Here is a 57671-nt window from a genome sequence, read left to right as displayed (position 1 = left end):
TCCAGCGGCGTGCGCACGATCACCGGCGTGGCGACCTCGATCGCGCTGTTCATCGGCTGGGCCGCGCGCGGCCCGGTGGACCGTGCGGTGCGCATCACCGGCTTCGCCGACTACGAACGCCGCTTCGGCGGCCTCGACCAGCGCACCCTGCTCGGCTACTCCGTGCGCCACTTCTTCGACAACGGCGGCGGCGATGCCTACATCCTGCGCCTGGCCGCCAGTGGCCTCGAGGAGGAGGAAGACGAGGGCCTCAACGCTGCGGGTGCGGTCGCTGCCGCCGAGGGTCTGGCCGTCTCCGCCAGCTCCCCCGGCGAATGGGCCAACGACGTGCGCGTGCGCGTGATCCGCCGGACCGGTGCGGATGCGGCCGATCCCGTGGCACTGCGCTTCAAGCTGGAGGTGATCAACCATCCCACAGAGGACGCGGTGGTGGAAGTGTTCGAGAACCTGTCGATGGATCCCGCCGACCCGCGCTTCGCCGATGACGTGGTGAACGGACGTTCGCTGTTCATCACCGTCGAGGCCGACGGCGACCCGCCCGATGACGGGGTCGTACTCGAACTCGACGGCGGCGCCGACGGCGTGGCCTGGACCGCCGCTGACGGCGATTTCCGCACCGCACTGCTGGCCAGCTTCGGCATCGGCACGCCCACCGATCGCATCGACCTGTTCAACCTCGCCTGCGTGCCGGGGCTGACCGATGCAGCCACCATCTCGTCGCTGCAGGGCCGCTGCCGCGAGCGCCGGGCGTTCCTGATCGTCGACGCCCCGGAGGAAGCGACCGTCGAGAACATGGTCGACGACGGCCTCGACGACATCACCGGCGCCGACGCCAACTACTCGGCGCTGTACTACCCCTGGGTGCGCGCGCCCGACCCGCTCAAGCAGGGCGTGCCGCGCGCGTTCCCGCCCTGCGGCTTCGTGGCCGGCGTGTACGCACGCACCGACGCCAGCCGTGGCGTATGGAAGGCGCCAGCGGGAATCGATGCCGGCATCAACGGCGCCTCGGCGCTGGCAGTGGCGATGAGCGATGCCGAGAACGGACAGCTCAACCCCCAGGGCATCAACTGCCTGCGCGCGCTGCCGGTGTACGGCTCGGTGGTGTGGGGCGCGCGCACCCTGCACGGCCACAACGACCGCGCATCGGAATGGAAGTACGTGCCGGTGCGGCGCATGGCGCTGTTCCTCGAGGAGAGCCTGTACCGCGGCACGCAGTGGGTGGTGTTCGAGCCCAACGACGAGCCGCTGTGGGCGCAGATCCGGCTCAATGTCGGCGCGTTCCTGCAGAACCTGTTCCGCCAGGGCGCGTTCCAGGGCAGGTCGCCGCGCGAGGCGTACTTCGTCAAGTGCGACCGCGAGACCACGACCCAGACCGACATCAACATGGGCGTCGTCAACATCCACGTCGGCTTCGCGCCGCTGAAGCCGGCCGAGTTCGTGGTCATCCGGCTGCAGCAGATCGCCGGCGACATCCCTGTCTGAGGAGCGGACCATGGCACAGTTTTCCGTCAATGCAGCGCGCTTCGATCCCTACAAGAACTTCAAGTTCCGGCTCAAGTGGGACGGGCGCTTCGTCGCCGGGATCAGCAAGTGCTCCGCGCTCAAGCGCAGCACCGAAGTAGTCGAGCACCGCGAGGGCGGCGACCCGAGCACATCGCGCAAATCGCCCGGCCGCAGCAAATACGAACCGCTCACCCTCGAGCGCGGCGTCACCCACGACCCGGAGTTCGAGAAGTGGGCCAACAAGGTCTGGAACTACGGCTCCGGGCTCGGCGCTGAAGTCTCGCTGCGCGACTTCCGCAAGGACCTGATCCTCGAGGTCTACAACGAGGCCGGCCAGGTCGTGCTGGCGTACAGGATCTACCGCTGCTGGGTGTCGGAGTACCAGGCGCTTCCCGACCTCGACGCCAACGCCAACGCAGTCGCGATCCAGACGCTCAAGCTCGAGAACGAGGGCTGGGAGCGCGACTACGAAGTCGCCGAGCCGTCCGAACCGGTGTTCAGCGAGCCGGCCTGATGCACGCCGACGCTCTACTGCTGGACCTGTGGGAGGGCGCGGCCGGCCATCGCGGTGCGCAGCGCGAGCATGCGCTGCTCGGCGAGGCTCCGCGTTCGCTGCCCGAGCGCAATCTGGCAGCGCTGCGGCGCCACGCGGAACTGTTCGGGACCGCGGTCGAGCTGATCGGGCGATGCCCGCACTGCGGGACGACGGTGGAATTCACCGTCGATGCGGATCGCTGCACGGGCACGCTGGTCGCGGATGCGGAAGAGTCCCCATCTTCGGCGGAATGGCACGTGCTCGCCGGTGATGGCGCTGCCACCCGCTTCAGGCTGCCGACGCCCGACGACCTGGATGCGCTGCAGGCGATCGAGGATGCCGACGCATTCGCCGACGCCTTGCTTGCGCGCTGCGTGGACGGTGGCATCCCGGCCGATCACGCGCTGCGCGATGCGATCGCCGGGCGCATGCAGGAATTGCTACCTGGCGCAACGCTCGACTTCGCGCTCCAGTGCCCGGATTGCAGCCACGCCTGGCGCGCTCCGCTGGATCCGGTCGACCTGCTGTGGCGCGTGCTGCGCGCCCGCGCAGAGCGCTTGCTGGTCGAGGTGGCGTTGATCGCGCAGCGTTTCGGCTGGAGCGAGCGCGAGATCCTCGCGCTTGGGCCGGTCCGTCGCGCCGCCTACCTGCAGCTGGCGGGCGCCTGAGGGCGGCATGTCCGACTTCCTTCGCCTGCTCGCGCCACGCCACGCGGATGCACTGCGACCGGCGGCTCCGCTGCGTGCCCTGGCGGCGCCAATCGCGCCGATGGCCGACATGCAGGCGTCGACAGGCGAACCGGAGGCGCCCGGCATCGCAGCGCCCCGCCTGGATACGGCCAAGTCGCGAACCGCCGGGATGCAGGTGGAACATCCGCGAGCCGACGCGCTGCCCCACGGGACGCGCGGACGCATTGCCGCGACGGACTCCGCGCCGATCATCCCCGGCGTGGCGAGGCATCCGGCTGTCGATGCCATGCCCCTGGAATCCCCTGCCTTGCCCCGGAATGACAAGGCAGGGGCCCAAGACGCCCTGGCGCTCCGCTCCGTCGCGCCTGCGATCCAGCCTGCGCCCCACGACCACTCCACCATTGGGCCGCCCCCGGCGCAGCGCGCGCGCGCTGCGCCGCCCGCGCCGTTGCCGCGATCCATGCCGGAACAGCTGGCGGCACCGCTGTCGGCCACGACAGTCGCCCTGCTCGCCCCTGCCATGGCGCCCGCTGCGCCACCCGCGATCCACATCAGCATCGATCGCATCGAGGTGCGCGCCCCCGCGCAGCCGGCGAAGCAGCCCCCGCCTCGCCCGCGCGTCGTTCCAGAGCCGCAAAACCTGCACGACTACCTGCGCAGGAAGCCGTCGCCGTGAGTTCGCCGCTCGCCATCGGTGCGGTCAGCGCGGTGCTGCGCAACCTGCTCGACGACGCCATGATCACCAGCGTCGCGCCGGCGCTGGGCACGACGGTCACCGTCACCGCGGTGGCGCCCGACACGATCGACCTCGACGACGAACAGATGGCGCCGCGCCTGAACCTGTTCCTGCACCAGATCACGCCCAACGCCGGCTGGCGCAACGGCGCCCTGCCCTCGCGCAGCGGCGCCGGCGAGCGCCTTGCCAACGCGCCGCTCGCGCTCGACCTGCACTACCTGCTGACCGCCTACGGCCGCGCCGACTTCCAGGCCGAGATCCTGCTCGGCTATGCGATGCACGTGTTACACGAGCGGCCGTGGCTGGACCGCGCCTCGATCCGCGACGCGCTCTCGCCCGGCCCGCTCGAGCTGGGGATGTTCCCGCCGCAGGTCCAGGCGCTGTCGCAATCCGACCTCGCCGACCAGGTCGAAGCAATCAAGATCACGCCCGCCGCGCTAGGCATCGACGAGATGAGCAAGCTGTGGTCGGCGATCCAGACGCACTACCGGCCGTCCGCGGCCTACCAGGTGTCGGTGGTGCTGATCGAGGGCACGCGTCCCGGCGTTTCGCCGTTGCCGGTGCTCTCGCGCGGCCGGGTCGACCCGATCACCCAGCGCGATGGCGGCGTGCGCGTCAACCCGGACCTGCTGCCCGCCGTGCCCACGCTGTTCGCCGCCGAGCCACCGGGCAAGCACAGGAGCGCGCGGCTTGGTGACACCGTGGCCGTCACCGGCATCCGCCTCGCCGGTGCGACGCCGCGCGCGCGGCTCAGGCATCGGCTTCGCGAGACGCCCTTCGAGATCGACGTGGTGCTCGACACCGACGGTCGCGGATTCAGCCTCGAACTTCCCGACGACCTCGCCGCCCAGGCCGCACTCCCCGCCGGCCCGTGGCAGCTCAGCCTGGTGCTCACGCCAGCGGACGAACCGGCACCGCGCGAAACCAACGCGATCCCGCTGCTGCTCAGCGCACGACCGACGATCGAGGCGATCGGCGCGCCACTGAACCTGCCTGCGATCTCGATCGTGCGCAGCGCCGACCCGCCGCGGGTGCGCGTGACGCTCGCCTCGCAGCCGCGGGTGCGCCCGCAGCAGCAGGCCGTGCTGATGCTCGGCGCGCGCCAGTGCAGTGCCAATCCGCGGGCTGCAGACGGCGATCCGCTGGTGTTCGATTTCCCCACCACGCTGACAACGGGCGACCACTACCTGCGCCTGCGCGTGGACGGCATCGACAGCGAGCTGATCGTCATCGCGCCCGACCAGGCGCCGGTGTTCGACCCGGAACTCCAGGTCACCGTGCCATGAACGCCGAAGCCGGCATCATCGCCACCACCGACACATCCTGGGACGTGCGCAACCAGCGCTGGCTGGTCGCGCAGCTGGCGCGGCTGCGCGAACGGATCGAGGGCGGCACGGATGCGGGCGCCGCTCTGGCCAGCGGGGACGACACTGGCCTGGTACCGGCACTGCAGCATTGCGCAGAGCTGTTCGGGCTGAGCGGGTTCGAGCGCGACGTGCTGCTGCTGTGTGCCGGGGTGGCCCTGGACGCCACGTTCGCGCGTTCGGTGGCGCAGGCTTGTGGCCGCGCCGACGGGCAGCCGACGTTTCCGTTTGCGCTCGCGCTGCTCGAAGCCCCGCACTGGGACGCACTGTCTCCCCAGGCACCGCTGCGCTATTGGAGGCTGGTCCGCACGGACGGGCCAGTGCCCACGTCCGCGCCACTGCACATCGACGAACGCATGCTGCACTACCTGTGCGGCGTGACAGCGATCGACGAACGCCTCGACGGCATCGCCGAACTCGTCGCACCTCCGGCACCCGATGGCGAACCTGCGGCGTGGACCGGTGAGGTGGTCGCTGCGTTTTCCGGCGGGCGCGATTGCGTCCAGCTCGAGCGCGCAGGTGCCCCCGTCCTCCGCGACGACCTACTGCAGCTGCTCGCCGCGACACAGCGAAGCGCACTGTGCGTGTCCGAACTGCCCGAAGACGCCACGGCGCTCTGCCACACGCTGCGCCTCATCGACCGCGAGGCGGCATTGTCCGCCGCTCTGGTGGTACTGGACCCCGCCGTTCGGGCATGGCTGAATCGCATCCAATCGCAACTGCGCAGCCCGCTGATCATGATCGCGTCGGCCGAAGGCGCGGCTGGCGCGCCCCACGACAGCCATCTGCGCGTCGTGCAGCTGCCCGAGGCCACGCCTGTATCGCGCGCGCAGGATCTCGTCCATCGCGCCCGTCGTTTCGGTTCGACGCTTCCCGACGCCGTGCTGTGCGACGCGGTGTCCGACGCCTGCGAACAGTTCGCACCCGGCGTGCCCGGCGCCATGTACGACGCCGCGCGTGCCATTTCCGAAGCCGTCGATGCCGGCGAGGCGCGACGGATCGCGTGGGCAGCGCTGCGCGAGCACAGCCGGCAAGGCCTGGACCGTCTGGCGCAACGGATCGACGCCGCCACCACGCTCGACGACCTCGTCTTGCCGCCGGCGCAGGCCAACCTGCTTGGCGAAATCGGCCGCCAGCTGCTGCATCGTCGACGCGTCTACCGCGACTGGGGCTTCGCAGGCAAAGGCGCGCGCGGCCTCGGCATCGCCGCGCTGTTCACCGGCGAAAGCGGCACCGGCAAGACCATGGCCGCCGAGGCCATCGCCAATGCCGCCGGCCTCGACCTCTACCGGATCGACCTGGCCGGCACCGTCAGCAAGTACATCGGCGAGACCGAGAAGAACCTGCGGCGCATCTTCGACGCCGCCGAATCCAGCGGTGCCGTGCTGCTGTTCGACGAGGCCGACGCGCTGTTCGGCAAGCGCAGCGAAGTCAAGGACAGCCACGACCGCTACGCCAACATCGAGACCGCCTACCTGCTGCAGCGGATCGAGGCCTATCGCGGCCTCGCCATCCTCACCACCAACATGAAGAGCGCGATCGACAAGGCGTTCCTGCGCCGGATCCGTTTCGTCGTGCAGTTCCCGTTCCCCGACAAAACCGCGCGCGATGCGCTATGGCGGCGCCAGTTCCCGCCGCAGGCGCCGCTGGCGGACGACATCCGCTGGCCGTCGCTGGCGCGCATGCCCCTGGCCGGCGGCAACATCCGCTCGGTCGCGCTCAACGGGGCCTTCCTCGCCGCGCACGAGGACATGCCCATCGCGAACCGGCACCTGCTCGCCGCCGCGCATGCCGAGCTCGCCAAGCTGGAGCGCAGCCCAGGACCCAGTGCAGGAGGTGTCCAGTGAAACCGCTACCTCCCCAAACATCGATCCATCTCCACATCCGCCGGCTCACGCTGGAGGACGGGCTGGGGCTTACACGCCATCAGCTGGACTCGGCCCTGCGCTCGGCATTAGCGGGCCCGCCGCCAGTCGATGGACCGCCCTGCGGCCCGCAGGCAGGCCATGCGGTCGCCGAAGCCGTCGTCCGGGAAATCGCCCGTCGTCTCCAGAACCTGCGCCAGCACTTGTCTCCACGATCGCCCCCAGGAGTTCCGCCGTGAAAACCTGCCCCATCCAAGCCCCGGAACCCAGCCGGGCGCTCACACCGGCGATAGCCCGAAGGACGATGTCCGCCTATCACGCGATCACCCCCGACGCGCGTTCCGCCGACGAGCGTCCGCATCTCGATTTCGGCGCCGTGCCAATCAGGCGCAGCAGTTCTCCCGGAGGCGCCGACAGCGGCATCGCGATGTCAGACAGCGCCGGCGGCAGCCGCGCTCAGTCGCCTACACCTGCACCTGCGCCTGCGCCTGCCCCGGCGCCCGCGCCCGCGGCCGAGCCGACCCTATCCCTGTCCAACGACACCTATACCGATTCGGGAAACACCTCGCACAAGACCATCAAGTTCAATGTCGCCGTCCCAACAGGACGCGCAGCGGCGGACTACTGCCTGGTCAACAAGCTGCAAGGCCACCTGAAGAAGGCTGACGGCACCTACTGGAAAGTGAGCATGTACGGCTCGCCGGTCGACTTCAATTTCTCCTCCGAGCAGGTCGACTCGGTTGATGCTGACCCCGTGTACTGGAGTACCTCGTCATCGCGTCGCAACTACACCACTGAGTCGGGCGGCTTCAGTGCGACGGATGATCCCGGCCCCCCGGGGCATGCGTTTGCACCGGGAACTGAGGCCAAAGTCAAGTTCAAGATCGGCCTCTACCGCCTGGCGGACGTCCCGACCACGACCTCAGGCTCACTCGCGGCCAGCCCGATTCACGAGCTGCCGTGGCAATACTCAGTAGTTGCGTCTTCGTCCGGCAGCCTTTCGCACCCGAGCCTGTGAGATGCCCACCATGCCTCGCGCCGAACCTGGACCGCTGCTGGACGAGCTCAATCGCTGGGCTGCGTTGCGCGGGACCGACATCGCCGATTCTGGAGAGATCGGCGCACGGATCGCCACGCTGCTTGAGCAGTTGCATTCCTGCGGCGCGACCGTGGTCGAGCGAGAGGGCCGCTTCGTTCTTGAAGGGACGGAAGTGGAGCGTCTGCTCGCCGAACTCAATCACTGGGCTGGGCTTGCCGACCCGACCATCGCTGACACCGGTGAAATCGGCGCTCGCATCGGTGCGCTGATCACGGAGCTGCGCGGCCTCGGCGCCCGCTTGGAACTGCGCGACGGCCGCTACCACCTCATCGGCGATGATGCTCCGGGATCCCTGAGGTGAGCCTCTCGTCCTCCCCAAGACTCATCAAGGGCGGCCTGGTGATCCTGCCGCCGGGCGGCAATGGCGCGCCGACGCGCACCATCGCGCTGCAGTACAACCCCGACTCGCTCGCGCGCAGTTACCAGGTGCAGGGCACGGGTGGCGATGGCGACGGCCAGCGCGCGCAGCCGTTCCGGCTGAAGGGGCCGGCGATCGAGTCGATCAAGGTCGAAGCCGAGATCGACGCCACCGACCGACTGGAATCCCCCGACCAGCACGCCGAAACCGTCGAGCACGGCATCGGCCCGCAGCTGGCGGCGCTGGAATCGCTGGTGCATCCCTCGGCCGGCGAGCTGCAGGCGCTCGATGCGCTCGCGTCCAGTGGCGTGCTGGAGATCGTCCCGGCCGAGGCGCCGCTGGTGCTGTTCGTGTGGGGCCGCGACCGCATCGCACCTGTGCGGGTCACCGAGCTGTCGATCACCGAGGAGGCCTTCGACGCCGCGCTCAATCCAATCCGGGCCAGGGTCAGCATCGGCCTGCGCGTGCTGTCGAGCGATGACTACGGCTTCCGGCATCGCGGCGGCGCGCTGTTCCTCAACCACCTGCGTGCGCGCGAGGCGCTGGCGACGAAGTCGCCGAGCGCGACCCTGCAGGCCCTCGGCATCGACGCACTGCCATGAGGACGCGACCATGACCGATCCGATCCAGCTGTTGATCGACGCGGGCGCGATCCCCAGCGAACCCTTCGATCCGCTCAGCCGCTACCGCGGGGTCGCGCTGGCGCTGCATGTGCCCTTGAAAGGCGCGGAGCCGATCGCGCATGTCGCGCGCCGCTTCATCCCGCAGCGGCAATCGATCCCGGTCGCGGTCGAGGCCGTGGTGGCAGCGGTGGATCGCCCCGACCTGCTGGCCGCGCGCACGCTCGGCAGTCCCCTGTCGTACTGGCGCATCGCCGACGCGAACGCGGTGACCGATCCGTTCGAGTTGACCGACGTGCCCGGCGCGCGCGTCGCGATCCCCTCGGGAGGCACCTGAGCATGGATCCGCGCGGCATCAAGCTGGCGCTGCTGATGGGACCGGTGCCGGTCGCCGCCCCGCGCGAGGTCGTCGAGGCGCTGGTCTCGGCCAGGGTCGAGGCCGGCTCCGGCGACGCGCAGGGCGGCTTCGAGCTGACCTTCGAGCTGCCGGCGCGATCGCCGCTGCGCACGCTGTTCCTGCTCAGCGGCGGCGGTGGCGGGGTGCCGCTGATGCGCGTGGTGCTGGTGGTGACGATCAACGGCAGCGACGAAGTGATCGTCGACGGCATGGCGACCAACGTGAACACCGTGCCCGGCGAGGGTGGCGTGGGCCGGCTGGTGGTCAAGGGCAAGGACCTCTCGGCGCTGATGGACGTGATCGAGTTCCCGGGCCTGCCATTCCCGGCGATGCCGCCGTTCGCGCGGGTGCTGCTGATCCTCGCCAGGTACGCGGCGCTGGGCGTGATCCCGAAGGTGATCCCCGGCATCGCCGACGAGCCCCCGCTGCCGACCGACCGCATCCCCACCCAGCAGGGTTCGGACTACGCCTACGTCAAGCGCCTCGCCGACGAGGCCGGTTACGTGTTCTACCTCGAGCCGGGCCCCGCGCCAGGCACCAGCTTCGCCTACTGGGGGCCGGAGATCCGCGTCGGCGAGGCGCAGCCGGCGTTGACCACCGGCATGGACGCGATGACCAACGTCGAGCAGATCAGCTTCAACTTCGATCGCGAACGCAAGAAGATGCCGATCGTCTATTTCCAGGAAGACAACAGCAAGGTCGGCATCCCGGTGCCGATCCCCGACATCAGCCCGCTCAACCCACCGCTGGGCGCAGTTCCGCCGCTGCCGCCGAAGATCGAGAAGCTCACCGACACCGCGCACCTGAGCGTGGCCGGCGCGCTGGCCAGGGGGCTCGCGTTCGCGGGCCGCAACAGCGACTCGGTGTTCGGCACCGGCCAGCTCGACGTCGCCCGCTACGGCCGCCTGCTGAAGTCGCGGCGCCTGGTCGGCGTGCGCGGCGCCGGGCTGCCGTTCGACGGCCTCTACTACGTGCAGAGCGTCAGCCACCAGATCGAGCGCGGCTCCTACAAACAGGGCTTCTCGCTGGCGCGCAACGGCCTGGTGTCCACCGTCCCGGCGGTGCCGGTATGAGCGGCGGGCGCTTCTACGGCAAGTTCCGCGGCTCGGTGCGCAGCAACATCGATCCGCTGATGAAGGGCCGGCTGATGGTCGAGGTGCCGGACGTCGGCGGCAACCTGCTCAGCAGTTGGGCGATGCCCTGCCTGCCGGTGGCGGGCATGAACATGGGCATGTTCACCGTGCCGCCGATCGGCGCCGGCGTGTGGGTGGAGTTCGAGCGCGGCGATCCGGACTACCCGGTCTGGGTCGGCGGCTTCTATGCCGAGGCCGACGTACCGGTGATGGCGCGCATGGTGCCGCCGGGCGTCTCCGGCATCACCCTGCAGACGCTGGCGAAGAACGGCCTGGTCATCAGCGACGTGCCCGGCCCCACCGGCGGCATCCTGATCCAGACCAGCACCGGCGCGATGATCTCGGTCAGCGACACCGGGATCCTCATCTCAAACGGCAAGGGCGCGACGATCAACATGACCGGGCCGACCGTCGACATCAACCTCGGCGCGCTGACGGTGGTGTGAGATGCCGATGCCCATCCTCCACCTCGGCGCCACCGTCCTGTGCATGCACGCCGGCAACGCCGTGCCGACGATGCCGTTTCCGCGGGTGAGCGTGTCCGCGCAGCCGGTGGTGCAGGTGACGACGCCCTACGTCATCGCCGCCTGCACGCAGGCCAGCGTGCCGGCACCGTTCTGCGCCACCGGCCAATGGGTCGTCGGCGCGACACGCGTGCTGGCAGGCGGCTTGCCGGTCGCGATCGTCGGCGGCACCGCGCTGTGCGTGGCCACCGGCACCGGCATGCAGGCGGTCGCGACGCAGACCCGCGTGCTGGCGACCTGAGGAGCAGCCCGATGGCCCATCTCGACTTCCCCTATCGCCTCGACGGCCGCGGCCGCACCGCGCAGACCTTTGAGCCCGACCACGTGCGCGATCTGATCGAGCAGGTGCTGCTGACCGCGCCCGGTGAGCGCGTGATGCGTCCCGACTTCGGTGCTGGCCTGCTGCAGCTGGTGTTCGAACCCAACGGCATCGCGATCGCCGCCACCGCGCAGATGCTGGTGCAGGCTGCGCTGCAGCAGCACCTGTCGCATTTGATCGTGGTCGATGCGGTGCGGATCAACAACGACGACGGCGCCCTGCGCGTCGACATCGACTACCGCCTGCTGCGCGACGGGGCCAGCGCCCGCGCCAGCATCGACATTCCGGGAGACGGCGCATGAAGTACCACTGCTGCGATCCGCGCCGGCTCGAGGTGCTGCGCAGCTCCGGCAGCGCCAACGCGATCGACTTCCTCGAAGTGCTCGACCGCGCGGCGCGGTCCGGGGTGCCGCGCCAGCGCACGCTGTTGGTGCGCCTGCTGCACGCGGGCTTCAGCCTGTCGCCCGACAACCTGCGGATCAGCGGCGGCGAGCGCATCGCATCGGTCGGCATCGCCTGGTGCGCGGCGGCGGACGCACTTCCGGCGGAAGCCGAGCCCGGCCTGGGCGACGACCTCGACGACCCCGCGCGCACCCTGGTCATCCGCACCACCGGAGAAGGCGATTTCTCGCGCTATACCCTGTCGCTGGTTGCCAACTCGGGCACCGATGCCGCGCCCCCCGGCTTCGATCCGCTGCTGTCGCAGGTCGGGTTTTCCTTCAAGGTCGAATGCCCCTCCGATTTCGACTGCGCGCAAACGCTGCCCTGCCCGCCCGCGCCCGTCGCGTCGCCGGACATCGGCTACCTGGCGAAGGACTACCCCGGCTTCCGCAGGCTGATGCTCGACCGCATGGACCTGCTGGTGCCCGGCTGGCGCGAGCGTTCGGCGGCCGACCTCGGCGTCACCCTGGTCGAGCTGCTGGCCTACGCCGCCGACAACCTGTCCTACCGCCAGGACGCGATCGCCAACGAGGCCTATCTGGCCACGGCGCGCAGGCGCGTCTCGGTCCGACGCCATGCGCGGCTGGTCGACTACCACCTGCACGATGGCTGCAATGCGCGCGCCTGGGTCCACCTGCGGCTCGCCGAAGGCGCAGGCGATGTACGCCTGGCGCGCGGCAGCGTGCTGCTGAGCCGCGTCAGCGGACCAGGCAGCGTGATCGAACGCGGCAGCCGCGAGGAACGCGAGGCACGGGCGGCAGGCCCGGTCGTGTTCGAGACCGCCCATGCCGCGACGCTGCGCGCGTCCTGCAACCAAGCCACGTTCTACACCTGGGGCGACGCCGGCTGCTGCCTGCCGCGCGGCGCGACGGACGCCACCTTGCGCGACCATCCTCCGCTGCAGGTGGGCGACGTGCTGGTGTTGGTCGAAACCCGCAGCCCGACCACCCTGTCGGAAAGCGATGCCGACCGCAGCCATCGCTGGGCGGTGCGCCTGACCTCGGTCGAACACGGTGAGGATCCTTCAGGCGGATTGTTCGACGAGCCGCCGGCCGACGAGCCACGCGATGTCACGCGGATCGCATGGGATCCGGCCGATGCGCTGCCGTTTCCGCTGTGCCTCGGCGTCGAGGCGCATCCGGAGCTGCGCTTGGCGGTCGCCCTGGGCAACATCGTGCTGGCCGACCACGGCCACACGCTGCCGCCCGAACCACTGCCGCCCGTGCCCGATGCCGTGCGCCGGTACGCACCGGTCGCGCGCGGGGCGGACCGCTGCGGCGCGCGCGAAGCGGTACCCGTGCCGGTGCGCTACCGTCCCTGGCTCGCCCAGCTGCCGGTGACGCAGGGATTCGAGCTTGCCGGGCTGCTGGCCACGCCGCCGGGATCGGAGCAGGCGCCGTTCTGGCCGGCCAGCCAGCTGCTTGCGCTCGACGCAAGGCATGCGCTGGCGCAGATCGTGTTGCGCGAGGAGGACGAAGAGGCGCAGTCGCCCGGGTGGACTGCACGCCACGACCTGCTCGGCAGCGACGCCACCGCGCCCCATTTCGTGGTGGAGGCCGAGCACGATGGCCGCACGCGCCTGCGCTTCGGCGACGACCGCCACGGCGAGCGGCCCAACGCCGGCACCCGCTTCCACGCCCACTACCGCATCGGCAACGGCGTGGCCGGCAACATCGGTGCCGAGGCGCTCGCGCACCTGGTGTTCGATCCGGCGCTCTACGCCGACGATCCCTCGACCCTGCCCGACCCCGCCAGCATCGTCGGGATCCGCAATCCGATGCCGGCCGCCGGCGGCACCGCGCCCGAGGATGTCGAAGCCGCGCGCCGCGACGCGCCGCATGCCTTCCGCGTCCAGGAACGCGCGGTCACCGCCGCCGACTACGCCGCCGCCAGCGAGCGCAGCGCCGAGGTCGGACGTGCCGCGGCGACGTTCCGCTGGACCGGAAGCTGGTACAGCGTATTCGTCAGCGCCGATCGCCCGGGCGGCGCCGCGGTCGATGCGCCGTTCAAGTCGCGGCTGCGCCGCCACCTCGAACGCTTCCGCATGGCCGGCTACGACCTGGAGGTCGACACGCCGCGCATGGTGCCGCTCGACGTCGCCCTGCATGTCTGCGTCGCGCCCGGCTACTTCCGCAGCGACGTCCTCGCCGCCGTCGAGCGCGTCCTCGACGCGCGCACGCATGCCGACGGCAGCCTCGGCCTGTTCCACCCGGACCACTTCAGCTTCGGCGATCCGGTGCATCTGAGCGGCATCGTCGCCGCCGCGCAGGCGGTCGAGGGCGTAGCCGCGATTCGCATCGACCGCTTCCGCCGGCTCGTCAACGGCAGTGACGCTTCGCTGGACGAAGGCGTGATCCGGCTCGACCGGCTGGAGATCGCACAACTGGCGAACAACCCCAACTTCCGCGAGCGCGGCCGGCTTGCCCTGTCGGCGGGAGGCGGGCAATGAGCGCACTGGTCCCCAACGCGAAGGCCGGCGCGGTCGCGTCCGCCCCGGGCAGCGAGGCCTGCGGCTGCTGCGAAGGCATCGAAGCCGCCACGCCGCAGGCGCACGCAAACCGCCACGGGCTGGATGCGGTGGACTACCGCATCGGGCGCTACGACGACTTCCGATCGAGCCTCGTCGATGGGCTCTCGAGCTCCGGGTTCCCCGCGCTGTCGCGGCTGCTCACGCGCGATGCCGACGACTTCACGCTCGGCCTGGTCGATGCCTTCGCCTGCAGCGCCGACGTGCTCACCTTCTACCAGGAGCGGATCGCGCGGGAATCGTGGCTGCGCACCGCGACCGAGCGCGTGTCGCTGCAGGAAATGGGCAGGCTGATCGGCTACCGCCTGCGCCCGGGTATCGCCGCGGAGACCTGGCTTGCATTCACACTGGAGCCGCCGCGCGAGCCGCCGCCCAATGCGCCCCGGGAACCGGGCATGTTCGTCACCGGCATCCCCGCCGCAGTGACGCTGGCCGCCGGGCTCAAGGTCCAGAGCGTGCCCGGGCCCGACGAAAAGCCGCAGAGCTTCGAGACCGTGGAGGCCGTCGACGCGCGCGCGGAGTGGAGCGCGATGCGACCGCGGCTGTCGCGCCCGCGGCTGCCGGCGCAGGGTGATCGTTCGGCCTGGCTGCAGGGCGTCGCCACCGGGCTCAAGCCGGGCGATGCGCTGCTGGTGGTCGGCGCCGAGTTCGAGGCGAACCCCATGAGCAACCGCTGGGATTTCCGCATCCTCAGCGAGGTGCGGCCCGAGCCCGAACACGACCGCACCCGGGTGTCGTGGAAGCGCGGCCTGGGGTCGCTGTCGCCCGCGATGTCGCCCGCCGGCAACGACGTGCGCGTGTACGCACTGCGCCAGCGCGCCTCGGTCTTCGGGCACAACGCACCGATGTGGCGGACGATGCCGCAGGCGTTCCGCGATGCATACGAGGGCAAGTCGCCGAAGAGCGTGTTGCAGATCGCCGCGCACACGGCACGGGCTGCAGTTGGCCAGCCGATTCTCGGCGAGGCGAAGCCCGCGCTCGATCCCGACCGGTACGCGATCGGTTTCCCCCCCTGGCCGGACTTCGTGGTGTCGCCCGAAGGCGCGACCGCCAACGGCGGCCACGTCGACCTCGATGCTGCCTACCCCGCGATCGCGCCGGGCGGCTACGCCGTGCTGGCCTACGGCGCCTACGATGCGGCGAGCGAGCCAGCGCCGGGCGACACCTATGTCGAGCTGTACCGCGTCGACGGCGCCACCGAAGTCTCTCGCGACGAGTTCGCGCTGTCAGGCAAGTCGACCCGGTTGCGCCTGGCCGGGGACCAGTACGGCCGGTTCGTCGGCAGGGTCCGCGCGCTGAAGGTGTTCGCGCAATCGGAGGAACTGCGGCTGGCCGAGTATCCGGTCACGACCGCCGTGACCGGTGACGAAATCCCGGTCGCGGTGGCGCCGGCGGGCCTGGCGAAGGGGCGACGCATCATCGTGCAGGGCGTCGCGGCCGACGGGCGCCGTATCGTGCACCGCGCGTCCCTCACCGCACCGGCGCGTGCGCGCGATGGGTTTGCACTGCTCGACATCGCCCCGCCCCTGCCGCTCGCGCTGGCGCGCGAATCGGTCACCGTCGCAGCCAACGTGGCCCTGGCCCGTCACGGCGAAACCGTCGCCCAGGTGCTGGGCTCGGGCAGCGCCAGCGAACCGCACCAGCGCTTTGAACTCAAGCACGCACCGCTGACGTGGCGCTCCGCGGCGAACGAACTCGGCGCCGCCAGCGAGTTGACCGTCCGTGTCGGCGGCATCGAATGGCAGCAGCGCGACACCCTGCATGGCGCGGGCCCCGTCGACCACGCCTATACCCTGCGCAGCGACGAAGCCGGGCGCGACTGGCTGCAGTTCGGCGACGGAGAGCGCGGCGCGCGCCTGCCCAGCGGCAGCCAGAACGTGCGCGCCAGCTATCGCAAGGGCGTCGGCATCGAGGGCAATGTCCGCGCCGAATCGCTGACCCAGCTGATGACGCGTCCGCTCGGCCTCAAGGGTGCCGCCAATCCCGGCGCCGCGGAAGGCGGCACCGACCCGGAGCCGGCCGCGCAGGCGCGCAGTTCGATGCCACTGCGCACCCGCACCCTGGGACGGGTGGTCTCGCTGCTCGACTACGCCGACTTCGCGCGAGCCTACGCCGGCATCGCCAAGGCCAGCGCGCAGGTGCTGCAGCTGGCGCACGGCAACGTGGTCGCGATCACCGTCGCCGGCCAGGAGGGTGTCGTGATCGGCGAGACCAATCCGGTGTGGTCCAACCTGCGCGATGCGCTTGCAGCCAACGGCGACCCGCACGTGGGCATCCGGTTGATGGCGCACCAGGCCAGCACGTTCCACGTCGGCCTGCGGGTGAAGTGCCATCCCGACCACGAGGCTGGCGCGGTGCTCGCTGCGGTCGAGGCGACGCTGCGCGATGCGTTCTCGTTCGAGCGGCGCGAACTCGGGCAAGCGCTGCAGCAGTCGGAAGTGATTTCGGTGGCGCACGCCGTGCCGGGCGTGGTCGCGATCGACCTCGACCTGCTGTATGGCGGCACCGCGCCGCATGCGCAGACGCTGCGTTCGCGCCAGGTCCGGCTGCTGGCATCGCGGATGCGCGTGGCCGGCGGCCTGCCACGGCCGGCGGAGCTGCTGACCCTGCACCCCGGCCCACTGGCAAGACTGGAGGCGATGCCATGAGCCTCGACGCCGCCCGCCTGTACGCCCTGCTCCCGGCGATCCACCGCATCCGTGACGCGGCCGAAGGCGAACCGCTGCGCGACCTGGTGGCACTGTTCGCGCGCGAACTCGAGGCGCTGGAGGAGGATCTCGAGCAGCTCTACGACGACCAGTTCGTCGAGACCTGCGCCGACTGGGTGGTGCCCTACATCGGCGACCTGATCGGCTATCGCCCGCTCGCCGGCATCGACGCCGACGTGGCGTCGCCACGCGCCGAGGTCGCCAACACCATCGCCTACCGCCGCCGCAAGGGCACCGCGCTGATGCTGGAGCAACTGGCCGCCGACCTGACCGGCTGGCCGGCGCACGTGGCGGAGTTCTTCGAACAGCTCGCGACCACCCAGTACATGAAGCACCTGCGGCCCCACGCGCCCGCGACGGCCGACCTGCGCTCGCAGGCTGCGATGCGCGCGCTCGGCGGCGCCTTCAACACCACCGCCCACACGCCCGACATGCGGGGCCCGCAGGCGGGCGCGGACCGTGGCGGCGGACGCTACAACATCCCCAACATCGGCATCTTCCTGTGGCGGTTGCTGCCGCTGCCACTGAGCAGCGTGCCGCTGGTACCGCATCCGGGCGATGCCTCCGGCACGCGGTTCCGGCTCAACCCGCTCGGGGCCGACCTCGCGCTGTTCCGGCGACCGCGCAGCGAAGCGTCGATCGCGACGCTGAGCGCGCCGTCGCACGTGGCCGCGCCACTGGACGTGCGTGGGATGGCCGCGGCGGTGCGCGCAACCCAGGCGCTGCCCGCGGATGCGCAGGCGGCCGCCGACGATGACGACTACGGCCCCGGTGAAAGCCTCGTGCTGCTGCGACCCGGCGCGGAAGCGGGCAGCTGGCAGCCGGTGCCGGTGGCTCAGATCGTCGTCGCCGACCTGCGCGATGTCGGCGGCGGCGGCTGGAACCACCAGGACGCGGTGCCGGATGGCGTGATCGCGATCGATCCGGAGCGCGGCCGCATCGTGCTGGGCGCCGATGTCGAACTGCCGCTGCGCGCCAGCTTCCACTACGGCTTCGCACGCAGGATCGGCGGCGGCGAGTACGAACGCGTGCCGGATGGCGAGACGCTCGTGCCGCAGCAGACAGCGTCTGACGCCGAAGACCTGCAGCCGCACCTCGACGCGATCGCCGGCGGCGGCCGCCTGCTGATCGGCGACAGCCTCGGCTACGCGGCCCCACCGCAGTTCCAGGTGGATGCGCCGGCGAATCCCGACGCATCCGCCACCGTCGTCGTCGCCGCGCGCAACAGCGCACGCCCGCTGCTGGTGGCCACGGGCGATATCACCCTCGACATCGGCGCGGCCGCGCAGCTGGTGCTCGAAGGCCTGGTCCTCTCCGGCGGCGCGCTGGTGCTGCCCGCCGCCGCGGACGACGCCCGCCGCACCCTGGTCCTGCGCCACTGCACCCTGGTGCCCGGGATCTCCCTGTTGCCCGATGGCAGCGCCGATTCGCCCGATGCGCCGAGCCTGGTGATCGAGCACCCGTTCGCCAGCGTCCGCCTCGAACACTGCATCACCGGCGGCCTGCGCGCGGCGGCCGGCGCCGAGGTGGAGATCGTCGACAGCATCGTCGACGCCGGGGCGCCCGCCTCGGTCGCATATGCCGCGCCCGATGGCGCAGGCGCGGGCGGCACCCTGATGGTGCGCGGCAGCACGATCGTTGGCAAGCTGCATGCGCGCATCATCGAACTGGCCTCGGACACGATCTTCCACGCCGCGCTCGCCGAAGGCGACGACTGGATCGCACCGGTGCGCGCGCAGCGCACCCAGCAGGGCTGCGTGCGCTTCTGCTGGTTGCCGCCCGATTCGATCGCGCCGCGCCGCTACCGTTGCCTGCCCGACGATGCCCATCCCGGCGTGCGCCCGCACTTCAACGCGCTGCGCTACGGGCAGCGCGCCTACATGCAGCTGCGCGCGAGCACGCCCGCCGCGATCCTGCGCGGCGCCAGCGACGAAGGCGAGATCGGCGTGATGCACGCGCTCGCCCAGCCGCAGCGCGAAGCCAACCTGCACATCCGCCTCGACGAATACCTGCGCCACGGACTGGGCGCGGGGATCTTCCACGCCACCTGATCCTGTCCTCGAATGGAGCCTTCCCATGGCCACCGACCTCTCCCGCATCCGTCATGATCCCCTGCTCGACTGGTCCGGCGTGCAGCTCAAGCAGGGCGGCGTGCTGCTCGACGCGGACGCCAACGAACTGGTCGCGGTGCTCGACCGCCGCCTGCGTGCGCTCGCCAGCGACGTGCTCGGGCGCGCGACCGTGTCGCAGACCACCCCCGACGCCTTCCGCATCACCGCCAGCGCAGGCAGCCTGGAGATCGGCCGCGGCCGGCTGTATGTCGATGGCCTGCTCGCCGAGAACCATGGCGGCGGCGAGGCCGCATTCGATCCGCTGCTGGCCGAACCCCACGCCGTCGACCCGCTGGCCTACGACGCGCAGCCCTACCTGCCCTCCCCCCCCGGCCTGCCCGAGGCCGGCCGGCACCTGGTCTACCTGGACGTGTGGAACCGCGAAGTCACCGCGCTCGAAAACCCGTCCCTGGTCGAAAGCGCGGTCGGGGTCGACGCCAGTTCGCGACTGCAGACCGTGTGGCAGGTGCGCCTGCTCGACGAGACGCTCGACGCCGGCACCAGCTGCGCCACGCCCGACGCCGAACTTCCCGGCTGGAGCGCGCTGATCGCGCCGGCGGAGGGCCGCCTGAGCACGGGCACCTACGAGCTGCCGCCGCTGAGCGACCCCTGCGAGCTGCCGCCCAGCGGCGGATACCGCGGCCTGGAGAACCAGCTCTACCGGGTCGAGATCCACGATCCGGGCCTGCCCGGCGCAGGCGCGAGCTTCAAGTGGTCACGCGAGAACGCCAGCGTCGGCGCGCGCGTGTCCGCATACGTGTCGTCGACCGAGCTGGAACTCGAGACGCTCGGCCGCGACGAGGTGCTGGGCCTGCATGACGGCGACTGGGTCGAGATCCTCGACGATGTGCGCGAGTTCGCGCAGCGGCCGGGCGAACTGCGCCGGCTCTCGATCGCCGACCCCGGCAACCGCCGCGCCAGCTTCGCGCCCGCGCTGCCGGCCGACATGCTGCCGCCGGCCTTCCCCGACGACGCCCTGCCTGCGCAGCGCAACCTGCGCGTGCGCCGCTGGGACCAGGCCGGCAAGGTGTTCCGCGTGACCGGCACCGGCACCACCGCACAGGTCCAGGACCTCGATGCAGCGGGTTCCACCGGCCTGATCGCCGTCCCCGCTGCAGGCATCGAGCTGATCCTGGAGCACGGCGTGACCGTGGCGTTCTCCAGCGCCGGCAATCGCGGCTTCCGCCGCGGCGACTGGTGGACGTTTGCCGCGCGCACCGCCGATGCCAGCGTCGAGGCGCTTGTCGCAGCACCTCCGCGCGGCACCCACCACCACCACGCGCGCCTGGGCATCTGGGACGTCGCCGCGGGCAGCGTCAGCGACTGCCGCACGTCCTGGCCGCCCGCCGGCGGCGACGACTGCGGCTGCAGCCAGTGCGTCACCCCCGAATCGCACGCCAGCGGCCAGCTGACCATCCAGGGCGCCGTCGACCGCCTGCGCGACCGCGGCGGCACTGTGTGCCTGACCCCGGGCAACTACGCGCTGCAGGAGCCGGTGTTCCTGCGCGGCGCGCGCGCCATCACCATCCGCGGTCAGGGCGCCACCACCATCGTCACCGCGCCCGGCTCGGCCTTCGTCATCGAGACCGGCATGGCGATCTGCATCGAGAAGCTCTCGGTGCTGTCGGCCGGGCTGGAATCGGCGATCCGCATCCAGACCGCACTCGGCGTGACCCTGCGCGAGCTGCTGGTGTACGCCTTCGATGGCATCCGCGATCGGCGCAGCGCCGCGGTGGCGCTGTCGGGGCTGTGCGCCGGCATCACCATCCGCGACAACCTGTTCATCGCGCCCGATGGCATCCGCACCGAGACCGGCAACGAGGGCGGCCCCGCCTTCGCCCTGCTCGGTGCGCTGGCGATCGAGCACAACATCCTCTCCTGCCAGCGCAACGGCATCGCCTTCGACGGCAGCGTCGGGCACCTGTGGGACACCCGCATCGGCGACAACCAGTTCACCCAATGCCCCTCGCACGGCGTGCTGGTGCGCGGGCTGGCCACCGCCGGCAGTTCGCTGCGGGTGGAGGGCAACAACCTCAACCTGCGCGGCCACGGCATCGTCTGCGGCACCGGCAACGCCTGGATCGACGGCAACCGCGTGCACGGCACCGGAGACACGCCGCATGTCGACGGCAACGACGGCATCGCCCTGGTGCCCGGGCTCGACCGCGCCGGTGCGGCGCAGGTGCACGTGCTGGCCAACCAGGTCAGCGGCTTTCGCAACACCGGCATCGCGATCCGCGCACGCGTCGGCGACCTGATCGTCAAGCTCAACGTGGTGCGCGACTGCGGCAACGGCATCGTCATGACCGAGGACGCCGAGTCCGATTCGGCCAGCATCGAGAACAACCACGTGCGCGACATCACCGGTGCGCCGGGCGAGGCCAAGGCCACGATCGTCGCCGGCATCGCGGTGCTGCGCACCGCCGCGGCCACCATCGCCGGCAATCAGGTCCGCGAAATCGCCCGCGGTGGCGAGCAGCGCGTCTCGCTGTCGGCCGGCATCGTCGCCACCGGCGTCAGCCGCTCGCGCATCCACGGCAACGAAGTGAGCGGCATCGGGCCGGTGGGCGATTTCGCCGGCGCGGGCGTCGGCTTGCTGGTGCAGGCGCCACTGGACCGCACCGAGATCGCGCACAACCAGGTGCAGCGCGACGACGGCACGCAGGCCGGCACCAGCCCCTGGTACGCCCTGCTGGTGGGCGGCGTAGGCGCACGCGTGGCCAACGAGGCCGTCGCCGACGTCGACCTGAGCGTTGCCGCCGCAGCCGTGCACCACACCGTCAACCTGTCCACCGTGCGCCTGGACGCGCGCCGCACCCTGGTGCTCTCGGGCGACCGCGCCTATATCGCCACCGCCGCAAGCGATCTGTTCGCGGCCTCGGTGCTGGCGCGCGGGTCGGTGGCCACCGTGATCGGCAACATGCTGCTCGCGCGCGGCGGCTCGGTCGCGGTGGAGGTGCAGGCCGGCGCGGAAATCATGTTCAGCGACAACTGCTGCGAACTGTTCGACAACGGCCAGAACCCGGCCGTGCGCCTGCGCGCCCCGCTGCTGGTGATGAACGCCAACCGCGCCCGCAGCGTCACCAAGCCGACCGTGCAGCTGGCCGCCCAGTCCGTCGCCGCCGTGGGCAACATCACCAGCCACGGCATCGAGCCGCTGCCCGCGCAGTGGACCGCGCTCAACATCACCGCCTGAAGGAGCACCCCGATGCGCTTCCTCGTCATCAAGCAGGACACCTCGCTGCAGGCCCTCACTGCCCAACTGGTGAAAGACGGCACCAGCGAACCCGCCGCGCTCGATCGCCTGCGCGCCCTCAACCCCCACCTCGACCTGCAGCGCGTCGGCAAGGGCGCCGTGCTGCTGGTGCCCGACTCCCCCGGCTACCAGGCCGAAGGCGAGAAGGCCGGCGACGACGGCTTCGATCTCTTCGCCAGGGAAGTCGCCACCGCCCTGCGCGAAGGCACCACCCGCGCCACCGACGCCCTGGCCGCCGCCGAGGCCCAGGAAAAGGAAGTCGGCAAGCTGTTCAAGAGCGCCGCGATCCGCAAGCTGTCCGACGAGGACAGCGCCCTGCGCGAGCGCCTGGACACGGTGGCAAGCCGCGCAAGCGCGGCGTCGAAGGAATCGAAGGAAGTGACGCCGCAGCTGGAGGCGCTGAAGAAGGGAGCGGCGGAGGAATTGAAGAAGTTGCGGGAGTTGCTGGGGTGATGGGGCGGGACTTGGCGTCAGCTATCGCCGTCGAAATCGGACCAAAGCCGGAAATGCATGCGGGCTGCTATGGCGCCACGAAGCGCGCATGCGACATCATGCTGACGACTGCGCCTTCCGAAGACCTGCCGATGAGCCAGCTGCACGATGCAGTACTTGATGCTGCGTACTGTGGTGGGCGCGGGCTTTACCTGACTCAGATCGAGGTCAAAAAGGAAGCTTGATTGGTTCTTCCCGCCCGACGCCGTTGGTGGTCCTGCGGAACTCGGAGACCATGTCGTAGACGACTTTTCGCGCCCGGTTCATGTTTCCGATTGGCCGGTGCTCCGGCAGCGAATGCCATGGCGTGAAGGCAAGGGTTTCCGCCAGCTCCACGCCTTTTGTAGTCACCTCCTGGCGCGGAATGCGGATCATTGCCACCCGCTGGAATGGCGATTGCGCTTCGTCCCAGACCGTCAGCGGCGCCTCGATCGGCATCTTGACCGGATCGGTCTGGACTTGGACCAGGAAATCGAAATAGACATCGTCCTCACTGAGTTGCTGCCGCATCGCTTCACGCAGGAAGTCGGGCCCTTCGGCTTCCGGCGCACTGTTGGCCGTGCGGAACGTGGGTTTTGCGCTGAACTTGATCGCATGGGGACCAAGCATGTAGGGCACCTGGCTGAAGAACCTCGCCTGGAGCGGGTTGAAAAATGGCTCCAGCGACTGGCGCAGGAAGAGCGCGTGCTCGTGGGGATTTGCCTTGTAGAACTGCGCGCGGGTTTCCGGTGCATTGGCACGGTGGAGCCCCTCGTAGCTTTCGAAGCTCTGCGCGAGGAAGCCCGGGAAGTTGATCATGATGAAGTCTTGGGTTTGCGCGTGCTTGTCGCGCTCCAGCAATTTTTCCCCTTCGACGCCAAGCAACTTTACGGCCATGCCGCCCGACCGCGGATGACGCGTGTCCGGCTGGCTGAAGGTATCTCCTGCGGAGAACCGTATGATCGCGTCGAACTTCCGCGGCTTGCTGAAAACGCCGTGTCGGAGCTGGTATGGGAAATCGTCCAACACGATGAACTCCGCAGTCACCAACCCATGGGTCTTGGGGTGCGCGTCGCGCTGGATCCCGATGGAGCCCGGCGGGTATTGCTGATTGAGGCGCTCCATCGTCAACACCTTGAGCGTCTCGATGAACTTGTCCTCGTCCGGGTGGATCGTTTCTTCCGCCAAACCCGGCACGCGGGTGTTCGAGGGGGCGTTCGACATCAGCTCATCTCCTTGAAAGCGGGTTTTGGAGCGCCCGGCCCATAGAACCGTTCGCCTTCAGGTATCCAGTTCGGCCAACCAACGGAGGGCGCGCAAGCCGGGCGCGAAGAAATACTCGCCACCTTTGATGGTGACGAAAGCCGGCATGCCCTTGAGGCGCCGACGAATCGGTTCTTGCGGGATGGTGAACAGGCCTGTGCCGTCATTCGGGCCGATCATGGGATCCTTTTCGCCCTTGCTGCCGATGAAGGTGCCGTCGTTCACCCACTCCTTCTTCACGAACTCGAACTGCCGTTCGAGATCGGCACCGATGAAAAGGAACACGATACCGCGATCGACTCCGTCGTCCTCCAGGACGCCGGGCGGAAGCATCGGGCCATAGGCCGTTCCCCGCCGCATCACACGATGGACCCGCGAGACACCAATGATCCTTGCATCGCGTGGATGCATTCGCCGCGCGTGCGAACTCATCGGGCACTTCAGCCCGCGCGCATCGTCAGCTTCGTAGAGGAAATTGTTGTTGCGGCGAGGATCGTTTCCCAATTCGGGGTCATCGCGATCCGGCGCCAGGGAGAGCGGCGCGCCGCTGCGCCATCGCCCGACCATCTTGGCAGCCACGCGCTCCTCGTCCTCGGTGTCGACGGCATTCGCGCGCAGGTACTGGCGGAACACCGCCACGTGCGTGTGGTATTTCGCCATGGCGATGAAGGTGCCGTTCCTGCCGAGCGCCTCGGGGACAGGCACCGGGGTCTGTTCGCCGAACTCGTTTTCGTACCCGAGGAAAAACTCGCCGGCCTTGGTCGGCACCTCCTGCGGATTGTTGCCGACGAAGGGAGTGCCTTCGATCGCGGGATTGCTCAGGCCGTCGGCGAAACCGAACGGATTGCGCTTGTCGGCCGGCACGTGGCACGGCTGCCGCCAGATCACCTCGACCCCCGGGATGGACTTCATGACCTCGCGCGCGGTTGCCAGCACCGCCTCGAGCCGCGCCTCGTCCGGCGCCAGCGCCGAGACCGCGATGTGGACGTCGGGCCGGCCGAGCGGATACTCCCAGTGTTCGGGCGCGTTCTGGCCGACATCGCCGAGCATCGCAGCCCGTGCCGCCATACCCTGCTGGAACGCTACCGGGAAGCTGTCGAGCGAGGCCTGCGGCACGCCCAGGGCTTTCAGCCCCTGGAACGTAAGGGCGGCGCTGACCCAGGCCTGTCGCTCCGGCGAGGCGGGACTGGTCGCATTGTCCAGCGCCGGGATCAGTCGTCGCAGCATTTCCCGGCCCGCGCGCGCGTCGTCGACGCGCAGGAGAAAGTAAATGCCGACGTACGGCAGAGGCCGGGGCTGCAGGGCGCCATTCTGGATATCGTGCAGTTCGAGCATCGTCGCTGCCATTGGTGCCGCAGACCTAGTCGGATGCTTCGGCGAGGAGCGCCTTCAGGGCCGGATTCCGCAGCGCCTCCGCCGCGCCAGGCGCGTCGAGCGCCTCCTGAAACGCCGCCTGCACGCGGAGCGCCTTGCGGATCGCCTTGGCTGGCACGCCCGGATAGTACGAATAGGTGAGCAGCTCCTCGATCTTGTGATCCAACCAGAACTTGACGAACGCGGCGCGGTCCTCGGAACCGGGCCAGCCTTCCGTGTACTGCCAGGCGCTGTTGAACAGGCCGTACGTCGGACCCGGCGTGACCTCGCCCACGTAGAAGTCGCTCAGGTAGCTCTCGGTGTCCCCGTCGAACTCGCTGGTAAACACCAGGTAGTTGTCCAGGATGAAGAAGCGCTGGAAGTGCAGGATGCCCAGCACCTCCGAGATTGCGCCGAACGTTCCTGCCTTGCGCGCCTCCGCGACCAGGGCGTGGAGCTTCTCGAGCCCGCCGGGTTTGATGGGGGCAGCGATCGTATAGCTGTTGGTGGACGGCCGGGTAGCTCCCGCCGTCGATGGCTGGCTGGTCATGTCGTTTTCCTTCAGTCGTTCGGTGTGATGACGGCGCGGCCGTTGATTTTTCCGTGGTGCAACAGGTCGTACACGTCGGCGGCCCTTTCGAGGGGGAAGTGTTCGACGACCATCTTGATCTTTCCCGACTGGGCGAGACTCACCACTTCGATCAGCTCCGGGATGTACCCCCAGTAGGGCGAACACACCGAGCACTCGTGCGCCGGACTGCCGAACTTCACGGGTATCGCTCCGCTGCCCACGCCGACGATGGTCACGTTGCCCAGGACGCGGGCCACTTGTGCAGCCATGGCCAAGGTCGAGCTGGCGCCCACCATGTCGAGCACCAGTTCGGCACCCTGTCCCCGCGTGATATCCCTGATTCGCGCGACTGTGTTGTCGCCCGACAGCAGAACCTCGTCCGCGCCCATCTCCCTGGCGATCCGGAGCTTGGCCTCCGAGGTATCGACGGCAATGATGGTCGTTGCCCCGCTGAGCACGCGCAGGATCTGGATGGCCATCTGGCCGAGCCCGCCGGCTCCGATCAACACGGCGGTCGAACCCGCTCCCAGCAGGTGCAGCGATCGCTTGACCGCGTGGTAACTGGTCAGGGCGGCGTCGCTAAGCGGTGCGGCGACACGAGGATCGAGGGTGCCCAGGGCAATCAGGAAACGGGTCGACGGGACAAGGAAGTAAGGCGCCATTCCACCGTCCGATCCAATGCCTCCCGCCTTGATGTCGCCCGGGTTTTGGCAATAGTTCTCCCGGCCCACTCGGCAGTTCATGCACAACCCGCAACCCCACGGGCCGTAGACGAGCACCGGATCGCCTTTCGCGAACCCTGTCGCACCGGGCCCAAGCTTCTCCACCCATCCTGCGTTCTCATGGCCAAGCGTGAAGGGCGCAGGTCCGGGCTTCACGGATCCATCGAGAATGTGCAGGTCGGAATGGCAGGCGCCCGACCCCCCGACCTTGATAACGACCTGTCCAGCACCCGGCTCGGGCACCGGGACCTCGCGGAGCTCAGCCGGCTTGTGTGCGCCTACGAACTGGAAAGCTCTCATCTCGTGCCTTCTGTAATCAGGATGATCAATTCCTAGTACCGCTTGCCAGCATACGGTTGCCGCTGCACGACACGGTCCGGGCGACAACCAGAACAAGAATTAGCACTCAAGGTGGCGTTGATCCATAGGCCCTTGGTGCAGCGCCCTGAAGTTGAAGAGGCAGATCTCGACGCCATCGGGCTGAGCGCCTCAACGGCTCCAGATGACTGTGCCTTGGGACTATCGCTCGTCGGCCACGTCGCCACCGGGCAGCCGTGCTGCGGCGGGCTTTTCGCCAAGCGCCCGGTACAGCCGCACGATCGCTTCCTCCGCGACCAGCATCGTCACGATCACGACGATGAGCGTCACGATGCCGTGGAAACGCCCGAGGAACTGGACCTTGTCGCCGAAGGCTAGCGAGATCGCCTCAAGGATGACGAACTTCGAACCGAACAGCACGAGCCACGCGAAGAAGAACCTGAGAAACGTGTTGACACCGCCTCTCTTGCCCTTGAAGAAGCCGGAAACCCAGTGCTCGACTGCGATCGTGGCCTTCAGCAGGACTTGCAGCAACACAGCGGCGAGCAGCGAGATGCTGAAAGAATCGATGACGACTTTGTCCGAATACTCGACGAACAGGTTGAGCACGAGCAAGTCGATGAGGATGCCCGTGAAGTAGCGGACGAACAGCCTCTGCTTGTTGTTGAAAGGCTGTCCCGTCACGGGCATCAGCGCTTCGCTGGATAGCGTCATGGTGTTCTCCGTCATGTTCAACCGGCCAGTTGATGTCGGCAGCCAGCGCGGCCGCAACGCGAAGACAGGCCGCGACCGGATCCCGGTTGGCGGTGCCAGCCTGCGCCCGTTGCCCGCGTCCGTGCCGCGCCAGCTGCGCTGGCAGACTCGTCGTCTGGATGGCATGAGTCTGCGACGACGGCGGTTTGGCGGGAACTGGCACTTGGGGATGGGAACGTTGCCCCTGGGGACAGCAGCAGGAACGGTGCCAGCTTCTACGCGGGTGACGCTTGGCAGTGGCGCGTCGCCTTGCCCGTGCCGGATCGCCCAGTCTCGGATCGCACGCGCCTTTGCCGGACCGAGCCTGCCCCATCGGGCAATGGCGTGCGCACGATCGGCTAATACCGCCGCCCGATGGCGAGGAGAACAATGCAACGGCTGGCAGCGCGAGCGACCTGCACCTGGTGAACGTTGGCGCGTCTGCCAAGTCCGTTGGGGCAACCCACGAATTCCGACCGCGAAGGGAACGCCATGACTACGACCCTCAAGATCAGAAGCGCCATCACATCCGCGCTGTTGTGCCTGTTGCTGGTCATGTCCAACCTGGCCATGGCAGCAGACGCGGAGGCAACACGTGACAAGGTCCGCGCGCAGTCCAGCCAGGTGCTGGAACGACTGTACGCGGTCCAGCCCGGCGCCCGCGACACCATCGCCAGCGCCAAGGGCTATGCGACCTTCAGTCGCTGGGGCCTGACATTGGGCGCCATCGGCGGTAGTTTCGGCAGGGGCCTCCTCGTGGCCTTGCCGTCGCGCCAGGAGACCTTCATGCGCTTCGTGGAAGGTTCGGCCGGGGTGGGATTCGGCATCAAGAAGTACGACCTGATCTTCGTCTTCCAGGAAGAGGAGGCAATGGCCGGGTTCGCGACGCAAGGTTGGCAAGCAGGCGGCCAGGCGACTGCCGCCGCCATGAGCCGTGAAGGCGGCCAGACCATCGAAGGCGCGTTTTCGGTGTCGCCTGGCATCCTGGTCTACCAGGTCACGGAACGAGGACTGGCTGCTGAACTCGGAATCAAGGGCACCAAGTACTACCAGGACAAGGCTCTGAACCAGTGACTGGATCCGCGCGCAACACCAGATGGCCCGCGTATCGTTCGGTGGCGTCAATGCCGCACTCATCGCCGGCAACGCGGTCACGCACACCGGGTGCGGCACCTGCCCGGACTGCAGGAGCGCGTATCGTCCAACGCATAGGCCATCGGGCCGCAGTCAACTTTGCACGACGGTCGACGACATCGCGCAGGCCACGCTGCGCCTCGCCGTCTTTCCCACCAACGCGTTGACAGGCCAATCGCTGATCGCCAGCTAACGTTGGTCCATGGAGTGATGGCATCCGGCGGTGATGGACAGGAAGGATCAATTCGAACGGAAGGCCACAAGGACCGCTATCAAGCGCAGCGACAGGGCGACATAGACAAGGCACAGCAGGATCATCGAAGTCTTCGGGAAAGGCCGCTTCGACAACTGCGAAAGCCCGGAGAGCAGGTTCAGGATCGTCAGGAGAAGTCCGATCGTAACCATGCCCCACCCCACCACGAGGTCGAGCCCCATCGCCACGGCCAAGGTGGACGGATGCTCGCTCTGGAACATGCCCGCAGCGATCAGCAACGCGCAGACGACCAGGTTGCGGAGATTGGAAAAGACTTCGTTGACCCACTCGGATTCCTGCACGCGCGCCTCCCCGTTCCCCGCCGTCGCATCGAACCTGGATCCTCGCGGTCAGAATGGCCGCCCGACTTCCAGGAAGAAGACGCAGTTGCCCTGCTCACGGCAGCCGATGCCCAACAGCATCGGTCCCAGCCAAGAATCGAAGCCCGCGTACGCGCTTGCATTGAGAACGCCGTCGTCGAAGGCCATGTCCTGCCTGCGCTCCCACGCATTTCCGTATTCGATCGTCACGCCGACCTGGGCGGAGCGCCCCAGGAACTCGGTGACCTGGTAGGTGTACCCGCCGAGCACGAGCCCGTAATGCTGGCCGGTCAACTCGTTGAGCCGAAAGCCCGCGAGCCGTGCCCGGCCGCCGAGGCGGTAGCGGCTTTGCACGGGCAGGTCACCCGAAATCGTCGAATGGTAGGCGGCGCCCAGCTGCAGCGCGTGTTTTCCGAAGCTCTTCGCCGCGATGGTATCGAAGTCGACCTGGTCGAACTCGGTGTCGCTGCCCAGCCAGTCGCGCGAAGTCGTGTATCCGACGGAAGCGAAGTAGCCGTTGCGCGGAAAGAACAGGCTGTCCAGGCGGTCGACCGTGATGTTGGCGAACAGGTTTCCCTGCTCGAAGTCAAAGTCCTGCAGCGCAGGGTCGCCGACCTCGATACTGGCGCGTCCCTTGGCTCGCTGGACCCCGATGGTCGCAGCGCCGTGGTTGCCGAACTCGCGCGCTGCGCGCAGCCCCAGGCCCACCACCCGGACGTCGTAGGTAGCGATGTTGTTTCCAGATGTGTCGAAGACATGGATGTTCGGGTTCTCGTACCCGAGCCGCGCCACCAGCACGTTGCGGTTGGCCACGTCGAAGGGGTGGTAGTACTCGCCACGCAGGCCCGGTTCGCTGCCGATCGCGGCCGTGATGCGTGCCTCGGCGCCGAGCGGATTCAGCGGCGCGAACAGCACGGCCGCCCGCAGGTTGCTCTCGAAGCTGCCTTCGAAATCGGTGTTGAGCGTCAGTCCGAGCTGCAGGTAGTTCGGCCCTTGCGGCTTCTGGCGGGCCCGCAGCAGCACGCCGCTGCGGCCACCTTCATTGACGACTTCGTAGGTGATGCTTGACAGGGTTCCCAGTCCATATGCCCTGAGCAGGCGAGCTTCGACGCGCTCGGCATCGAGCACCTCGCCGACGGGGATTCCCACCTGCGACAGAAGCACCGCGTCGGCATACCCCGTCTCGTTCTCCAGGCGGACGAACTCGATCACCGGGGGCGTCGACGCTGTCGTCCTGCGCGCCTGCATCGCCTCCGCGTAGCGGGCGGGCGACAGCGAGAATCTCGCCAGCCGCGGACGCGCGGCCTCGGCGGCGACGGCACCGATCGCCAATGCCTCACGCGCCTTCTGGAAGTCGCCCGTGGCGACGTCGTCGCCAAGCGCGGGCACCACGAGCACGTCGTCGGTCCCCAGCGTCGCCAACTGCCGTGCGGTGTTTCCCGTCGTCATCATCCCGGTCATCTGGGAGAGGACGTCGAGCAGGCTCGCATCGCGGTCGAGCATGGTCAGCGGCGTTCCCACGTCCACCGCGATCACGATGTCCGCGCCCATCGCGCGCACCACGTCGATGGGCACCTGGTTGGCGAGCCCGCCATCGAGCAGCACGCGCCCGTCCACCTCCACCGGCTGGAAGATGCCGGGGAGCGACATGCTCGCGCGCATCGCCATCGCAAGGCTTCCACCGTGCAGGACCTCTGCCTCGCCCGTGTTGAGGTCCGTGGCGATGGCGCGATAGGGAATCGGCAACTGGTCGAAATCCTCGACCGTGCTGACGCCCAGGGTCGATCGCTCGAACAGGGCCAGGACCCGCTCTCCCTGTAGCATCCCCGGCGATACCTTCAGGCCTTCGCTGCCGATGCCGACGCCGATGGTAGCGAGGTTGTCGCGATCGTCCTGCTTGCGTCGGTACGAGCGTTCGGGGCGCTCGAGCGCGTCGTTGAACATCCGTGGCCAGTCGGTGGAAACCACCAGACGCTCCATGTCGTCCACCGGCATGCCGGACGCGTACAGCCCGCCCACCAGCGCCCCCATGCTGGTGCCGGCGACACAGTCCACGGGGATGCGCAGCGACTCGAGCATGCGCAGGACACTGATGTGCGCCACGCCGCGCGCGCCGCCCCCACCCAGGGCAAGTCCGATACGCGGGCGCGGGTCATCCGCGTCGCGGGCACCGCACGAGGACGCTCCGGCGACCTGATCTCCGGCGGTGTCATGGGCGGATGCAAGGCCTGCGAACAGGAGTGCGGGCAGCAACAGATGGCGCGGCCGACCGAGGACCACCAGGTGTGGCGAGCGTGGATTCGGAGCGCCCATTCGAGCCGTGGCTACGGTTGCACGACCACGTAGACCACGTCGTCGCCATGCATCTGCTGCTGGTAGTAGTATCCGCCGCAGTGGTAGTACGGCACGGCGTAGGAGTGCACTATCGGGCAGCCCGCGGGCACGGCGGCGTACATCGAACCGATCGCCATCGCGGTCCCGACGACAGCGGCGCCCAGTACGAGGCCGGCGCCGACGGGGTAGTTTCCATTGCCCCACCTTCCGTCGTAATCGCCGTCGACATCGATGTTCCAGTCGCCACGATCGATATTGATGTCGCCGGTGTTGATGCGGTTTCCGTTGTTGATGCGGTCGCCACCGGTCACGCGGTCGCCGCCCTGGATGCGGTTGCCGGAATTCGCGCGATCACCCGTGAAGCGGTCGCCTCCGTTGACGCGGTCGCCACCCTGGATGCGGTTGCCGGAGTTCGCGCGGTCACCCGTGAAGCGGTCGCCTCCGCTGACGCGTCCCCCCGCAGGTGCCCGATCGGCACCGGCCATGCGGTTGCCGGCACCTGCACGCCCGCCGCCGTTCATTCGCGCGCCGCGATTCATCGAGGCCCCGCTGATCGAGCTGCGTGCCATGCCGCCGCCACGCCCTCCACCGCCGCCAGCCCTGCCACCCCGCGCAAAGGCGTCCTCGGGAATCACCATGGCCGCCGCGGCGAGCAGGCACGCCGTGGCGAGCAGCCCGATGCGGAAACCCTGGCGATCTGCTTCCACCAATCGTCGCTGGACGTTCATTTGTCTTCTCCACTTGCGGCCAGATGCATCACCGACGGCACCTGCACCGCACCCGACGGCGCCACGAAGCGGAATGTGGAGGCAGGCATGCGGCCCTCCAGATTCCAGTCGAGGAGCGCCTGGTACTGCGGGTCACCGACTTGGTAGCGGGTGGTGATGACCAGTTTTCTCGGCAGCGCCTGCTCGCCCTTCTCGACCCACAATTGCCAGTCGACGGCCGGTTGCCGGAACGCCAGGTGGTCGGTCATGACCCCGTCCACCTCGCTGTCGCCGACGACGAGACCGACCTTGACATTGTCTGTGAGGCTGCCTTCGTTGCCCTGGTACAACAGGTCGATGAGTGGCATCTCGACTCCGAGGTCGATGAGTGCGACCACCAGCTCCGCCAGCGTGGGCGGCGCTTCGGTGGCAGCGTAGATGTTCATGTCTGGCACATGGGTCGTCAGCTGCGCCCCGTCGTAGACATAGGTGCGATTCTTGAGATCACCGCGAACCTCCACGCGCAGGCTCTTGGGCGCGTCCACCCACATGCGCGCCGTCTCTGTGTTCTGCAGCTTGTAGCCGAACGGCAGCACCTCGTCGCGGGTGATGCGTGCGGTCACTTCGTAGCTGCGCATGCGATCGAAGGTGGCCCGCATGCGATCGAGGACCGCCTGCGCGTCTGCCGTAATCACAACGCCATGCTCCAACGTGGCGGAGGCATCGGGCCGGGGAGAAGGCAGCGCGCTGTCCTGGGCAAAAGCGGGCGACAGCGGGGCGAGTGCAAGCAGCAGGCTGCGCCTGGCCATGACCCGCCAGCAGCAGTTCCGTTTCGGGACGGTCATCTCGCTCCTCCATCGTGGATGCCGTGGGCGGACACGCCCGCGGTACCAGGCGATTCCAGCATTTGCAGCCACGGAATTGAATTGTCCCGAAGGGCAACACTCCCGACACCAAAGGCGCCTTGCCGCATGCATGTGCCGGGCCTAGCGTGGCTGGGGGATCGCGCCCGGCACCCCTCCGGCTGGAATGACGATGTCGCCCATGCGCAGCTTCGAGAAGACCGTCTCGCCGGGACTGCTGGACGTGCTGATCCGCGCGGGTCTGATTGCCGTCCTGGCAATCTTCTGCTTCCGGATCCTGAGGCCGTTCCTCGACCTCATGCTGTGGTCGGTGATCCTGGCGATCACGCTGTACCCCGCGCACGGCTGGCTCAAGCGCAGGCTGGGCACCGGCGATGGCCGGAGTTCGATCCTGCTCGTGGCGTTGGTCCTGGCGGTGCTCCTGGTCCCGATTGACCTGCTTGGCCTGGCGATGGCGGAATCCATCCAGGACACCATCGCGTTTGCGCGCAGCGGCCGCTTCCACGTGCCTCCCCCAGCCGATGCAGTCGCTGGCTGGCCCGTCGTCGGCCCACGTCTGCACGCGCTGTGGCTGCAGGCCGCGACCGACCTGACCAGCCTCGCCCAGCGCTTTACGCCGCAACTCAAGGGCGCCACGCTGGTCGTGCTCGACCGGATCGCGGACATCGGGCTCGGCCTGGTGCTGTTCCTCGCCGCCGTGGTCGTCGCCGGCATCGTCATGGCCTACGGATACGGCTGTCGCCGCGCCGCCGTCGAGATCGCGTCGCGCATCTTCGGGCCCGGGCGCGGCGAGCCTATCGCCGTCCTGTGCACCGCCACGATCCGCGCCGTCGCGCTCGGCGTGGTCGGCATCGCATTCATCCAGATGCTGCTCATCGGAGTCGGCTTCGCCATCATGGGCATACCCGCGGCAGGCCTGCTCGCGCTTGCAGTGCTGCTGCTGGGCATCCTGCAGATTCCTGCGACGCTGGTCACGCTGCCGGTCATCGTCTACGTGTTCGCCAGCGAGGGCGCCAACGTGGGCACCATCGTGTTCGCTGTCTATGTCTTCCTGGCCGGCCTGGTGGACAACGTGCTCAAGCCACTCCTGCTTGGCCGCGGGGTGGACGTGCCGATGCCGGTGGTCCTGATCGGTGCGCTCGGCGGCATGGTCAGCAACGGGGTCATAGGCCTGTTCGTCGGGCCCGTGGTGCTGGCGGTCGGCTACCAGCTGTTCTGGCAATGGGTACGGCATCCGCCGGCCGATGCCGAACTCGCGCAGCTGCCGCCGTCGCCGGACGTGATCCCGCCATAGCCGTCCCTGGCGCCGAGGCGTGGGTCTCGGATCGGCAGTCAGCCCACCGTGTCGGCCGGGACCGGTGCATGACGGCCGAACGCGCGATGCCAGACCAGGGTCATCATCGCGACGGCAAACGCGCCGGCAATGGCGAACTGGGACAGCCGCGCCAGCCACACCGGCAGTGAGCCCGGCCCCGAGGCGATGGCCGAGCTGAAGATGATGAGCATCGCGTTGCAGGTGATTACCGCCACCGCGGCGGCGGCGCCTCCGGCAGCGATGCGCTGCCCGAAGCCGAGGGTCACCACGAACAGCATCAACGCGAGGAACGGCAGGCTCGGGGTGGTCAGCAGGATCGCATGCAGCAGCAGCCCGAGCAGACCACCGAGAAAGTTGCCGAGGATCATCGCCGACGCCTGCAACCGGCCGCGCCGCACATCGAAGTTGATGACGAGGATCACTGTCGTCACCAGGACCGGCAAGACGTCGGCCAGGCCGAACAGCAGGTACACCAGCATGACCGGCATGACGACCACGACGGACATGAGCGCCGACGCCACCGGTATCGGGCCACCCCCTCCGCGCGGAGCGACCGGGGAGCGCGCCGGTGGACATGTCCACACCGCATGGGTCACCCAGACGGCAAGGAGTGCGAGGGCCATGCCCCGGACCAGGGCGACCGGCAGCAGCGTGCCATGCGCCGGCGCGACCAGCACCACGACGGGGATGGTCGAGAGGCACAGCAGCAGGAGCGTGAACGGCAGGGCGGGCCGGCCGGCCGCGATCGCGAGAAAGGACAGGAACATGATCAGGGCCACCAGCCCGAACAAGGCGAGGGGGATTCCGCGCAGGAGCGTCGCAAGCACGAATGACAGCGCGGCGGCCGCCGCCATCGTCAACACCAGCGCCACACCCATCTTCAACGGCGGCCGCATGGGCAGGTTGGCCAGCAACACGCAGGCCAGCACCGGCGCGAGGAACGTCGGTGCCCATTGCATGGCTTCGCAGGCCACGAACGCGCCGGTCACGCCGGTGGCGAAACGCAAGGTGGCATGCACGCGCGCATCTGCGCGACCGTTTTCGATCGTTGTGCTGGAAGCAGGGCTCACTGCAGGTAACTCATCACGGCGACAATCCGGATCCACGCGCGCGCCAGCAGATTGAGCAGCGAGCGCTCCCTGGTCAGGACGACGACATTGGCCTGCGCGCCACTGCGCCCGGGCGGCAGCGCGTCCGCTTGGTTCGCGGGCGGATCGACCACGACGCGCACCGGAAAGCGCTGCGGTTCGCGCAGCCAGCCGGCCGGTGCGTCGACAGTGGGGAGTTGGCCGGTCGGCGCCTCACCGCCCTGCGCGATCCCCCAGCCCACGCTTTCCACCCGCGCCGGGAAGACCCGCCCGGGCCGGTCGTCGAAAACGACATAGGCACGCGCGCCGGAGGTGATATTGCCCAGCTGGTTCTCGCGCATCGCCGCGGTAAGCCAGCGTGGACCGTCGGCGATGAAGCTCAAGACCGGCTGGCCACGGCTCGCGAATTGACCTGGCGCCAGGCGCAGGTTGGTGACGGTGCCGTCCGCGGGCGCGAGCACGCGGCTGTGGCGCAGGTCGAGCTGCGCCTGCTCGACGGCTGCGAGCGCCTGGCGTACCTGCGGATTGCCGTCTCCGGCTTCGCCCAGGCGGATGCGTGCACGTTCCGCCTCGGCCTGTGCTCGCCTGATTTCGGCACGGGTCCTGGCGATATCCGCCCGCGCGCGGATGGCCGAGGTTTCCGACAGCGCACGCTTGGCCGACAGTCCCAGGACGATGCCGCCAAGCTGTTGGCTCGCCGCCAGGTGGACACGCTGGCCCTGCAGTTGCGCATCGGCCACGCGCACGTCCGCCGCCGAGGAACGGGCGGCCTGCTCCGCCAGGGCGAGGTTGGCCTCCGCGGCGCGCAGCGCGATCTCGAACGGCAAGGGATCGACCTGGAACAGCATCTGCCCCTGTTTCACGGGCTGGTTGTCGCGGACGCCCACTGCCACGACGGGCCCGCTGACCTGGGGGGCGACCTGGACCAGGAACGTGTCGATCGTCGCCTGCGAGGTGTAGGGCGTGAGGCGGTCCGCGAACAGGTGATAGACGAACATGACCAGCAGGACGCCCAGCGTGATCCGCACGATCCTGCCGACACGCCGGGCACTTGCAGCGGCATCGCTGGCCCCTGTATCAGGGGGTCGGGCCGCGCCTGCGGCATCGGCGGCGGGGGTGCTGGTTGGTTGCTCGGTGGGCATCTGCGGTCCTGTCATTGGCAACAGCGAGGAGCCGCGTATACGGCGGACCGGCCTGCAGTCCCGGCGGGGTCTGGCGCCCCACGGCCGTCTGGGTGCGACGAGTGGACCACGCTGCCGACCCAGTCCCCACCCAGCGCGCGGTACAGATCGACGAGGGCGCGATGACCGTCTCCACGCGCCGTGCTCAGCGCCAGCTCCGCTGAAAACAGGCTGCGCTCGGTATCCAGGACTTCCAGGTAATCGGCGTAGCCGTTGTCGTAGCGCTCGCGCGACAGCTCCACCGCGCGCTGCAACGCCGCCACGCGTCGTTCGAGCGAGGCGACCAGATCCCTCGCCGCACCGATGGAGGCCAATGCATCGTCGACGTCGCGAAACGCGTTCTGCACGGTCTGCCGATAGATGGCAACCGCCTGTTCGCGGCGCGCAGCCGCCTGCCGGTTGGCCGCGTCGATGGCGCCGCCCGCAAAGATCGGCCCCAGCAACTGCCCGACGAAGGACCATGAACGCGCGGGTCCCGAGAACAATGCCTCGAGGTCGCTGCTGGCGCTGCCGCCGGACCCCGTCAGTGCGACGCTCGGAAAGTAGAGCGCCCGGGCGGCGCCCACCAGCGCGTTCGCCGCGACCAGCTGCTGCTCGGACTGCAGGATGTCCGGACGGCGTTCGATCAGCTCGGACGGCAGCCCGGCGGGCACCGGCGGTGCGACGAGCGACTGCAACGAGCCGCCGCGTGCGATCGGTCCGGGATTTCGTCCAACGAGGACGGACAGGGCGTGCTCCTGCTGTGCGAGTGCCTGGCGCAGACCGGGCATCGACGCCACCGCGGCCTCGTACTCCGCCGTCACCTGCAGCATCTCGAAGTCCGACACCGCACCGCCGTCGAGCCGCAGCTGGAAGACGTCCACCGTAAGCGCGCGCCCTTCGACGGTCGCTTCAGCAATCTCAAGGCGACGGTCGAGGTCCAGTAGGGTCACGTAGCCGGACACGATGGACGACACCACCGTCAGCGCGACTCCGAGCCTCGCCTGTTCGGTTGCCAGCAGGTTGGCCCGCGCCGCCTCGTCCTCACGGCGGATGCGGCCCCACAGGTCGAGTTCCCAACTCGCCGAGAGCAGGGTCGCGAAGTTTCCGGCAGTCACGCCGCCGGCCTGCTGGCGACCCGCGGCGACGCCATAGCCGACCTGCGGCAAGCCTTGCGCGCGCGTCGCAGCGACGCGCGCCGCGAATTCATCGACGCGTGCCGTGGCGACGCGCAGGTCGTGGTTGGCCGACAGGCCTTCGCCCACCAGGACGTCGAGCTGGACATCGCCGAAGCCCAGCCACCAGGGCGGCATCTCCGCCAGTGTCGGGACCGGACCCGCGCCGACCGTGGTGTCTTCGTCGAGGCGGTAGCTGTCGGGTACGTCGATCGAGGGCCGGACATAATCGGGTCCGGAGACGCAACCCGCCATGGCGCCGGCAAGCACGGCGATGGCGAGGCCAGGCCAGCAGAACACCCACGCCGCGACGGCCCGGGGCTCCATCTGCGGTCCATGGGCAGCCGGGTCAGCCATCGGACATCCGCCGGGGTTGCGACGGCGGTCGCGGGAGCACGGCACGACTGCCGCGCCAGGCGGAAAGGAACTGTTCCTCGATGATCAGGGGCGAGTCGATGGCACTGAGCATGTGAATACGCTCGTCAAGTGAGAGATCGTGTTCCGCATGACGTGCTCCCTGAAGGCCGGCGGGCACCACGGGGTGGTGCTTCCGGAAGATGACCCGGTTACCGGCAACCGGATCGACGTACGTTGCAACAGCCGGGGCGGTGCGCGCTTGGTGCCGGAGCTGCCATCTGGCGTCCTGCTACGGCATTCTGGTGGGAAGCAGAAGCGTCCGACATTGGCTTTCGGGGAAGGAGGCTTGCCCTTTCGGGCAACGGGTACCCCACGGCCGATCCAGGCAGTGCCGTCCGGTCAGGCCGTAGATGTAGCCACCGCCATGAGGGGGAGAGTCCTCGCGGGGTTCTGTTGCAGGTATACGGCGCGGTGTACCAGCTCGGCTACCGAATGTACGTCCATCTTCTCCATGACCTTCGCCCGGTGCGCTTTGACCGTGCGTTCGCAAGTACCGAGCGACGCCGCGATCTGCTTGTTGAGACGGCCCGTGGCGACTTGCGTGAACACTTGTTGTTCACGACTGGTAAGCGTCTCGAACCGGCGCAGGATGTCCTGCCGCGCCAGCCTTTCCGCGCGCCGCGCCGCATCGCGTTCGAGGGCAGTCGTTACGGCGGCGAGCAAGATCTCGCGGTCGACGGGCTTGGTAAGGAAATCCACGGCGCCGCGCCTGAGGGCGAGTACGCCCATCGGAATGTCGCCGATACCTGTCAGGAACACCACGGGCGGAGAGCCCGGACGGCCCGCGAGCGCGAGTTGGAGATCGAGTCCACTTGGTCCGGGCATGTCAACGTCGAGCAGCAGGCAGCCCGGGCGGTCGTCGGTCCACGTGAGCAGGAACGCGCCCACCGAGCCATAGACCCGAACTTCGAAGCCCAGCGCACCCAGCAGGCGACCAAGAGCTTCGCGCATCGGAGCGTCGTCGTCGACGACATGGATGACCGCATCGCTCATTGCCATGTAGCACCTCTTCCAGCATGGATTTGGCGGGGACGTGCCGTGACGGGGTGAGTTGGTGGGCATGCACCACCCCAGGGATCACCTTCGACACTTCGCAGCGTGCCGCAGGTCGCCGTGCGCGCGAGGCCGCCGTCGTGGGACGAAGGCACACTCGCGCCACGCCAGGTCGGCAATGTGATGGAGACGCGTGCGCCGGCGAATGGATCGTTCTCCGCACGGATGCGGCCTCCATGCGCCTCGGCGATCGACCGAGCGATTGACAGTCCGAGGCCCATGCCATGCGGCTTGGATGTATGACACGAGGTGAAAAGATGCTCGAGCTGCCCCACCGGGATGCCATGGCCGGGATCCACGACGGTGATCTGCACTTCGCCACGTGCCGTCGGCGCGACAACCACCTGGATCGGGCGTCTCGGGGAATGCGGTTGCTCGCCGAGGTCCGCGGTCTCGGTGGCATCCATGGCGTTCGAGAGCAGGTTGATCAGGGCCTGCTCCAACAGTGCCCGGTTGCCGCAGACCTGCGAGCTGGTCGCAGCCAGTTCGACGGCGACTGCTATCCGCCTGCGACTTGCATCCGGCTCGAGCAGCGCGACCACGTCGCGGGCGAGCGCATTGGCGTCGACCTGTGCCGATGCCATGTCCTGGTTTCGCACCAGGCTGCGCACGTGCCGGACCACGCCGCTCGCACGCAGGACATCGCGCCGGATATCGGACACGATCCTGCGGATTTCGTCCATCGGCGGCCGCGCTCCTTCCAGCATGATTTCGGCGGCATCCGCATTGCCGAAGATCGAACCCAACGGCTGATTGATCTGGTGTGCGATGGACGCGGTGAGCTGGCCGACGATCGACAGCCGGGCCGCATGCGCCAACGCCTGTCGCTGCCGTTGATCCGCCTGCTGACCCCTCGCCACGATGCCTGCCAACTGGCCGGCTGCGCTAAGCATCACCGCAACGATGATGCACGGCAACGCAACAGTGGCAGGCAAGCCGAGCGCCGCGGGAGCCAGGGCCGCACCTGCCACGGCCAAGGCGATGGTCCCGAGCCAAAGGTGGTGGCGCATACCCGTGCAGCGAACGAAGACCAACATGTGCTGCGTTCCGGCCATCGCCAGGACGCCGGCAAGGACGAACCAAAGGTTGCTGATCGTCTCCATGGCGCTCCTTGCGTTGGCGGCCGGATGTCCCGATGCCCCTGCACCATCCCGCATCCTGGTTCCCGCAGCACGCGGTGTCATGGCACCAGCAAGGCACCATCGCTTCAATTGGCCCTTGGTCGCATTGGCTGGGCAGGAGACTGATCATGGGCGACGCCTCCCGGCCCTTCAGCGTGGCGAATCCGCGGTGCCGTGCAGCGGGAGGCTGAATGTCACCGTGGTCCCCGATCCGGCGTTGTTGGTCGCCCAGATGAAGCCGGCGTGGGCTGAGAGAATCGTCCGGCACACAGCGAGGCCGAGCCCCAGCCCGTCCTCCTTTGTGCTGACAAACGGCGTGAAGATGCGATCGAGGTCATCTTCTGGAATGCCACCACCGATGTCGCGAACGGAGGTTTCCACGCGACCGTCGTCGGACAGGACGGTGCTGACCACGAGCCTTCGCGGACGCCGCACATCGCGCATCGCATCGCAAGCGTTGACGACGAGGTTGATCAGCACCTGCTGGAGCTGGACCTTGTCGCCGCAGACCTGGGGCAGCATCTTCGCGAGGTCCAGTCGCACCATGACGCCTCGCCCCAGCAGGTCGCTCTGGAGGATCCGGACTACATCGACAACCACACCATTCATATCCAGCTGGCGGAAGTCCGAGCTCTCCTTGCGCAGGAGCGCGCGGAGGCGGCGGATCACGTCGCCAGCGCGCTTGTCGCTCTCGACAATGTTGGCCAGCCCCTCCCGCACTTCATCGAGGTTGGGGGGCACGTGGTCCAGATAGCGGATCGCGGCCTGCGCGTTCGCGAGGATCGCGGTCAGTGGCTGGTTCAGTTCGTGGGCCAGCGATCCGGACAACTCGGCGAGCAGGACCACGCGCGCCAGGTGCGCCAGCTCGTCGCGCTGCAAAGCCGACTCGCGTTCCATCCGCATCCGCTCACTCAGGTCGATCACCGAGAGCAGCGCGGATCGCCCGGACGCCGTGGACATCGGGGTCCTGGCAACGTCGATCGGAATCTCGGTCCCGTCCTTCCTGATCCCGAACATGCCGCGGCCTTCTCCCACAACCAACGGCATCGGCATGAAATCGGGCATGTTGGCCTCTGGCGTCCGCCGCACGCTTGCCGGCACCAGCAGGTCGATGCACTTGCCCAGTAGCTCGTCGCGCGTATAGCCGAACATCGATTCGGCCTGCTGGTTGGCCAGGGTGATGGCGTCGGCCATATCCACCACCAGCAGTGCCATCGGCGCCGCCTCGACCACGAGACGAAAGTGTTCCTCGGCTTCTTTGCGTTCGCTCACGTCGGCCAGCACACCGTTCACGCGGACGGCAGTTCCAGATTCGAAGTCCGCCTGTCCGCGCAACGCGATCCAGCACATCCGGCCTACAGGTGGATGGAAGCGGAATTCGTATCGGATCTCGTCGTCCCCGCCCCTGGCTTCCAGACTGCACACCAGGCCCGGGCGATCCTCGGCGTCGACGCCCTGCACGAACCGCTGCATGTCCAGTGGAGCGTCCTCCGCAAAGCCCAGCAAGCGATGCGCGTGGTCCGAGAACCAGGATGTGCCGCGGGCGATATCCCAGCTCCAGAGTCCGACGCCGGCCGAGCGCACGGCCAGGTCTATCCGGCGCTCGCTCTCACGCAGGTGTCGCTGCGCATCCACCAGGTCGTGGGACAGCTGCGACGCACGCAGCAGGTTGCCCCCGAGTTCGTAGCTCATCGCCATGACCACCAGAAGGAAGGCCGGGCTGAACATCAACGGGCCACGTACGTGCCCGTGGACCACGGCCCAGGTCCACTGCGTGGCCAGCAAGGTGAACACCACCATGCCGCCACAGACGACGAGCACGCGTCTGCGCTCCGCGGGACACCCCCGCTGCCACACCTCGACGATCGCACTCAGCAGGAAAAGCGCGAGGAGGATCGAGTTGAGATGGCCCAGTGCCATCCAGGGATTGGCGACGACGTCGAGTGGAACGGGAATGTGGGTGCCATCCCCGATGGGCAGGCGCTGCAGGCTGCCGACCTCGAGGTAGTTGAGGTTGCCGGCGGAGAGGAAGTTGACGACAAGACAGGCCAGTCGGGAGACGCATGTGACCGCAGCAAGGAAGCGGCTGCCCGCACGAAAATAGACGAGCACGAAACCGACCATTGCCAACACCAGGACGGCCACCGGAACGTGCGCCCAGCGCACCAGGCGCATGTACTGCGCTGGCGCGTCGACGTGCATCATCCGCAGTTCGATGATTGCGATGGCGCCGACCGCGATTGCCGTGAGCGCGAACAGGAGACTGGCGATCTCGCTGCGCCGCTTCAGCCAGATGACGACATGGACGGCCGCGAGCGTCAGGCACGCGGCGCTGATCATGGGCCACACGAAGTCGATCCAGCTCACGCCTGGCATGGCAGCACCGGTCAGCAGTCTTCCTCGCCGAGTATGGCCCCTGCCGATGGACGTGTGTCCACCCCGGACAGGCCCTATGGTGAACAACGGATCCCGCGTCCGCCAGCGGACGCGTCGGCTAGTTGAAGTGCACGGGGTCGTCGCCGCCGCCACTGGTCACCCAGTCGATCGCGTCGAGCAAGGCCTGGTCGTCGACGGGCTTCCGCAGGAACATCCGCGCGCCCAGGCGCCGCGCCAGGGACCGCGTCTCATCGTCGTCATGTGCCGAGACGGAGATGACCGGGACGTGCAGCTTTCGCCGATTCATCAGCTCCTGCACCTGCGTGCCGGTGATGCGCGGCATGGTGATGTCCAGCAGGACGCAGGCGCCGGGGCCATCGACGACGTCGGCGAGAAAACGTTCGGCCGACCCGTAAGGTCTCGGATCCAGTCCCGCGGAGCGCAGCAGCCTGACGAACGCCTCCCGCACCGCTGCGTCATCGTCGACGACGTACACGATCATGGGTTGCCCCTTGTCGGATGTGCTGGGCATGGCGCGGAGCCTGCTCCGGTTCGGTCCTTGGCTCGCGAGCGCGTCCAGGCCGCGGCGATTGGCACCGGCGGTACACCGATACCGCACCTACCCTAGGCCCAACGGGTTCCTGCAAGAATGGGACCTAGAGGCGCCCCTTCGCTGCCCATCGGGGCAGGCAAAGGTGGGCTCCAGCCGCAGTGTCCGACCGCGTCGCACCGCCGCACCAGTTGCGCGACCGAGCGCACCTGCATCTTCTGCATGACGCGTCCGCGATGGACCTTGACCGTCTTCTCGGCGATGCCGAGGTCAGCCGCCACCTGCTTGTTCAGCCGTCCCGCGATCACGTGATCCATGACCTCCCGCTCCCTCGGCGAGAGCGTGGCGAGGCAGTGGTTGATCTCGTCCAGTTCCCGCTGGACTGCCCACCCGTCCCGCTGCTGTGTGATCGCCCGGTCGATCGCGGCGCCAAGTACCGCCTCGTCGACGGGCTTTTCCAGAAAATCCAGCGCGCCGTCCTTCATGGCACGCACGCCGGCGGACACGCTGCCCTGGCCGGTCAGGTAGATCACCGGCAGGTGCAAGTCCAGCGCCCGCATCCGGGCATGCAGTTGCGGCCCGCTCATTCCCGGCAGATTGATATCGAGGAGAAGGCAGCCCCCGGCTGCGGGGGGGCCGTCCAGCAGGAATGCGTCGGCGTCGGGATATGCGCGGACGTCGTGGCCGAGTGAGCGCAGCAGGCGCGCGAGCGCGTCGCGGACCTCGCCGTCGTCGTCGATCACGTAGATCGTGGTTCCGGTGTCCAAGCCTTCGCTCCCGGGACCCGTGCCCGTGGGGGGCGGGACTGATGCACGAATACGCCCGTACGGCGTGGGTTGCAAGTCCCCCTGGGCAGTGCGCCGCGCCACCGGCGCGTCAGGCTTCGAGGCTGGCATAGGTCGCAATCCACCGTAGGAGGTGCCGCACGCCTTCGCCGACGCAGTCATAGATGCGATGCGGCCTTAATGCAACGCTGAAAAACTGCCATTTCGAGCGTAGCGAGAAATCTATGTTATTGATTTTTCGAGATTCCTCACTTCGTTCGGAATGACAAACCGGACTTTTTCAGCATTGCCCGAATCGGGTGTGGATTCCCGAGACGGATGTCACGTGAGCGGCGGCGCCTCAGCCTCAGCAATGGACGATTGCCATCATGCATAGCAGCGGTGCAACGTTGCTATCAGCGTCGACATCTCAGCGGGTTGTCAGCGCAGACAACGACGGCGCGGCTGACGTGGGGCGCCGCTACGAACCACCGCCATGAGCGGACATCAGCGACTGCGGGTGCACTCCCGCGATCTCCGCGGTCATCTGGAACGAGCGCAGCCTTGCCTCGAAATCGAACACGTCCGAGACCACCATCAGTTCGTCCGCGCCGGTGCGTTCGGTCAGCGCCTGCATGCCGGCGCGCACCGTGTCCGGGCTGCCGATGATGCTGTGCGCCAGCATGCTCGAAGCCTGCACTTTCTCCTGCGGGGTCCAGTAGGCCTCGATGTCGTCGATCGGCGGCTGGGTGAGGCCGCGGGTGCCGCGGAAGATGTCGGTGAACGACATCTGCTGGCTGGTGGCCAGGTGCCGCGCTTCCGAATCGGTGGGTGCAGCGACGATGTTCACGCCCACCAGCGCGTAGGGCCGGTCGAGCTGCGCCGACGGTTTGAAGCGCTCGCGGTAGATGGCCAGCGCCTGGTCCAGTGCCTGCGGCGCGAAGTGCGAGGCAAAGCCGAACGGCAGGCCGAGCTCGGCCGCGAGCTGGGCGCCGAACAGGCTGGAACCGAGGATCCACAGCGGCACTTCGGTGCCCGAGCCGGGCACCGCCTCGATGCGCTGGCCCGGCTGCACCGGCGCCAGCCAGGCCTGGAGTTCCTGCACGTCCTGCGGGAAGTTGTCGGAATTGCCCGGCGGGCGGCGCAGCGCGCGCAGTGTCAACTGGTCGGTGCCCGGCGCGCGGCCGAGGCCGAGGTCGATGCGGCCGGGGAACAGCGTCGCCAGCGTGCCGAACTGCTCGGCGATGATGTAGGGCGCGTGGTTGGGCAGCATCACCCCGCCCGCGCCGACGCGAATCTTGCGCGTGCCGGCGGCGACGTGGGCGATCACCAGCGAGGTCGCCGCGGTGGTGACCGCCGGCATGTTGTGGTGTTCGGCGATCCAGAAGCGCTGGTAGCCCCAGTCCTCGGCCTGGCGGGCGAGTTCGCGCGCCTCGTCGAGCGCGGTGCGGCGGTCGCCGCCTTCGCGCACGCGGCCAAGTTCGAGGATCGACAAGCGCGGCATGGCTTGGGTATTCATCGGGACAACTCCGGAGAGACTGCGCCTGGCGTGTGCGAGGCGGCACTGCGTTCGATCGCATCAAGGGTTTCGTGCAGCGCGACCGCGTCGTTGAAATCGGGTGCGGATCGCGTGCCCGTGCGGATGTCGGCGGCCACCAGCGCATAGATGCGGGCCACGTTGCGGGCCATCACGTCCTCCGGCCAACCCTCGTAGGCGCTGGCGGGCGGCATCAGTGGCACCAGCTCGGTGGCACCGCCGCGTGCGCCGCGCACCGAGAGCTGCGTCAGCTGGGCGTGGCCGCTGGCCGCGGTCACCTGGATGTCGCCTTCGGTGCCATTGATCTCCCATAGCAGGTTGATGCCGCGCGAGACGCCACCGCGGTAATGGATCGAATACGCCGCGCCACTCTCGAGGGTGCCCTGCACGAGCACCTGGTCGGGCGTGGTCCTGGCGATGGTCTCGTCGCTATCCGTGACATGCGTGCTCGTGCGACGGACGATCAGCTGCGCGGAGATGCTCGCGAAGCCGCCGAGGACGTCGCGGACGCCTGCGAGTGTATGCCCCAGCGGAATGCTGAGCAGGGTGGCCCCGTTGCGGACATCCTCGAGATAGGCGTGGGCGGCATCGGTCTGCCCGGTCCACTGGCCACCGTTGCCGATCAGCGTCGTCGACAGCACCTGGCCGACATAGCCATCGGCGATGAGCTGTCGCAGATGCTCGACCTCGGGCGCGACGCGCATCTGCGTGCCGACCGCGGCGACCACGCCGCGGGCCTGCGCAAGCTCGGCCAGTTCGCGCGCCTCCGCAAGGCCGTTGCCGAGCGGCCATTCGCAATAGACATGCTTGCCCGCGTTCAATGCTGCGGTCACCAGTGCATGGTGATGCGGCACCTTGACGGTGATGACGACCAGGTCCACCTCCGGCGACGCCACCAGCGCCTGCGCGTTCTCGAAGGCATGGCGCAGGCCGAACGCCTCTGCGGCACGTTGGGCGCTGGCAAGGCTGGTGTTGGCAACGCCGACCACTTCGTAGTCGTGCGCAAGCGCCGCCAATGCGGGCATGTGCGCCATCGCGGCCCAGTGGATGCCGGGATTGAGTCCGATGATGCCGACGCGGATTCGCTTGTTCATGGAGAACTCCCGATAAAGGTGGGAAGACAGGCTTCGTGCCGACCCGACCTACGCGTTCGACACTCCATGCGGCACATGCCCTGCCAGCACGTGCTGCCTGGCGCTGTCGATGTTGTGTCGCGAGTCGTCGAAGAAGATGTCGGCGCCGAAGGCTTCCAGGAACGGGCCCTTGGCGCGGCCGCCGAGGAACAGCGCTTCGTCCAGGCGCACGCCCCATTCGCGCAGGGTGCGGATCACGCGTTCGTGTGCGGGCGCCGAGCGGGCGGTGACCAGGGCGGTGCGGATCGGTGCCGCCTGGCCGGCGGGATACGCGGCCTGCAGGTCGTGCAGCGCGGAGAGGAAGGCGCGGAAGGGGCCGCCGGACAGGGGTTCGCGGGCGCGCTCGATCTCGTGGAGGTGGAAGGCGGCGATGCCGCCCTCGCGCGAGACACGCTCGCCTTCGTCGCCGAAGATCACCGCGTCGCCGTCGAAGGCGATGCGGATCTGTTCCTTGGGCAGGGTGCCAGGGCGGTCGCGCTCGGGGAGGATGGTGGCGGCGGCGACGCCGTTGGCCAGGGCCAGGCGCACCGACTCGGGATTGGCCGAGAGAAACAGCTGCGCGCCGAAGGGACGGATGTAGGTCCAGGTGGGCTCGCCGGAGGTAAAGGTGGCACGCGCAATGTCGAGCTTGTGGTGCTGGATGGAGTTGAACACGCGCAGGCCGGTGTCGGCGGAGTTGCGCGAGAGCAGGATCACCTCGACGCGCGGGGCGTCGGCCGGTGCATCGACGTTGAGCGCGAGCAGCTTGCGCACCAGCGGGAAGGCCATTCCGGGTTCGAGGATCTCGTCCTCGCGGCTGCGCTGGTATTCGGCGTAGCGGTCGATGCCTTCGCGTTCGAACAGGTCGTGGCTGTCCTCGAGGTCGAACAGCGCGCGCGAGGAGATCGCGATGGTGAGGACGGCGACGGGTTCTGTTGCTGGCATGGGGGGAGTATGGCGCGGGGGCGTCGCGGGGGGTGAGATGGGGCGGCCGCGCTCCTCCGCTGGCGTGAGCAGGAACGGCGGGGTTCAGGCCTCGAACTGCTCGCTGAGGATGCGTTCTTCGAGGTTGTGTGCAGGGTCGAACAGCAGGCGCACGGTGCGTTCGCGGGATTCGCGGATCATCACTTCGACCACGTCGCGGACTTCGTGCGAGTCGGCGGTGGCGCTGACCGGGCGCTTGTAGGGATCGAGCACGCGGAAGCGCGCTTCGGTGTCGGACCTGAGCAGTGCACCGCGCCAGCGACGGGGACGGAAGGCGGCAATCGGGGTGAGCGCGATCACGTTGGCACCCAGCGGCAGGATCGGGCCGTGCGCGGAATAGTTGTAGGCGGTGCTGCCGGCCGCGGTGGCCACCATCACGCCGTCGGCGATCAGTTCGTCCAGACGCAGCTTGCCGTTGAGTTCGATCGACAGGTGCGCGGCCTGGCGGGTCTGGCGCAGCAACGAGACCTCGTTGTAGGCAAGCGAACCGACGGTGGCGCCCGATTCGGTCTGGGCGATCATCTCCAGCGGATGCAGCACGGCCGGTTCGGCGGCGGCGATGCGCTCGAGCAGGTCGTCGATGCGGTACTGGTTCATCAGGAAGCCGACGGTGCCCAGCTTCATGCCGAACACCGGCTTGCCGAGGCTGCCGTGGCGGTGCAGGGTCTGCAGCATGAAGCCGTCGCCGCCCAGTGCGCACAGCACGTCGGCGTCGTCCGGCTCGCACTGGCCGTGCCGCTCGACCAGCGTGTCCAGCGCGGCGCGTGCGTCGTCGGTCTGGCTGGCGAGAAAGGCGATGCGGGGCGTCGTGCTCATCGGCGGCTCCTGCGCGTGTGACCGTGCAGGATAGCGCGGAGGGAGCGATGTCGCTGGGACGGCCGCGCGCGGCATTCCCGCATCCGGCCGCGGCATTGGCCGCGGCCGGCTTTGGTCAGCCGCGCTGGGCCAGCTGCGACAGGCGCTGGACGGCGACCGAGACGGTCGGGTAGTCCACCGTCTTGTGCGCCGCAAGTTCCGCCAGCATCGCCAGGGTGAAGCGCAGCGCCGGGTCGTCGCGCTCCAGCCAGTTGCGCACCTTGGCCTCGGCGTTGTTGCCCGGGCACTCGAGCACCTGGCCGACGATGATGCGCTGTTGCGCGGCCAGTTCCTCGCGCAACGCGCCGCGTGCGACGGCATGCCAGCGGCCGTCCACTTCCAGCGCGTCGATCTGACGGGTCAGCCACGGCACGCGCAGCGCCTCGCCGACACGGAAGTGCAGCTTGGCCACGTCCATGGGCTTGCGCTTGCGCTCGGTTGCCAGCTCGATGATGTCGGCGCAGGGCTCCAGGTACGGCAGCGCGGCGAGTTGCCCGGCCAGGTCAGCCGGCACGCCCTTGCCGAGCCAGTCGGCCAGGCTGGCCTCGTACTCGGGACGCATCGAGTCGGGCAGGATGCTTTCGCCCGCACGGATGTCGCGGAAGCCGTTGTGGTATCGATCGACGGCGGTGGTGATGTCCGGGATGGCGCCGGCGCGGGAGAGCAGCCAGCGGGTGAACGAACGCTGCAGGTTCCAGATCACCAGCAGGGCGTCGATCTGCACTGCCTCGGCGACCTTGCCGTCAAGCGCATCGATGGCGATCCACAGCGGGCGCGCCTCAAAGGTTTCGCGGGTGATGGTGAAGGCCTTGGCGACCTCGCCATAGCTGCGGCCGCTGTCTTCCTGCATGCGCAGCAGGAAGGTCGCGCCCATGCGGTTGATCATCGTGTTGGTGACCGCGGTGGCGATGATCTCGCGCTTGAGCCGATGCTCCTCCATCGCCCCGGCGTACTTCTTCTGCAGCGGCTGCGGGAAGTAGCGCTGCAGCTCCTTGGACAGGTACGGGTCCTCGGGCACGTCCGAGCGCAGCAGTTCGTCGAAGGCGACCAGTTTGGAGTACGACAGCAGCACCGCCAGTTCCGGCCGGGTCAGTCCTTCGCCGCGGCTCTTGCGATCTGCGATCTCCGCGTCGGAGGGCAGGTACTCGATCTGCCGGTCGAGCAGGCCCTGCTGCTCGAGCGTGCGGATGAAGTGCTGCTTGGAGCCCAGCCGCGACACGCTCATCCGCTCCATCAGGCTGATCGCCTGGTTCTGGCGGTAGTTGTCCCACAACACCAGCTGCGCGACCTCGTCGGTCATCGAGGCCAGCAGCTTGTTGCGCGCGTCCATCTTGAGCTTGCCGTCACGCACCTGGGCGTTGAGCAGGATCTTGATGTTGACCTCGTGGTCGGAGGTGTCGACGCCGGCCGAGTTGTCGATGAAGTCGGTGTTGAGCAGCGCGCCGTTGCGCGCGGCCTCGATGCGGCCGAGCTGGGTCATGCCCAGGTTGCCGCCCTCGCCGATCACGCGGCAGCGCAGGTCGCGGCCATCGACGCGGATCGCGTTGTTGGCGCGATCGCCGACGTCGGCGTGCTGCTCGACGCTGCCCTTGACATAGGTGCCGATGCCGCCGTTCCACAGCAAATCGACCGGCGCCCTGAGCACCGCCGACAGCAGTGCGTTGGGCGCCATCGAGGTCGTGCCCTCGGGCAGGCCCAGCGCCTCGCGCGCCTGCGCCGAGATCTCGATCGACTTGAGCGTGCGCGGATACACGCCGCCGCCCTTGGAGATCAGCTTGGCGTCATAGTCCGCCCAGCTCGAACGCGGCACCTTGAACAGGCGCGCGCGCTCCTCCCAGGAACGCGCCGAGTCCGGGTCCGGGTCGATGAACACGTGGCGGTGGTCGAACGCGGCCACCAGGCGGATGTGCTTCGAGAGCAGCATGCCGTTGCCGAACACGTCGCCGGACATGTCGCCGATGCCCACGCAGCTGAAGTCCTGCGACTGCGAGTCGTGCCCCAGCGCGCGGAAGTGGCGCTTGACCGACTCCCAGGCGCCGCGCGCGGTGATGCCCATGCCCTTGTGGTCGTAGCCCACCGAGCCGCCCGAGGCGAAGGCATCGTCCAGCCAGAAGCCGTAGTCGCGGGCGATGCCGTTGGCGGTATCGGAGAAGGTGGCCGTGCCCTTGTCGGCGGCGACCACCAGGTACGGGTCGTCCTGGTCGTGGCGCACCACGTCGCGCGGCGGCACGATCTCGCCTTCGACGATGTTGTCGGTGATGTCGAGCATGCCGCTGATGAACAGCCGGTAGCAGGCGACGCCCTCGGCGAACAGCGCATCGCGGTCGCCGCCCACCGGCGGGCGCTTGACGATGAAGCCGCCCTTGGAGCCGACCGGCACGATCACCGTGTTCTTCACCATCTGCGCCTTGACCAGGCCCAGCACCTCGGTGCGGAAGTCCTCGCGCCGGTCGGACCAGCGCAGGCCGCCGCGCGCGACCGGGCCGAAGCGCAGGTGCGTGCCTTCGATGCGCGGGCCGTACACGAAGATCTCGCGGTAGGGCTTGGGCTTGGGCAGCTCCGGCACGTTGGCCGGATCGAACTTGAAGGCGATGGTTTCCATGCAGCTGCCGTCGCCGGCGCGCTGGAAGTAGCTGGTGCGCAGGGTGGCGTCGATCACGCCCATGAAGCTGCGCAGGATGCGGTCCTCGTCAAGGCTGGACACGTTGTCCAGCAGCGCCCTGAGCGCGCGGCGCACCGCTTCGGCGCGGGCGTCGCGATCGAGGGCACGTGCATCGACCACCGGCTGCAGCACGGCGCGGATCGCGTCGTCGCCGCCGACCAGTGCGCGCAGCTGCGCGGCCAGGCGTTCGGCACCGGCAGCGGCATCCGCACTTCCGGTGCCGGGGTCGAAGCGTGCCTCGAACAGCTCGACCAGCATCCGCGCAATCAGCGGATAGCGGACAAAGGTGTCCTCGACATAGCTCTGCGAGAACGGCACACCCACCTGCAGCAGGTACTTGGCGTAGCCGCGCAGCAGCGCGACCTGGCGCCAGGTCAGCGATGCGCCGAGCACCAGCCGGTTGAGGCCGTCGTTCTCCGCATCGCCGCTCCAGGTGCGCGCGAAGGCCTCGGTGAAATCGCTGCCAACCTGGCCGACGTCGAGCCCGGCTGCCGCGGTTTCCACCTCGAAGTCCTGGATGTACAGCGGCGCGCCGTCGCACTCGAGACGATAGGGATGCTCGGTGACCACGCGCAGGCCGAGGTTCTCCATCAACGGCAAGGCGTCCGACAGGGCGATGTCGCCGCCGCTGCGGTACAGCTTGAAGCGCAGCGCGGTTTCGCCATCGGGCGGGGACGGCAGATGCTGCAGCGACAGCTCGAGGGCGCTGTCTTCCCCGAGCGCCGCCAGGCGCTCGACGTCGTCGGCGGCGATCTCCGGCGTGGCGCTTTCGATATAGCCCGCCGGCAGTGCGCGGCCGTAGCGATTGGCCAGTGCCAGGCCGCGCTCCTCGCCCTGGCGCGCGACCAGCGCATCGCGCAGGTCCTCCTGCCAGTTGCGCACGATCGCCGCCAGCTCGCGCTCGAGCTGGGCCTGGTCGACCTGGACCTGCTCGCCGCTGCGCGGCCGCACGATCAGGTGCACCTGCGCCAGCGGCGATTCACCGATCGCCACGTTGGCATCGACGTGGTCTGCGTGCAGCACGCGCCGCAGCATCGCCTCCACGCGCCTGCGCACCTCGGTGCTGAAGCGGTCGCGGGGGATGTACACCAGCACCGAATGGAAGCGGCCATAGCGGTCGCGGCGCAGGAACAGGCGGCTGCGCACGCGCTCCTGCAGGCCGAGTACGCCGGTGGCCAGGCGGTAGAGTTCATCCTCGGAGGACTGGAACAGCTCGTCGCGCGGCAGCGTCTCGAGGATGTGCTTGAGCGCCTTGCCGCTGTGCCCGTTGGGCTCGAGGCCGGAGCGGCTCATCACGTACTCGTAGCGCTCGCGCACCAGCGGGATGTCCCAGGGACGGCGGTTGTACGCGGCCGAGGTGTACAGGCCGAGGAAGCGCTGCTCGGACACGGCGCGGCCATCGGCATCGAAGCCGAGCACGCCGATGTAGTCCATGTAGCCGGGACGGTGCACGGTCGAGCGTGCATTGGTCTTGGTCAGCACCAGCACCTCGCCCTGCCCGCCGGTGCTGATGTTGTGCGCGGCCAGCGACTTGAGCGGGCGGCCCTTGCCGTCGCCACCGCCGCGCAGCAGGCCCAAGCCACTGTCTTCGACCGGCACCAGCAGCTCCTGGCCGCCCTTGCGCCGCAGTTCGTACTCGCGATATCCGAAGAAGGTGAAGTGGTCGTTCGCGGCCCAGCGCAGGAACTCCTGCGCCTCGTTGCGCGCGGCGTCGCCCACCGGCAGGCGCCGGCTGCCCAGGTCGGCGGCCACCTCCTGCATCCGCTCGCGCATCACCGCCCAGTCCCGGACGATGGCACGCACGTCGTCCAGTACCTGGCCGACGGTGGCCTCGATCGTCGACATGCCCTCGCCGGTCTGGCGGTCGATCTCCAGGTGCATCACCGATTCGGCCTGCCCCTCGCCCACGCCGGCCAGGCGCCCGGCCTTGTCGCGCGCGATCTGGATCACCGGATGGCCCAGCACGTGCACGCCCACGCCAGCCTCGGCCAGCGCCATGGTCACCGAATCGACCAGGAAGGGCATGTCGTCGTTGACGACCTGCAGCACCGTGCGCGGCGAGTCCCAGCCGTGGCTGTCGCGGCTGGGGTTGAACAGGCGCACGAGCGCCGTGCCCGGCCTGCGCTTGCGCGCGAACTCGAGCAGATCCAGGGCCAGCGCGGCCCAGGCTTCGGATGCGTGCGCGGGCAGTTCGTCCTCGGTCATGCGGCGGTAGAGCGCGGCGGCGAAGGCACTGGCGTCATCGCCGCCGGCCTCGCCCGCGCGCTTGCGGATCGCATCGAAGATCGGCTCCAGCACGCCGGCTGCGCGCGCCTGCGCGCCTGCACGGGATGCCGGCTGCCTGCCTGCACGCTTGGCTGCCGGGGTCTTGCCGGGTTTTGCGGGTGTCATGACGGACGGGCTCCGGATGGAGTAAGGCCCGCGTTCTCACGCGGGCCGGGGTGGGTGGCGCGCCCGCTGGGGGGCGCGCCGCGAAAACTGTCGGGGGCTGCTGCGCCGCGTACCACGGCGCCAGGGTCTGGTTCGGGAATGGCCATGATCGTGCTCAGCGCAGGCCGGTCTCGCTGCGCGCGATCACCAGCCGCTGGATCTCGCTGGTGCCTTCGTAGATCTCGGTGATCTTGGCGTCGCGGAAATAGCGCTCGATCGGCATTTCCTTCGAGTAGCCCATGCCGCCGTGGATCTGCACCGCCTGGTGCGCGATCCACATCGCCGCCTCGGAGGCGGTGAGCTTGGCGATCGCGGCCTCGGCCGAGAACTTCTTTCCCTGGCCCTTGAGCCAGGCCGCGCGCAGCGTCAGCAGCAGCGACGCGTCGAGCTTGCACTTCATGTCGGCGATCTTGGCCTGGGTCATCTGGAAGGTGCCGATGGCCGCGCCGAACGCCTTGCGCTCCTTCACGTACTCGATCGTGGCCTCATAGGCGGCGCGGGCGATGCCGATCGCCTGCGAGGCGATGCCGATGCGGCCGGCGTCGAGCACGCCCATGGCGATCTTGAAGCCCTGGCCTTCCTTGCCCAGTACCTCGTCGGGCTGGACCACGTAATCGTTGAACTCGATCTCGCAGGTGGCCGAGGCGCGGATGCCGAGCTTGGGCTCGGTCTTGCCGCGGCCGAAGCCTTCGCGGTCCGCGTCGACCAGGAATGCGGTGATGCCGCGCGCGCCCTGCGCGGGATCGGTCATGGCGAACAGCACGATGTACTTGGCGACCGGGCCGGAGGTGATCCAGCTCTTCTTGCCGTTGACGAGGTAGGTGCCGTCGTCCTGCCTCACCGCGCGGCAGCGCATGGCGGTGGCGTCGGAGCCCGACTGCGGCTCGGTCAGCGCGAAGGCGCCGATCTCGGCCCCTTCGGCGATCGCGCGCACGTACTTCTGCTTCTGCGCCTCGCTGCCGTGGATGAGGATGCCATTGCAGAACAGCGAGTTGTTGACCGACATGATGGTCGAGTGCGCGGCATCGCCAGCGGCGATCTCGACCATGGCCAGCACGTAGGAGACCGGGTCCATGCCGGCGCCGCCGTATTCGGCCGGCACCTCGATGCCCATCAGCCCGTTCTCGCCGAGGGTGCGGATGTTGTCCAGCGGGAATTCGCCGGTGCGGTCGTGGTGCTCCGCGCTGGGCGCGATCTTTTCCTGCGCGATCCGGCGGGCCACATCCTGGATCATCAGCTGTTCTTCGTTGAACCCGAAATCCACGGCGCCCTCTTTTGTTTCCGGAGAAACGTAATTGTAGCCGGGGCCACCAACGAACCCTATGTGCTTTTCTTCACCCGGCCTGCGACAAACGGCATAACCCCTCCGGCTTGACGCACGACAGCGCTGCCGTGAGAATATCTCTATATCGCGATATGGAGATATTAATGGACCTCGACGCCTGGTCGGCGCGGCTGAAGGTGCTGGCAGACCCCACCCGCGTGCGCCTGCTGGCGCTGCTGGAGGGCGAGGAACTGACCGTCGCCGAGCTCTCCGCGATCACGCGGCTAGCCCAGCCGCGTGTGTCCACCCACTTGGCCAAGCTCAAGGAGGCCGGTCTGGTGCGCGACCGCCGCGCGGGCGTGTCGGCCTACTACCGGTTCGACGACGAGGCGCTGGAGCCGCCCCAGCGGGCGCTGTGGCAGGCCCTGTCCACCGGCACCGACGATCCGCTGCTGCGCCAGGATGCCGAACGCGTGGCCAGCGTGCTGGCGATGCGCGCGGCCGATCAGAACTGGGCCGATTCGGTGGCTGGCGACATGGAGCGCCACTACTCGCCCGGCCGCACCTGGGAGGCGATGGCGCGCAGCGCGCTGCCGCTGCTGGAAACCGGGGACGTGCTCGACATCGCCTCCGGCGACGGCGTGCTGGCTGAACTGCTGGCGCCGCACGCGCACCGCTACGTCTGCGTGGACAGCAGCAAGCGCGTGGTCGCGGCCGCGGCCGAACGCCTGCGCCGCTTCCGCAACGTCGAGGTGCTCGAGGGCGACATGCACGCCCTGCCCTTCGCCGAGGGCGAATTCGACCTGGTGGTGCTGATGCATGCGCTGACCTATGCCGACAAGCCGGCGCAGGCGGTGGCGGATGCCGCGCGCGTGCTGCGCCCGGGCGGACGCCTGCTGCTGTCGAGCCTGGCCCGGCACGAGCACCAGAACGTGGTCCAGGCCTACGGCCACACCAACCTCGGCTTCGGCGAGAAGGACCTGCGCCGCTTCGTCGCGCGCGCCGGCCTGGAGCTGCTCAACGCCGAGACGGTGACCCGCGAGAAGCGGCCGCCGCATTTCGAGGTGATCTCGCTGATCGCCCGCAAGCCCTGATCGCCATCGCCGCACGAGGCCCCACATGCACACCCTGCCCTGGCTCCATCCCGACCGCGTCGCCCTGCTGGAGGCCGCGCTGCGCGAGCGCATCCTCGTCATCGACGGCGCGATGGGCACCATGATCCAGCGCCACGAGCTGCAGGAAGCCGACTATCGCGGCGAGCGCTTCGTCGACGGTTATGACAGCACCCGCGAGGCCCCGGCCGCCGGCGGCCACGACCTTCGCGGCAACAACGACCTGCTGTTGCTCACCCGTCCCGACCTGATCGCCGGCATCCACACCGCGTATCTCGAGGCGGGCGCAGACCTGCTGGAAACCAATACCTTCAACGCGACCTCGGTCAGCCAGGCCGACTACCGCCTCGAGCACCTGGTCTACGAGCTCAACTGCGAAGGCGCGCGCATTGCGCGCGAGTGCTGCGACGCGGTGGAGGCGAAGACGCCGTCACGCCCGCGCTTCGTGATCGGCGTGCTCGGCCCGACCAGCCGCACCGCCTCGATCAGCCCCGATGTCAACGACCCGGGCTTCCGCAACACCAGCTTCGACGAGTTGCGCACGACCTACCGCGAGGCCATCGATGGCCTGATCGACGGCGGGGCCGACACGCTGATGGTCGAGACCATCTTCGACACGCTCAACGCCAAGGCCGCGCTGTACGCGATCGAGGAAGCCTTCGACGATCGCGGCGGGCGGCTGCCGGTGATGATCTCCGGCACGATCACCGACGCCTCGGGCCGCACCCTGTCCGGGCAGACCGCGGAGGCGTTCTACGCGTCGGTCGCGCACGGCCGCCCGCTGTCGGTGGGCCTGAACTGCGCGCTGGGCGCGAAGGACCTGCGTCCGCATGTGGAGACACTGGCGACGGTGGCCGACTGCTGGGTGAGCGCCCATCCCAACGCCGGCCTGCCCAACGCCTTCGGCGGCTACGACGAAACGCCGGAGGAGACGGCCGCGGTGCTGCGCGAGTTCGCCCAGTCGGGACTGCTGAACCTGGTCGGCGGCTGCTGCGGCACCACGCCCGACCACATCCGCGCGATCGCGGACGCGGTCGCGGGGCTCGCGCCGCGACGGCTGGCTGCGGACGAGGCTTTGGCAGCGTGATTTTTTGCCACGGATTGACGCGGATACACGCGGATAAGGCGAACAGCTGGTCCAGCGCCGATGCCGCGGTCTTGCGCGGCGCGCGCCACGTTGGTGGCCATCCCCCCCTCTCCTGCCCTATCCGCGTGCATCCGCGTCAATCCGTGGCCCAAACCGCTTTCCAGCGTCAACCCGCGGCCCAACAGGCTTTCCAATGAACGACACGCCCCGCCATACCCGCCTGTCCGGCCTTGAGCCGCTGGTCATCACTCCCGACCTGCTGTTCATCAACATCGGCGAGCGCACCAACGTCACCGGCAGCGCGCAGTTCCGCAAGCTGATCAAGGACGGACGCTACGAGGAAGCGGTGGATGTGGCGCGCCAGCAGGTCGCCAGCGGCGCGC

The 57671-nt window shown here is 68.7% G+C and carries 49 protein-coding genes (2 of these 49 running past the window's edge); 26 read left to right on the top strand and 23 right to left on the bottom strand.

Annotated elements, in window-relative coordinates; genetic code table 11:
- The 20 genes from ACW5DW_RS06500 to ACW5DW_RS06405 all read left to right on the top strand — a co-directional run.
- Positions 1-1482, top strand: partial view of a phage tail sheath family protein gene (locus ACW5DW_RS06500; protein WP_457017943.1) — the 3' portion only. Its footprint begins 45 nt before the window's first position; only the last 1482 of its 1527 coding nucleotides appear in the window; its start codon lies off the left edge, out of view; it ends in the stop codon at positions 1480-1482.
- Positions 1483-1492: 10 nt separating this feature from the next.
- Positions 1493-2017: a phage tail protein gene (locus tag ACW5DW_RS06495; protein ID WP_457017942.1), complete on the top strand. Its 525-nt coding sequence runs from the start codon at positions 1493-1495 to the stop codon at positions 2015-2017.
- Entirely contained in the window at positions 2017-2706 is a 690-nt protein-coding gene (locus tag ACW5DW_RS06490; protein WP_457017941.1) for a hypothetical protein, read from the top strand. The genes ACW5DW_RS06495 and ACW5DW_RS06490 overlap by 1 nt, the downstream gene beginning before the upstream one ends.
- A 7-nt stretch (positions 2707-2713) precedes the next feature.
- Positions 2714-3403, top strand: coding sequence for a hypothetical protein (locus ACW5DW_RS06485; RefSeq protein WP_457017940.1), 690 nt, complete (start codon positions 2714-2716; stop codon positions 3401-3403).
- Positions 3400-4749, top strand: coding sequence for a DUF4255 domain-containing protein (locus ACW5DW_RS06480; RefSeq protein WP_457017939.1), 1350 nt, complete (start codon positions 3400-3402; stop codon positions 4747-4749). The genes ACW5DW_RS06485 and ACW5DW_RS06480 overlap by 4 nt, the downstream gene beginning before the upstream one ends.
- Positions 4746-6674, top strand: coding sequence for an ATP-binding protein (locus tag ACW5DW_RS06475; protein WP_457017938.1), 1929 nt, complete (start codon positions 4746-4748; stop codon positions 6672-6674). Before ACW5DW_RS06480 ends, ACW5DW_RS06475 begins: the two co-directional genes overlap by 4 nt.
- Before the next feature lie 322 nt (positions 6675-6996).
- Positions 6997-7710: a hypothetical protein gene (locus ACW5DW_RS06470; protein WP_457017937.1), complete on the top strand. Its 714-nt coding sequence runs from the start codon at positions 6997-6999 to the stop codon at positions 7708-7710.
- Position 7711: 1 nt separating this feature from the next.
- A complete protein-coding gene (locus ACW5DW_RS06465) occupies positions 7712-8092 on the top strand; it encodes a hypothetical protein (protein WP_457017936.1) in 381 nt (126 codons plus the stop codon).
- Complete coding sequence (locus ACW5DW_RS06460; protein ID WP_457017935.1) at positions 8089-8751, top strand: CIS tube protein; 663 nt, start codon at positions 8089-8091, stop codon at positions 8749-8751. Before ACW5DW_RS06465 ends, ACW5DW_RS06460 begins: the two co-directional genes overlap by 4 nt.
- A 10-nt stretch (positions 8752-8761) precedes the next feature.
- On the top strand, positions 8762-9106 hold the full coding sequence (locus tag ACW5DW_RS06455; protein ID WP_457017934.1) for a Base plate wedge protein 53: 345 nt from the start codon (positions 8762-8764) through the stop codon (positions 9104-9106).
- A gap of 2 nt (positions 9107-9108) precedes the next feature.
- Entirely contained in the window at positions 9109-10239 is a 1131-nt protein-coding gene (locus tag ACW5DW_RS06450) for a hypothetical protein (RefSeq protein WP_457017933.1), read from the top strand.
- Positions 10236-10745: a phage baseplate assembly protein V gene (locus ACW5DW_RS06445; protein ID WP_457017932.1), complete on the top strand. Its 510-nt coding sequence runs from the start codon at positions 10236-10238 to the stop codon at positions 10743-10745. The genes ACW5DW_RS06450 and ACW5DW_RS06445 overlap by 4 nt, the downstream gene beginning before the upstream one ends.
- A gap of 7 nt (positions 10746-10752) precedes the next feature.
- Positions 10753-11064 (top strand): hypothetical protein, encoded by a 312-nt coding sequence (locus ACW5DW_RS06440; RefSeq protein ID WP_457017931.1) that lies wholly within the window; start codon positions 10753-10755, stop codon positions 11062-11064.
- Between the two features lie 11 nt (positions 11065-11075).
- Positions 11076-11444 carry a GPW/gp25 family protein gene (locus tag ACW5DW_RS06435; RefSeq protein ID WP_457017930.1) on the top strand — a complete coding sequence of 123 codons (369 nt, stop codon included), beginning with the start codon at positions 11076-11078 and terminating at the stop codon, positions 11442-11444.
- Entirely contained in the window at positions 11441-14032 is a 2592-nt protein-coding gene (locus ACW5DW_RS06430; RefSeq protein ID WP_457017929.1) for a putative baseplate assembly protein, read from the top strand. Before ACW5DW_RS06435 ends, ACW5DW_RS06430 begins: the two co-directional genes overlap by 4 nt.
- The gene (locus ACW5DW_RS06425) at positions 14029-16758 is read left to right on the top strand and encodes a putative baseplate assembly protein (RefSeq protein ID WP_457017928.1); all 2730 of its coding nucleotides are present in this window, start codon (positions 14029-14031) and stop codon (positions 16756-16758) included. The genes ACW5DW_RS06430 and ACW5DW_RS06425 overlap by 4 nt, the downstream gene beginning before the upstream one ends.
- Positions 16755-18869 (top strand): hypothetical protein, encoded by a 2115-nt coding sequence (locus ACW5DW_RS06420; RefSeq protein ID WP_457017927.1) that lies wholly within the window; start codon positions 16755-16757, stop codon positions 18867-18869. The genes ACW5DW_RS06425 and ACW5DW_RS06420 overlap by 4 nt, the downstream gene beginning before the upstream one ends.
- Before the next feature lie 25 nt (positions 18870-18894).
- Positions 18895-22125 carry a DUF6519 domain-containing protein gene (locus tag ACW5DW_RS06415; protein WP_457017926.1) on the top strand — a complete coding sequence of 1077 codons (3231 nt, stop codon included), beginning with the start codon at positions 18895-18897 and terminating at the stop codon, positions 22123-22125.
- Between the two features lie 12 nt (positions 22126-22137).
- Positions 22138-22638, top strand: coding sequence for a hypothetical protein (locus tag ACW5DW_RS06410; RefSeq protein ID WP_457017925.1), 501 nt, complete (start codon positions 22138-22140; stop codon positions 22636-22638).
- Entirely contained in the window at positions 22638-22862 is a 225-nt protein-coding gene (locus tag ACW5DW_RS06405; protein ID WP_457017924.1) for a hypothetical protein, read from the top strand. Before ACW5DW_RS06410 ends, ACW5DW_RS06405 begins: the two co-directional genes overlap by 1 nt.
- On the opposite strand, the gene ACW5DW_RS06400 is transcribed toward ACW5DW_RS06405, so the two are convergent.
- The 5 genes from ACW5DW_RS06400 to ACW5DW_RS06380 all read right to left on the bottom strand — a co-directional run bounded on the left by ACW5DW_RS06400 (position 22846) and on the right by ACW5DW_RS06380 (position 27597).
- The gene (locus ACW5DW_RS06400; protein WP_457017923.1) at positions 22846-23880 is read right to left on the bottom strand and encodes a catalase family protein; all 1035 of its coding nucleotides are present in this window, start codon (positions 23878-23880) and stop codon (positions 22846-22848) included. The two genes, ACW5DW_RS06405 and ACW5DW_RS06400, sit on opposite strands and share 17 nt — an antisense overlap.
- Positions 23881-23937: 57 nt before the next feature.
- Complete coding sequence (locus tag ACW5DW_RS06395) at positions 23938-25254, bottom strand: Dyp-type peroxidase (RefSeq protein ID WP_457017922.1); 1317 nt, start codon at positions 25252-25254, stop codon at positions 23938-23940.
- A 25-nt stretch (positions 25255-25279) separates the two neighbouring features.
- On the bottom strand, positions 25280-25822 hold the full coding sequence (locus tag ACW5DW_RS06390; RefSeq protein ID WP_457017921.1) for a hypothetical protein: 543 nt from the start codon (positions 25820-25822) through the stop codon (positions 25280-25282).
- Positions 25823-25833: 11 nt separating this feature from the next.
- Positions 25834-26865 carry an NAD(P)-dependent alcohol dehydrogenase gene (locus ACW5DW_RS06385; RefSeq protein ID WP_457017920.1) on the bottom strand — a complete coding sequence of 344 codons (1032 nt, stop codon included), beginning with the start codon at positions 26863-26865 and terminating at the stop codon, positions 25834-25836.
- 219 nt (positions 26866-27084) lie between these two features.
- On the bottom strand, positions 27085-27597 hold the full coding sequence (locus tag ACW5DW_RS06380) for a hypothetical protein (RefSeq protein WP_457017919.1): 513 nt from the start codon (positions 27595-27597) through the stop codon (positions 27085-27087).
- 510 nt (positions 27598-28107) lie between these two features.
- Here ACW5DW_RS06380 and ACW5DW_RS06375 point away from each other — a divergent pair.
- On the top strand, positions 28108-28689 hold the full coding sequence (locus tag ACW5DW_RS06375; RefSeq protein ID WP_457017918.1) for a lipid-binding SYLF domain-containing protein: 582 nt from the start codon (positions 28108-28110) through the stop codon (positions 28687-28689).
- Between the two features lie 22 nt (positions 28690-28711).
- The gene (locus ACW5DW_RS06370; protein WP_457017917.1) at positions 28712-28942 is read left to right on the top strand and encodes a hypothetical protein; all 231 of its coding nucleotides are present in this window, start codon (positions 28712-28714) and stop codon (positions 28940-28942) included.
- A 47-nt stretch (positions 28943-28989) separates the two neighbouring features.
- Here the strand turns inward: ACW5DW_RS06370 and ACW5DW_RS06365 are convergent, their stop codons facing one another.
- From ACW5DW_RS06365 to ACW5DW_RS06350, 4 genes are read right to left on the bottom strand one after another with little or no spacing between them, the layout of a single operon-like run.
- Positions 28990-29304, bottom strand: coding sequence for a hypothetical protein (locus ACW5DW_RS06365; protein WP_457017916.1), 315 nt, complete (start codon positions 29302-29304; stop codon positions 28990-28992).
- A 48-nt stretch (positions 29305-29352) separates the two neighbouring features.
- Positions 29353-31635, bottom strand: coding sequence for a patatin-like phospholipase family protein (locus tag ACW5DW_RS06360; RefSeq protein WP_457017914.1), 2283 nt, complete (start codon positions 31633-31635; stop codon positions 29353-29355).
- Between the two features lie 11 nt (positions 31636-31646).
- Entirely contained in the window at positions 31647-32384 is a 738-nt protein-coding gene (locus tag ACW5DW_RS06355) for a hypothetical protein (RefSeq protein ID WP_457017913.1), read from the bottom strand.
- On the bottom strand, positions 32381-33208 hold the full coding sequence (locus ACW5DW_RS06350; RefSeq protein WP_457017912.1) for a DUF2092 domain-containing protein: 828 nt from the start codon (positions 33206-33208) through the stop codon (positions 32381-32383). Before ACW5DW_RS06350 ends, ACW5DW_RS06355 begins: the two co-directional genes overlap by 4 nt.
- Positions 33209-33398: 190 nt before the next feature.
- On the opposite strand from ACW5DW_RS06350, the gene ACW5DW_RS06345 reads away from it, so the two are divergent.
- On the top strand, positions 33399-34520 hold the full coding sequence (locus ACW5DW_RS06345) for an AI-2E family transporter (RefSeq protein ID WP_457017911.1): 1122 nt from the start codon (positions 33399-33401) through the stop codon (positions 34518-34520).
- A gap of 38 nt (positions 34521-34558) precedes the next feature.
- Here the strand turns inward: ACW5DW_RS06345 and ACW5DW_RS06340 are convergent, their stop codons facing one another.
- The 14 genes from ACW5DW_RS06340 to ACW5DW_RS06275 form a co-directional block, all read right to left on the bottom strand.
- A complete protein-coding gene (locus ACW5DW_RS06340) occupies positions 34559-35611 on the bottom strand; it encodes a DUF2955 domain-containing protein (protein ID WP_457017910.1) in 1053 nt (350 codons plus the stop codon).
- Positions 35608-36771, bottom strand: a complete 1164-nt coding sequence (locus tag ACW5DW_RS06335) for an HlyD family secretion protein (RefSeq protein WP_457017909.1) — start codon at positions 36769-36771, stop codon at positions 35608-35610. Before ACW5DW_RS06335 ends, ACW5DW_RS06340 begins: the two co-directional genes overlap by 4 nt.
- A gap of 11 nt (positions 36772-36782) precedes the next feature.
- The gene (locus tag ACW5DW_RS06330) at positions 36783-38321 is read right to left on the bottom strand and encodes an efflux transporter outer membrane subunit (protein WP_457017908.1); all 1539 of its coding nucleotides are present in this window, start codon (positions 38319-38321) and stop codon (positions 36783-36785) included.
- Between the two features lie 399 nt (positions 38322-38720).
- Positions 38721-39374: a response regulator transcription factor gene (locus ACW5DW_RS06325; protein ID WP_457017907.1), complete on the bottom strand. Its 654-nt coding sequence runs from the start codon at positions 39372-39374 to the stop codon at positions 38721-38723.
- Entirely contained in the window at positions 39371-40537 is a 1167-nt protein-coding gene (locus tag ACW5DW_RS06320) for a sensor histidine kinase (protein ID WP_457017906.1), read from the bottom strand. The genes ACW5DW_RS06325 and ACW5DW_RS06320 overlap by 4 nt, the downstream gene beginning before the upstream one ends.
- Positions 40538-40705: 168 nt before the next feature.
- Positions 40706-42922: an ATP-binding protein gene (locus tag ACW5DW_RS06315; protein WP_457017905.1), complete on the bottom strand. Its 2217-nt coding sequence runs from the start codon at positions 42920-42922 to the stop codon at positions 40706-40708.
- A gap of 127 nt (positions 42923-43049) precedes the next feature.
- On the bottom strand, positions 43050-43433 hold the full coding sequence (locus ACW5DW_RS06310; RefSeq protein ID WP_457017904.1) for a response regulator transcription factor: 384 nt from the start codon (positions 43431-43433) through the stop codon (positions 43050-43052).
- Positions 43434-43555: 122 nt separating this feature from the next.
- Positions 43556-44248: a response regulator transcription factor gene (locus ACW5DW_RS06305; protein WP_457017903.1), complete on the bottom strand. Its 693-nt coding sequence runs from the start codon at positions 44246-44248 to the stop codon at positions 43556-43558.
- Positions 44249-44726: 478 nt separating this feature from the next.
- Positions 44727-45749, bottom strand: a complete 1023-nt coding sequence (locus ACW5DW_RS06300) for an LLM class flavin-dependent oxidoreductase (protein ID WP_457018424.1) — start codon at positions 45747-45749, stop codon at positions 44727-44729.
- 11 nt (positions 45750-45760) lie between these two features.
- On the bottom strand, positions 45761-46876 hold the full coding sequence (locus tag ACW5DW_RS06295; RefSeq protein WP_457017902.1) for a Gfo/Idh/MocA family protein: 1116 nt from the start codon (positions 46874-46876) through the stop codon (positions 45761-45763).
- A gap of 48 nt (positions 46877-46924) precedes the next feature.
- A complete protein-coding gene (locus ACW5DW_RS06290; RefSeq protein ID WP_457017901.1) occupies positions 46925-47839 on the bottom strand; it encodes a 5'-nucleotidase in 915 nt (304 codons plus the stop codon).
- Positions 47840-47923: 84 nt separating this feature from the next.
- Positions 47924-48694, bottom strand: a complete 771-nt coding sequence (locus tag ACW5DW_RS06285; protein ID WP_457017900.1) for an NAD kinase — start codon at positions 48692-48694, stop codon at positions 47924-47926.
- A 115-nt stretch (positions 48695-48809) separates the two neighbouring features.
- On the bottom strand, positions 48810-53786 hold the full coding sequence (locus ACW5DW_RS06280; protein ID WP_457017899.1) for an NAD-glutamate dehydrogenase: 4977 nt from the start codon (positions 53784-53786) through the stop codon (positions 48810-48812).
- Between the two features lie 154 nt (positions 53787-53940).
- Positions 53941-55089 (bottom strand): acyl-CoA dehydrogenase family protein, encoded by a 1149-nt coding sequence (locus ACW5DW_RS06275; RefSeq protein WP_457017898.1) that lies wholly within the window; start codon positions 55087-55089, stop codon positions 53941-53943.
- Positions 55090-55253: 164 nt separating this feature from the next.
- Between ACW5DW_RS06275 and ACW5DW_RS06270 the strand changes: the two genes are divergently transcribed.
- The 3 genes from ACW5DW_RS06270 to metH form a co-directional block, all read left to right on the top strand.
- Positions 55254-56183, top strand: a complete 930-nt coding sequence (locus ACW5DW_RS06270) for an ArsR/SmtB family transcription factor (protein ID WP_457017897.1) — start codon at positions 55254-55256, stop codon at positions 56181-56183.
- Positions 56184-56208: 25 nt separating this feature from the next.
- The gene (locus ACW5DW_RS06265) at positions 56209-57288 is read left to right on the top strand and encodes a homocysteine S-methyltransferase family protein (RefSeq protein ID WP_457017896.1); all 1080 of its coding nucleotides are present in this window, start codon (positions 56209-56211) and stop codon (positions 57286-57288) included.
- A 193-nt stretch (positions 57289-57481) separates the two neighbouring features.
- On the top strand, positions 57482-57671 hold the 5' portion of the coding sequence (metH, locus tag ACW5DW_RS06260) for a methionine synthase (protein ID WP_457017895.1). 2600 nt of this gene lie beyond the right edge of the window; only the first 190 of its 2790 coding nucleotides appear in the window; the start codon lies at positions 57482-57484; its stop codon lies off the right edge, out of view.

The organism is Luteimonas sp. A482 (assembly GCF_054072655.1).
The sequence above is the reverse complement of the archived record's forward strand: the minus strand, read 5'-3'. Positions and strand labels throughout refer to the sequence as shown.

Bases quoted from the DNA above. Each gene is read 5' to 3' on its own strand.
- ACW5DW_RS06450 (WP_457017933.1), top strand. From the start codon at position 9,109: ATGGATCCGCGCGGCATCAAGCTGGCGCTGCTGATGGGACCGGTGCCG.
- ACW5DW_RS06420 (WP_457017927.1), top strand. From the start codon at position 16,755: ATGAGCCTCGACGCCGCCCGCCTGTACGCCCTGCTCCCGGCGATCCAC.
- ACW5DW_RS06435 (WP_457017930.1), top strand. From the start codon at position 11,076: ATGGCCCATCTCGACTTCCCCTATCGCCTCGACGGCCGCGGCCGCACC.
- ACW5DW_RS06300 (WP_457018424.1), bottom strand. From the start codon at position 45,749: ATGCCGCGCTTGTCGATCCTCGAACTTGGCCGCGTGCGCGAAGGCGGC.
- ACW5DW_RS06400 (WP_457017923.1), bottom strand. From the start codon at position 23,880: ATGTCGAACGCCCCCTCGAACACCCGCGTGCCGGGTTTGGCGGAAGAA.
- ACW5DW_RS06390 (WP_457017921.1), bottom strand. From the start codon at position 25,822: ATGACCAGCCAGCCATCGACGGCGGGAGCTACCCGGCCGTCCACCAAC.
- ACW5DW_RS06285 (WP_457017900.1), bottom strand. From the start codon at position 48,694: ATGAGCACGACGCCCCGCATCGCCTTTCTCGCCAGCCAGACCGACGAC.
- ACW5DW_RS06445 (WP_457017932.1), top strand. From the start codon at position 10,236: ATGAGCGGCGGGCGCTTCTACGGCAAGTTCCGCGGCTCGGTGCGCAGC.
- ACW5DW_RS06430 (WP_457017929.1), top strand. From the start codon at position 11,441: ATGAAGTACCACTGCTGCGATCCGCGCCGGCTCGAGGTGCTGCGCAGC.
- ACW5DW_RS06425 (WP_457017928.1), top strand. From the start codon at position 14,029: ATGAGCGCACTGGTCCCCAACGCGAAGGCCGGCGCGGTCGCGTCCGCC.
- ACW5DW_RS06415 (WP_457017926.1), top strand. From the start codon at position 18,895: ATGGCCACCGACCTCTCCCGCATCCGTCATGATCCCCTGCTCGACTGG.
- ACW5DW_RS06290 (WP_457017901.1), bottom strand. From the start codon at position 47,839: ATGCCAGCAACAGAACCCGTCGCCGTCCTCACCATCGCGATCTCCTCG.
- ACW5DW_RS06475 (WP_457017938.1), top strand. From the start codon at position 4,746: ATGAACGCCGAAGCCGGCATCATCGCCACCACCGACACATCCTGGGAC.
- ACW5DW_RS06270 (WP_457017897.1), top strand. From the start codon at position 55,254: ATGGACCTCGACGCCTGGTCGGCGCGGCTGAAGGTGCTGGCAGACCCC.
- ACW5DW_RS06440 (WP_457017931.1), top strand. From the start codon at position 10,753: ATGCCCATCCTCCACCTCGGCGCCACCGTCCTGTGCATGCACGCCGGC.
- ACW5DW_RS06485 (WP_457017940.1), top strand. From the start codon at position 2,714: ATGTCCGACTTCCTTCGCCTGCTCGCGCCACGCCACGCGGATGCACTG.
- ACW5DW_RS06455 (WP_457017934.1), top strand. From the start codon at position 8,762: ATGACCGATCCGATCCAGCTGTTGATCGACGCGGGCGCGATCCCCAGC.
- ACW5DW_RS06380 (WP_457017919.1), bottom strand. From the start codon at position 27,597: ATGACGCTATCCAGCGAAGCGCTGATGCCCGTGACGGGACAGCCTTTC.
- ACW5DW_RS06350 (WP_457017912.1), bottom strand. From the start codon at position 33,208: ATGACCGTCCCGAAACGGAACTGCTGCTGGCGGGTCATGGCCAGGCGC.
- ACW5DW_RS06405 (WP_457017924.1), top strand. From the start codon at position 22,638: ATGGGGCGGGACTTGGCGTCAGCTATCGCCGTCGAAATCGGACCAAAG.
- ACW5DW_RS06410 (WP_457017925.1), top strand. From the start codon at position 22,138: ATGCGCTTCCTCGTCATCAAGCAGGACACCTCGCTGCAGGCCCTCACT.
- ACW5DW_RS06470 (WP_457017937.1), top strand. From the start codon at position 6,997: ATGTCCGCCTATCACGCGATCACCCCCGACGCGCGTTCCGCCGACGAG.
- ACW5DW_RS06490 (WP_457017941.1), top strand. From the start codon at position 2,017: ATGCACGCCGACGCTCTACTGCTGGACCTGTGGGAGGGCGCGGCCGGC.
- ACW5DW_RS06360 (WP_457017914.1), bottom strand. From the start codon at position 31,635: ATGGGCGCTCCGAATCCACGCTCGCCACACCTGGTGGTCCTCGGTCGG.
- ACW5DW_RS06295 (WP_457017902.1), bottom strand. From the start codon at position 46,876: ATGAACAAGCGAATCCGCGTCGGCATCATCGGACTCAATCCCGGCATC.
- ACW5DW_RS06355 (WP_457017913.1), bottom strand. From the start codon at position 32,384: ATGAACGTCCAGCGACGATTGGTGGAAGCAGATCGCCAGGGTTTCCGC.
- ACW5DW_RS06395 (WP_457017922.1), bottom strand. From the start codon at position 25,254: ATGCTCGAACTGCACGATATCCAGAATGGCGCCCTGCAGCCCCGGCCT.
- ACW5DW_RS06345 (WP_457017911.1), top strand. From the start codon at position 33,399: ATGTCGCCCATGCGCAGCTTCGAGAAGACCGTCTCGCCGGGACTGCTG.
- ACW5DW_RS06465 (WP_457017936.1), top strand. From the start codon at position 7,712: ATGCCCACCATGCCTCGCGCCGAACCTGGACCGCTGCTGGACGAGCTC.
- ACW5DW_RS06325 (WP_457017907.1), bottom strand. From the start codon at position 39,374: ATGAGCGATGCGGTCATCCATGTCGTCGACGACGACGCTCCGATGCGC.
- ACW5DW_RS06495 (WP_457017942.1), top strand. From the start codon at position 1,493: ATGGCACAGTTTTCCGTCAATGCAGCGCGCTTCGATCCCTACAAGAAC.
- ACW5DW_RS06375 (WP_457017918.1), top strand. From the start codon at position 28,108: ATGACTACGACCCTCAAGATCAGAAGCGCCATCACATCCGCGCTGTTG.
- ACW5DW_RS06370 (WP_457017917.1), top strand. From the start codon at position 28,712: ATGGCCCGCGTATCGTTCGGTGGCGTCAATGCCGCACTCATCGCCGGC.
- ACW5DW_RS06320 (WP_457017906.1), bottom strand. From the start codon at position 40,537: ATGGAGACGATCAGCAACCTTTGGTTCGTCCTTGCCGGCGTCCTGGCG.
- ACW5DW_RS06330 (WP_457017908.1), bottom strand. From the start codon at position 38,321: ATGGCTGACCCGGCTGCCCATGGACCGCAGATGGAGCCCCGGGCCGTC.
- ACW5DW_RS06265 (WP_457017896.1), top strand. From the start codon at position 56,209: ATGCACACCCTGCCCTGGCTCCATCCCGACCGCGTCGCCCTGCTGGAG.
- ACW5DW_RS06385 (WP_457017920.1), bottom strand. From the start codon at position 26,865: ATGAGAGCTTTCCAGTTCGTAGGCGCACACAAGCCGGCTGAGCTCCGC.
- ACW5DW_RS06335 (WP_457017909.1), bottom strand. From the start codon at position 36,771: ATGCCCACCGAGCAACCAACCAGCACCCCCGCCGCCGATGCCGCAGGC.
- ACW5DW_RS06280 (WP_457017899.1), bottom strand. From the start codon at position 53,786: ATGACACCCGCAAAACCCGGCAAGACCCCGGCAGCCAAGCGTGCAGGC.
- ACW5DW_RS06310 (WP_457017904.1), bottom strand. From the start codon at position 43,433: ATGATCGTGTACGTCGTCGACGATGACGCAGCGGTGCGGGAGGCGTTC.